This window comes from Pseudomonas sp. NFACC37-1 (assembly GCF_900101575.1).
Lineage (GTDB): Bacteria > Pseudomonadota > Gammaproteobacteria > Pseudomonadales > Pseudomonadaceae > Aquipseudomonas > Aquipseudomonas fluorescens_AA.
Genome location: NZ_FMUZ01000032.1, coordinates 1 through 57,671, shown reverse-complemented (window position 1 = coordinate 57,671; position 57,671 = coordinate 1). Strand labels below are relative to the sequence as shown.

Annotated in this window: 24 protein-coding genes, 2 rRNA genes and 1 pseudogene; 15 read left to right on the top strand and 12 right to left on the bottom strand. The window is 64.3% G+C overall.

Annotation, left to right across the window (positions count from 1 at the left end; translation table 11 throughout):
* Positions 1 to 111 precede the first annotated feature (111 nt).
* From pvdM to BLP82_RS24445, 5 genes are all read left to right on the top strand, one after another.
* Complete coding sequence (pvdM, locus tag BLP82_RS24465) at positions 112 to 1,482, top strand: pyoverdine-tailoring dipeptidase-like protein PvdM (protein ID WP_092174148.1); 1,371 nt, start codon at positions 112 to 114, stop codon at positions 1,480 to 1,482.
* Positions 1,479 to 2,759 (top strand): pyoverdine-tailoring periplasmic protein PvdN, encoded by a 1,281-nt coding sequence (locus tag BLP82_RS24460; protein ID WP_092174145.1) that lies wholly within the window; start codon positions 1,479 to 1,481, stop codon positions 2,757 to 2,759. Before pvdM ends, BLP82_RS24460 begins: the two co-directional genes overlap by 4 nt.
* Before the next feature lie 33 nt (positions 2,760 to 2,792).
* Positions 2,793 to 3,668 carry a dihydropyoverdine dehydrogenase gene (locus tag BLP82_RS24455; protein WP_092174142.1) on the top strand — a complete coding sequence of 292 codons (876 nt, stop codon included), beginning with the start codon at positions 2,793 to 2,795 and terminating at the stop codon, positions 3,666 to 3,668.
* 273 nt (positions 3,669 to 3,941) lie between these two features.
* Positions 3,942 to 5,591: a cyclic peptide export ABC transporter gene (locus BLP82_RS24450; protein WP_092174139.1), complete on the top strand. Its 1,650-nt coding sequence runs from the start codon at positions 3,942 to 3,944 to the stop codon at positions 5,589 to 5,591.
* A 104-nt stretch (positions 5,592 to 5,695) separates the two neighbouring features.
* Positions 5,696 to 8,146 (top strand): TonB-dependent siderophore receptor, encoded by a 2,451-nt coding sequence (locus tag BLP82_RS24445; RefSeq protein WP_092174137.1) that lies wholly within the window; start codon positions 5,696 to 5,698, stop codon positions 8,144 to 8,146.
* A 260-nt stretch (positions 8,147 to 8,406) separates the two neighbouring features.
* Here the strand turns inward: BLP82_RS24445 and BLP82_RS24440 are convergent, their stop codons facing one another.
* The 5 genes from BLP82_RS24440 to BLP82_RS24420 form a co-directional block, all read right to left on the bottom strand.
* Complete coding sequence (locus BLP82_RS24440; RefSeq protein WP_092174135.1) at positions 8,407 to 9,369, bottom strand: alpha/beta hydrolase; 963 nt, start codon at positions 9,367 to 9,369, stop codon at positions 8,407 to 8,409.
* Between the two features lie 213 nt (positions 9,370 to 9,582).
* Positions 9,583 to 22,071: a non-ribosomal peptide synthase/polyketide synthase gene (locus BLP82_RS24435; RefSeq protein WP_092174132.1), complete on the bottom strand. Its 12,489-nt coding sequence runs from the start codon at positions 22,069 to 22,071 to the stop codon at positions 9,583 to 9,585.
* Positions 22,071 to 29,972 (bottom strand): non-ribosomal peptide synthetase, encoded by a 7,902-nt coding sequence (locus BLP82_RS24430; RefSeq protein ID WP_092174129.1) that lies wholly within the window; start codon positions 29,970 to 29,972, stop codon positions 22,071 to 22,073. The genes BLP82_RS24435 and BLP82_RS24430 overlap by 1 nt, the downstream gene beginning before the upstream one ends.
* Positions 29,973 to 42,533, bottom strand: coding sequence for a non-ribosomal peptide synthetase (locus BLP82_RS24425; protein WP_092174126.1), 12,561 nt, complete (start codon positions 42,531 to 42,533; stop codon positions 29,973 to 29,975).
* 291 nt (positions 42,534 to 42,824) lie between these two features.
* On the bottom strand, positions 42,825 to 43,559 hold the full coding sequence (locus tag BLP82_RS24420) for a thioesterase II family protein (RefSeq protein ID WP_060741391.1): 735 nt from the start codon (positions 43,557 to 43,559) through the stop codon (positions 42,825 to 42,827).
* A gap of 143 nt (positions 43,560 to 43,702) precedes the next feature.
* Here BLP82_RS24420 and tam point away from each other — a divergent pair, with 143 nt between their 5' ends.
* From tam to BLP82_RS24400, 4 genes are all read left to right on the top strand, one after another.
* Complete coding sequence (gene tam, locus BLP82_RS24415; protein ID WP_092174123.1) at positions 43,703 to 44,473, top strand: trans-aconitate 2-methyltransferase; 771 nt, start codon at positions 43,703 to 43,705, stop codon at positions 44,471 to 44,473.
* A 92-nt stretch (positions 44,474 to 44,565) separates the two neighbouring features.
* Positions 44,566 to 45,699 (top strand): cupin-like domain-containing protein, encoded by a 1,134-nt coding sequence (locus BLP82_RS24410; RefSeq protein WP_092174120.1) that lies wholly within the window; start codon positions 44,566 to 44,568, stop codon positions 45,697 to 45,699.
* 278 nt (positions 45,700 to 45,977) lie between these two features.
* The gene (locus BLP82_RS24405; RefSeq protein WP_092174117.1) at positions 45,978 to 46,778 is read left to right on the top strand and encodes an SDR family oxidoreductase; all 801 of its coding nucleotides are present in this window, start codon (positions 45,978 to 45,980) and stop codon (positions 46,776 to 46,778) included.
* The gene (locus BLP82_RS24400; protein ID WP_092174114.1) at positions 46,771 to 48,594 is read left to right on the top strand and encodes a glycoside hydrolase family 15 protein; all 1,824 of its coding nucleotides are present in this window, start codon (positions 46,771 to 46,773) and stop codon (positions 48,592 to 48,594) included. Before BLP82_RS24405 ends, BLP82_RS24400 begins: the two co-directional genes overlap by 8 nt.
* 183 nt (positions 48,595 to 48,777) lie before the next feature.
* Here BLP82_RS24400 and BLP82_RS24395 read toward each other — a convergent pair whose 3' ends face one another.
* Entirely contained in the window at positions 48,778 to 49,143 is a 366-nt protein-coding gene (locus BLP82_RS24395; RefSeq protein WP_092174111.1) for a DUF6124 family protein, read from the bottom strand.
* 622 nt (positions 49,144 to 49,765) lie between these two features.
* On the opposite strand from BLP82_RS24395, the gene BLP82_RS24390 reads away from it, so the two are divergent.
* Positions 49,766 to 50,143: a hypothetical protein gene (locus tag BLP82_RS24390; RefSeq protein WP_092174108.1), complete on the top strand. Its 378-nt coding sequence runs from the start codon at positions 49,766 to 49,768 to the stop codon at positions 50,141 to 50,143.
* Between the two features lie 28 nt (positions 50,144 to 50,171).
* The gene (locus BLP82_RS24385) at positions 50,172 to 51,074 is read left to right on the top strand and encodes an alpha/beta fold hydrolase (RefSeq protein WP_092174104.1); all 903 of its coding nucleotides are present in this window, start codon (positions 50,172 to 50,174) and stop codon (positions 51,072 to 51,074) included.
* Here the strand turns inward: BLP82_RS24385 and BLP82_RS24380 are convergent.
* Entirely contained in the window at positions 51,043 to 52,035 is a 993-nt protein-coding gene (locus BLP82_RS24380; RefSeq protein ID WP_092174100.1) for a GlxA family transcriptional regulator, read from the bottom strand. The genes BLP82_RS24385 and BLP82_RS24380 overlap by 32 nt on opposite strands.
* 99 nt (positions 52,036 to 52,134) lie before the next feature.
* On the opposite strand from BLP82_RS24380, the gene inhA reads away from it, so the two are divergent.
* On the top strand, positions 52,135 to 52,821 hold the full coding sequence (inhA, locus tag BLP82_RS24375; protein ID WP_092174097.1) for an isonitrile hydratase: 687 nt from the start codon (positions 52,135 to 52,137) through the stop codon (positions 52,819 to 52,821).
* A gap of 71 nt (positions 52,822 to 52,892) precedes the next feature.
* Here the strand turns inward: inhA and BLP82_RS24370 are convergent, their stop codons facing one another.
* Both BLP82_RS24370 and BLP82_RS24365 read right to left on the bottom strand, forming a co-directional pair.
* Positions 52,893 to 53,150 (bottom strand): Atu4866 domain-containing protein, encoded by a 258-nt coding sequence (locus BLP82_RS24370; RefSeq protein WP_060741379.1) that lies wholly within the window; start codon positions 53,148 to 53,150, stop codon positions 52,893 to 52,895.
* Positions 53,151 to 53,176: 26 nt separating this feature from the next.
* Complete coding sequence (locus tag BLP82_RS24365) at positions 53,177 to 53,914, bottom strand: SDR family oxidoreductase (protein ID WP_060741378.1); 738 nt, start codon at positions 53,912 to 53,914, stop codon at positions 53,177 to 53,179.
* Positions 53,915 to 54,117: 203 nt separating this feature from the next.
* Here BLP82_RS24365 and BLP82_RS24360 point away from each other — a divergent pair, with 203 nt between their 5' ends.
* Entirely contained in the window at positions 54,118 to 55,065 is a 948-nt protein-coding gene (locus tag BLP82_RS24360; protein WP_092174094.1) for an AraC family transcriptional regulator, read from the top strand.
* A 158-nt stretch (positions 55,066 to 55,223) separates the two neighbouring features.
* Positions 55,224 to 55,556: pseudogene (locus tag BLP82_RS24355) on the top strand (hypothetical protein); the annotation flags it as partial.
* A gap of 486 nt (positions 55,557 to 56,042) precedes the next feature.
* On the opposite strand, the gene BLP82_RS24350 reads toward BLP82_RS24355, so the two are convergent.
* Positions 56,043 to 56,501: an SRPBCC family protein gene (locus tag BLP82_RS24350; protein WP_092174088.1), complete on the bottom strand. Its 459-nt coding sequence runs from the start codon at positions 56,499 to 56,501 to the stop codon at positions 56,043 to 56,045.
* Positions 56,502 to 56,654: 153 nt separating this feature from the next.
* Here BLP82_RS24350 and BLP82_RS24345 point away from each other — a divergent pair, with 153 nt between their 5' ends.
* Positions 56,655 to 57,056: a lysozyme inhibitor LprI family protein gene (locus BLP82_RS24345; protein WP_092174085.1), complete on the top strand. Its 402-nt coding sequence runs from the start codon at positions 56,655 to 56,657 to the stop codon at positions 57,054 to 57,056.
* Between the two features lie 117 nt (positions 57,057 to 57,173).
* Here BLP82_RS24345 and rrf read toward each other — a convergent pair.
* Both rrf and BLP82_RS24335 read right to left on the bottom strand, forming a co-directional pair.
* Positions 57,174 to 57,289, bottom strand: a 5S ribosomal RNA gene (gene rrf / locus BLP82_RS24340).
* Between the two features lie 170 nt (positions 57,290 to 57,459).
* Positions 57,460 to 57,671 (bottom strand): 23S ribosomal RNA (locus BLP82_RS24335); the annotation flags it as partial.

Here is a 57,671-nt window from a genome sequence, read left to right as displayed (position 1 = left end):
TCGCGATGGCGGCCCCGAGAGCGCCTAAATTTCCCGTCCGATCACTCGTTCTCCCCAGATAGCAAAGGCCCCGCGCCTGTCCTTCCAAGGCGAACCTGACTGAGATCGGCAATGACAACACCTCGTTCGAAAAAGGCTCTTTTCATCGGCCTGCCCCTGGCCCTGGCGTTGGCCGTCGGGGCGGGCGTCGCGGCTTGGGACCATTGGTGGCGGGACAACCCCGGCTACCCGGTCAAAGTGATGAAAGAGGCCAGGGAACTGCACGAACGCCTGCTGTCCTTCGACAGCCACATCACCGTGCCGCTGGATTTCGGCACCGCCGGCAATGAAGCCGACAAGGACGGCAGCGGCCAGTTCGACCTGGTCAAAGCCAACCGCGGCCATCTGTCCGGCGCGGCCCTGACGGTGTTCGGCTGGCCGGAGTTGTGGAACGGGCCCAACGCGCCCCACAAGCCCACCGCCGGTTTTGTCGAGGAAGCGCGCAACCAGCAGGAAGTGCGCTACAAGATCATCACCGGCCTGGTCCGGGACTTTCCCAACCAGGTTGCCATCGCCTACACCCCGGATGATTTCCGCCGCCTGCACGGCGAAGGCAAATTCGCGATTTTCATCAGCATGCTCAACGCCTACCCCCTGGGCCATGACCTGAGCCTGCTGGACCTGTGGACGGCGCGGGGCATGCGCATGTTCGGCTTCAGCTACATCGGCAACAACGACTGGGCCGACTCCTCCCGCCCGCTGCCGTTCTTCAACGACTCGCCCGATGCCCTGGGCGGTCTGTCGGACATCGGCAAGCAAGCGGTGACGCGCCTGAACGACCTGGGCGTGATCATCGACGTGTCGCAGATGTCGACCCTGGCCCTGGAGCAAGTCGCGCAACTGAGTCGCACGCCGCTGGTGGCCTCTCATTCGGCACCTCGGGCGATGGTGGACATACCGCGCAACCTCAGCGACAAGGAAATGCAACTGATCAAGGCCAGCGGCGGCGTGGTGCAGATCGTCGGTTTCTCCCAGTACCTGCGCCCGCTGACGCAAAAGACCCAGGACAGACTCAACGCCCTGCGCGAACGCTTCGACCTGCCGCCGCTGCCCAACCTGGCGATGGCGCTGATGCCCGGCGACCCGATCATCGCCGCCTGGCCGGAACAGAAGTTCGGCGAATACGCCGGCCAGCTCTACGGCATCCTCGAAGAAGAACCCAAGGCCAGCCTCAAGGACCTGGGGGACGCCATCGACTACACCGTGCGCAAGATCGGCATCGACCACGTCGGCATCAGCTCGGACTTCAACGAAGGCGGCGGCGTGAAAGGCTGGGAGAACGTCGGCGACATCCGCAACGTCACCGCCGAACTGCTGACCCGCGGCTACTCCGAAGCCGACATCGCCAAACTGTGGGGCGGCAATTTCCTGCGGGTCTGGGATCAGGTGCAGAAAGCCGCCCGCCCCGCCATCGCCTCGACCCAGAAGGCGGCCCAACCATGAATGAACGTCGCACCTTCCTGAAGCAGGCCGGGATCCTCGCCGCCGGCCTGCCCCTGGCCGCCAGCCTGCCCGCCACGGCCAGCACCGATCCACTGGCACCGCTGCCCAAGAACAAATGGGCGCAATTGCGCTCGCTGTTCAACCAGGACCCGGACTACCTGCACTTCTCCAACTTCCTGGTCACCACCCACCCGCGCCCGGTGCGCGAAGCCATCGACCGGCATCGCGCCGCCCTGGACAAAAACCCGGGGCTATTGATGGACTGGGACCTGGGCGTCACCGAAGAGCGAGAGGAAAACGTCCGCATCTGGGCCGGCCGCTACCTGCAAGCTTCGCCCAAGCAAATCGCCCTCACCGGCAGCACCACCGAAGGCCTGTCGATCATCTATGGCGGCGTCCACGTGGCGGCCGACCAGGAAATCCTCACCACCGCCCACGAACACTACGCCACCCACACCATTCTCGACCTGCGCACCCAACGCAGCGGCACCCGGGTGCGCAAGATCAAGCTGTTCGAGAACGCCCACGACGCCAGCCATGAACAGATCCTCACGGCCATCGACCGCAACATCCGCCCCGAAACCCGGGTACTGGGTATGACCTGGGTGCATTCGGGCAGTGGCGTGAAGCTGCCGATCGACAAGATCGGCGCCCTGGTGGACAAGCACAACCAAGGCCGCAGCGATGAACAACGGATCATCTATGTGGTGGACGGCGTGCACGGTTTCGGCGTCGAAGACCTCAGCTTCCCCGCCATGAATTGCGACTTTTTCATTGCCGGCACCCACAAGTGGATGTTCGGCCCACGGGGCACCGGTCTGGTGTGCAGCCGCAGCGAAGAACTCAAGTACGTCACACCGATCATTCCGACCTTTTCCGAAGCCACGACGTTTTCCACCGTCATGACCCCGGGGGGCTATCACGCCTTCGAACATCGCTGGGCCGCCGACGAAGCGTTCAAGCTGCACCTGCAACTGGGCAAGGCCGAGGTGCAGGCACGGATCCACGCCCTCAACAGCTACCTGAAAAAACAGCTGGTGGCACAGCCACAGATCGAGCTGATCACCCCCATGAGCCCGGAGCTGTCCGCCGGCTTCACCTTCTTCCGGGTCAAGGGCCACGACAGCGACGAGGTCGCCGCCTACCTGATGAAGAACCGCGTGATCGCCGACGCCGTGCATCGCGATGCGGGACCGGTGGTCCGCACCGCGCCGGGGTTGCTCAACACCGAAGCCGAGATCGATCGCTTCATGGGGTTGCTGGGCAAAACGCTCTGAGCCGAACCTTTTTGACCTTATCGAGAGAGATGGATGAACAGTTTTTCGCTGAAGCTACTCCCGGCACTGACCCTCGCCGCCCTGCTGCCCTCCGGCGCCCAGGCATCACAACCGGGCCAGGTCTTTCGCGACTGCAAGGATTGCCCGGAAATGGTCGTGCTGCCCACCGGCACCTTCCAGATGGGCACCCCGGACGACGAAGTGGGACGCGAGCCCGACGAAGGCCCGCTGCACCCGGTGACGTTTGCCAAGCCCCTGGCGATCAGCCGCTTCCAGGTGCTCAAGGGCGAATGGTTCGCCTACCTGCGCGACACCGGCTACACCATGCCCGACGGCGATGAGCGTCCCGGTCGAGCGTGCAAGGCCGGCATCCCGGACTACCAGGGCAGCGACCCGCGCAAGCAATACACCGACCGGCACCCGGCGGTGTGCATGGACTTCGACGAAGCCAATGCCTACGTGGCGTGGCTGTCGAAAAAAACCGGCAAACAATACCGGCTGGTCAGCGAGTCCCTGCGCGAATACGCGGCACGCGGCGGCAGCACCGGGCCGTTCCCCTTCCCGTTCGATGAAGGCAAGGAGTACAGCATCGCCCAGCACGCCAACACCTACGGCGCGGCCGACGGCTACAACTTCACCGCCCCGGCCGGCAGCTTCGCGCCCAACGCCTTCGGCGTGTACGACATGCACGGCAACATCTACGAATGGACCGCCGATTGCTACAACGAAAACTATGTGGGCGCCCCGAGCGACGGCAGCGCCTGGCTGACCGGCAAGTGCGAATTCAAACGCATCCGCGGCAACGACTGGGGCGAGGCGCCGGTGTTCTCCCGCTCCGGCAACCGCAACGCGTTGGTGCCGGGCAATCGGGGGGACTGGATCGGTTTTCGGGTGGCGCGGGATATGTAATCAACGGACTCGCCCAAATACCTGTTTGGACCGGGGATATGGTTAACCCTGTGGTGAGGGGATTTATCCCCTCGCCACAAGATGTGGTTCGACCCAGCGGGAGCAAGCTCCCTCGCCACAACGGCGCTCCTGAGGCAATCAGGTATTAAATCCCATCCCCCACCAATCGTTCTACAGGTGGCGCGCCCCAACCCGGCGTGCCGCCGTCCTCCAGCCCATGCGGTGAATGCCCCGCGATGGCCTTCGCCCTTTTCATCTAGCAGGGAAACCTCCATGAGCCAACCAAAACGCGGGGTGATCAATGAATTGTTCACCCTGCTCAAACCCTTCCGGCTGATTGTCATCGGCGCCATCCTGCTGGGCATGGTCGGCGGCCTGAGCGTGACCGTGCTGCTGGCGACCATCAACCAGGTGCTGCACGCCGAAGGCGGGCTGAGCCCCACCGTGGTGGGCGTGTTCGCCGGGTTGTGCCTGCTGGCCCTGGTCAGTTCCATCTGTTCCGACATCGGCACCAACTACGTCGGCCAGAAGATCATCGCCAAACTGCGCAAGGAGCTGGGGGAAAAAGTCCTGTCGGCGCCCATCCAGCAGATCGAACGCTACCGCAGCCATCGCCTGATCCCGGTGCTGACCCACGACGTCGACACCATCAGCGATTTCGCCTTCGCCTTCGCCCCCCTGGCCATTTCCCTGACCGTCACCCTCGGCTGCATGGGTTACCTGGCCATGCTGTCGTGGCCGATGTTCCTGATGATGGTCGTGGCGATTGTCATCGGCACCGTGGTCCAGTACATCGCCCGCGGTCGTGGGATCAAGGGCTTCATGGAGGCTCGCGATTCCGAGGACGAACTGCAGAAGCACTACAACGCCATCGCCGAAGGCGCCAAGGAACTGCGCATCCATCGCCCCCGGCGGCAACGCATGTTCGTCTCGGGCATCGAACACACCGCCGACAAGATCTGCGACACGCAGATTCGCTCGGTGAACATTTTCGTGATCGCCAAGACCTTCGGCTCGATGCTGTTCTTCGTGGTGATCGGCCTGGCCCTGGCCCTGCAATCGCTGTGGCCGAGCGCCGACAAGGCGGTGATGAGTGGTTTCGTACTGGTGTTGCTGTATATGAAAGGCCCGCTGGAACACCTGATCGGCACCCTGCCGATCGTCAGCCGCGCGCAGATCGCCTTCCGCCGCATCGCCGAATTGTCGGCGCAGTTTTCATCCCCTGAACCGCACCTGTTGCTCAACGACCAGGGCCAGCCGAAAACCCCGGTGCAGACTCTGGAACTGAGCAATGTGGCCTACAGCTTCCCGGCGGTGGAAGGCGCCACGCCGTTCCGCCTGGGACCGGTGAACCTGAAGATCGACCAGGGCGACATCGTGTTCATCGTGGGTGAAAACGGTTGCGGCAAAACCACGCTGATCAAGCTGCTGTTGGGCCTGTACGCGCCGCAGCAAGGAGAAATCCGCCTCAACGACCACGTCGTGACAGCCGTGACCCGCGACGATTATCGCCAGTTGTTCACGACGATTTTTGCCGATTACTACCTGTTCGACGACATCGTCCAGGGCGACACCCATATCCCGGACGACGCCAATAAATACCTGCAACGCCTGGAGATCGCCCACAAGGTCAGCGTGCGCGACGGCGCCTTCACCACCACCGACCTGTCCACCGGCCAACGCAAGCGCCTGGCACTGGTCAATGCGTGGCTGGAAGAACGCCCGGTGCTGGTGTTCGACGAATGGGCCGCCGACCAGGACCCGACCTTCCGGCGGATTTTCTACACCGAGCTGCTGCCGGACCTCAAGCGCCTGGGCAAGACCATCATCGTGATTTCCCACGACGACCGTTACTTCGACGTGGCCGACCAATTGGTGCGCATGGAAGCCGGCCGGGTGGTCACCGAACTGCAATCGGCGTAAATAATCACGATTCTCATTCTGGTTTTTTCCGGGTCGTGCGTCCTAATTAAGAATTGATGACAACTACACCCCTATTAAAACTAAAACCTGCAAGAGTGAAACACATGCCAGCAACTCCGGGGATTCCACGTTTTACCAAGGCACTGATCATGCGCCGCCTGCTGCAACCAGGCTTCAGCGCCACCGCATTCAGCCTGGCCTTGGCCATGCCGTTCAGCGCACAGGTCCAGGCACAGGAAGTCGATCTCAACATTCCGGCGCAGTCGCTGGCGAGTGCCCTGCAGGCATTGAGCAATCAATCGAACATGCAAGTGCTCTACAGCGCCGATGATGTCCAGGGCCTGCGCAGCCAACCGGTCAGCGGCCGGTTGACACCAGCGCAAGCGTTGTCGCAGATGCTGGTGGGGACCGGCGTCATGTTCACCATCCAGGGCAACACGGTCAGCGTGCGCGCCAGGAAGGCAGGGGATTCGCTGGAACTGGGCGCTACGACCATCACCGGTAAATCCGCGGAAACCGCCTACGGCCCGGTGGACGGCTACGTCGCCACCCGCAGCGCCACCGGCACCAAGACCGACACGCCGATCCTGGAGATCCCGCAGACCATCAACGTGGTCACCGCCGAGCAGGTCGCCACCCAGGGCGCACGCAACCTGACCCAGGCCTTGCGCTACACGCCGGGCCTGAGCACCGGCGGCTTCACCGACCGCAACGCCATCGCCGACGAAATCACCAGCCGGGGTTTCTCGCCCACGCCGCTGTACCTCGACGGTGCCTACCTGCCCTATGCCGGCAGCCTCGGCGGCGCACCGCAAATCGACCCGTACACCCTGGAGCGCATCGAAGTGCTCAAGGGCCCGTCGTCGGTGCTGTACGGGCAGAACCAGCCCGGCGGCCTGATCAACATGGTCTCCAAGCGCCCGACCACGGAACAGCGCAGCCAGATCAAACTGGGCGCGGGCAGCTACAACCGGGTCAACGGCGCGTTCGACACCAGCGGCCCGATCGACGACCAGAAGGAATTCAGCTACCGCGTCATCGGCGTGGCGAAAAAAGGCAACCAACAGGTCGATCACACCCACAGCGAACGCATGCTGCTGGCTCCGAGCCTGACCTGGGCGCCCAACGACGACACCTCGCTGACCGTGCTGGCGCAGATCCAGCGCGACGACGGCCTGGAGGACTATCAGGCGCTGCCGCGGATCGGTTCCCTGGAGCGCGGCCCCAATGGCCAGCGGATCGACCGGGACTTCTTCTCCGGCGACACGCGGTGGAACGACTACAAGCGTGACCAGTTCATCCTGGGCTACGACTTCAGCCACAACATCACCGATGACCTGAAATTCCGCTCCACTGCGCGTTACACCGACGTGCGCGACCAGTACCGGGGCTTCTACCTGCGCAGCTTCGTCACCACCGGTGGCGTCACTGACCAGACCCAGGCCAACCGGGTAAAACTCGACTGGCAACAGCACAACACCGCGTACACCGTCGATAACAACGTGGAATACAAATTCAACACCGGCGCCCTGGAACACACCACCCTGGCGGGCGTGGACTATCGGCATTTCAACCGCAAGTACGATGGTTACAACGCCTACAACGTCGTGCCGATCGACCTGTACGGCAATAACAACAACTACGACACCGGCAGCGTAACCCCAACGCTGGACACCAAGTGGGACAACACCGTTCGCCAGACCGGCGTCTACCTGCAAGACCAGATCAAGCTGGACAAGTGGATCCTGACCGTGGGTGGCCGCCAGGACTGGGCCGAAGTGGACAACAAGGACCTGCTGGCGGGCACCGTTTCCTCACTGCGTGACAACAAGTTCACCGGCCGGATTGGCCTGACCTATGTCACCGATTTCGGCCTGGCGCCGTACATCAGCTACTCGGAATCCTTCCTGCCGACCACGGGCACGGACGCTAGCGGCGAAGCCTTCAAGCCGACAGAAGGCGAGCAATACGAAGTGGGTGTGAAGTACCAGCCGTTCGACAAGACGATGATTACCGCCTCGGTGTTCCAGATCAAACAGAAGAACCTGGTCACCGCCGACCCCGCCGATCCGCAGAACTCGATCCAGTCGGGCCAGGTGCGTTCACGGGGCGTTGAACTGGAAGTCAAATCCACCGTCGACAACATCGACGTCATGGCCGCTGCCACCTACCTCGACTCGTTCTACACCAAGGACAACTACGGCAACGAGGGCAACCGCAGCGAACAACAGGCGCCGTTCTCCGCCACGCTGTGGGTCGACTACCACTTCACCCAGGCCGTCCTCAATGGCCTGACCTTCGGCGCGGGCGCCCGTCACACCGGCCGCAAGCCGGGCGACGCGGCCAACTCGTTCGACGTACCGGCCTTCACCGTGTTCGACACCACCATCAGCTATGACATGGGCAAGGCCACCTCGAGCCTGCGTGGCGTCACCACCAGCCTGAACGTGCAGAACGTCTTCGACCGCGAGTATGTGTCCCACTGCAACTACTCGTTCGGCTGCTACTACGGCCAGGAACGCGTGGCGTCGCTGGACGTGACCTACGACTTCTAAACAACACCCTACAAAAAAACCGGGCCTGGCCCGGTTTTTTGTGCCTGCCAATCCTGAAACCCTGCCACAGAGGATGTGTGGCATGTGCAAATGCTGAGACCACCCCACAAGGGATCGGTGGCATGTGCAAATCCTGAGTCCCCCCTAAAACAACTGTGGGAGCGAGCTTGCTCGCGATGGCGGTGTATCAGTCACTTCACATGCTGGCTGACATACCGCTATCGCGAGCAAGCTCGCTCCCACAAGGGATTTGTGGTGACTCAGGCGGTAAGTGCAGTTCGCAGGGCTTGGCTCAATTGCGCGTACACCTCGTCAATCTCCGGCACCACGCTCTGCAAGCGCAGGTAGTCGTGGATCAGGCCGGTGTATTCGATCAGTTCCACGCTCACCCCCTGCGCCTGCATACGCCTGGCGTAGGCGCGGCCTTCGTCGAGCAGTGGGTCATGGCCGGCCAGGGCGATCAGGGCCGGGGCCAGGCCTGGGCAACCGGGCGCCAGCAATGGCGAGAAACGCCAGTCCAGGCGATCGGTGGGCTCATTGGCGTAGTGCCGGTAGAACCACTCGAGGGTTTCGCTCTCCAGCAGATAGCCTTCGCCGAACAGCTCGGTGGACGGGCTGCTGGTGGACGCATCGGTCACCGGGTAACAGAGCAATTGAAAACACGGTTTGATCGCCAGGGAGGCCGGTTCCAGGGCCGCTTGCAGCGCAAGCACGGTCGCCAGTGTTGCGCCGACGCTGTCCCCGCCGAACGCCACGCGGCTGATGTCCAGGCCTTCGGCGCGGGCCTGTTGCGCAAGCCAGACCAGGGCGTCGGCGCCGTCGTTCAGCGGGGTCGGGAAGGTGTGCTCCGGGGCCAGGCGATAGCCCACCGACAACACCGCGCACGGTGTCCGGGCGCAGAATTCGCGGCAGACACCGTCGTGGGATGCCAGGCTGCCGACCACATAGCCGCCGCCGTGAAAATACACCAGCACCGGCAGCGCCTGGACCGAAGCCGTGGCGGGACGATACAGACGCAGCGCCAGCGTCGCGCCGTCACGGGCGGTGAATGCGTGAGTGGCGCACTGCACATCCGCCGGAGCATCCCAGCGCAATTGCCCGGTGGTGCGCTCGAACGCCTCGCGGGCCTGGGCCGGCGTCGACAGGTGAAACGGCCCGGGGCCGTCGGCCTGGCTTTCTTCGGCCAGGTCGAGGAAGGCGTTGAGTTCCGGATGCAAGGACATCGCAGGGGTTCCTTATGAAAAACCATGGGTAAAAGATGAGCCAGGACTGAAACCTCCCCCTGTGGCGAGGGGATTTATCCCCGCTGGGTCGCGAAGCGGCCCCAATCCTGTCGACTCGGTCAACCTGACATATCGCTTGTCAATTTATTGGGGCTGCTGCGCAGCCCAACGGGGATAAATCCCCTCGCCACAGGGCGATGCCCGGCTTGAGATTCAGGCCGCTTGCGCCACGCAGTGCTCGATCAACGCTTCGAGTTCCTCCTGGTACGCGCGCATCAATCCCTCGACGGTCTCGGCACGGTAGCGGCGGGTGCTGAAGATGCAGCGCAGCGCCAGCCGCCCGTCGTACACCTGCCCCACCACTTCCAGCCAGTTGCCCAGCGCGGCATGGGGGCTGTAGCAGCTGCCGTAGCTTTCCGCCGCCGGCACCAACAACGCCTTGTCGTCGAAACTCTGGTCGAACTGCCCCAGGTAGTTGAACGTCACCCGTGCCTGGGGCGCGCGGCCCAGGGTGGCGGCCATCGGCTCGCCGCTCATGTAGCGCAACACGCCATAGCCCAATCCCTTGTTCGGCACCGCGGCCAACTGCCGTTGCACCGCCCGCACCGAGGTGCCGATGTCGGCTTCATGGCTCGGGGTCAGGCGCACCGGGAACATGCTGGTGAACCAGCCCAGGCTGCGGCTCAGGTCAATGTCCTTGACCAGGTCCTCGCGCCCATGCCCCTCCAGTTGGATCAGCACCGACGGCTGCTGGCTCCAGCGGCACAAGACCCGGCTCAGCGCCGCCAGCAGCACGTCGTTGATCTGCGTCTGGTAGACCGCCGGCACCTGTTTGAGCAACTGCTGGGTGTGCTGCTCCGACAGGCTCAAATGCGCCACCGATTGGTACTGCACCTGGTTCTTGCCCCGCAGGTTGTCACACGGCAACTCACTGCCCGGCTGGTCGATCTGCTCCAGCCACCAGGCTTTTTCCGGCGCCGGATAGTCCCGCGCATAGGCTTGCAGGCCCTCGGCCCAGGCCCGGTAGCTGCTGGTGCGAATCGGCAGGTTCGGCGTCTGGCCGTCGCTGTAGGCCGCATAAGCCGTCTGCAAATCCTGCAGCAGCAAACGCCACGACACCGTGTCGATGACCAGGTGATGAATCACCATCAGCACACGAACTTCACCGCTGCCCAGGGTCACATGCGCCGTGCGCCACACGGGCCCGTTGTGCACATCAAGACTGCGTTGCACCTGTTCGGCGTACAACTCCAGTTCGGCTTCATCGGCCACGCTGTGCTGCCACAGCAAAGGCTCGTTGGCCCACTGGGCCTGCATCTCCTCCAGCGCCTGGTAATGCTGCAGGTGACGCCCGCCGACCTCACTGAAGCGCAGGCGCAAGGCATCGTGCTGCTGCATCATGCACCGCAAGGCCAATTCCAGTGCCGTCAGGTTCAACCCCTGGCGGGCCCGCAGCATCAACGCCTGGTTGTAATGATGGGGCTCGCTCATGCGCTGATCGAACCACCATTGCTGGATCGGAATCAGGTTGAACTGCCCTTCGGCGGCCACCTGGGTCACGTCCTCGACCGTCACGGCATGGGTGTTCGAACGTTGGTCGAAAATCGCCTCGATGGTCTGGCCGCGCATCAGGTCCCGCAGCTTGAGTTCCATCTTCAGCTCCCCATGGTTGCGCACCCGCGAGACCACTTGCAGGCTGAGGATCGAGTCACCGCCCAACTCGAAGAAATTGTCGGTGATGCCCACCCGCTCGACTTGCAACACATCAGCCCAGACCTCGGCCAACAGTTGCTCATCGCGGTTACGCCCCGGCACATACTCGGCCCCCTTGAACTCCGGCTCCGGCAAGGCCTGGCGATCGAGCTTGCCGTTCGGGGTGACCGGCAACGCCTCCAGGCAGATGACCTGGGCCGGCACCATGTAATCCGGCAATTGCGCCCGCAGCTCGGCCTTGAGCCGATCGCCGATGACCACACCATCGGGGGTGACCACGTAGCCGATCAGTTGCTTGCCCGAAGCACTGTCGCGGGCGATGACCACCGCATCGCTGACGTCGTCCAGTTGCCGCAGGCTGGCCTCCACTTCTCCCAGTTCGATGCGGAAACCCCGCACCTTGATCTGGTGGTCGATACGGCCGACGTAATCGAGCACCCCGTCGACGCGCTGGCGTACCAGGTCGCCGCTGCGGTACAGGCGATCGCCCGGCTGGCCGAACGGGTCCGGCACGAAGCGCTCGGCACTCAGGTCCGGGCGGCGGTGATAACCACGGGCGATGCCCGCGCCACCGATGTACAACTCGCCGGCAATGCCCGGCGGCAACGGGTTGAGGTTGTCGTCCAGTACATACAAGGCGCGCTCCCCCACCGCACGCCCGATCGGCGCGTAGGCGGCTTCGCAACGTTCGCTGGCCGGCACCTTCCACAGCATCGGCGTGACCACGGTTTCAGTCGGGCCGTAGCCGTTGGTGAAGAATTGCGGACGCAGCGCCGCCTTCACTTGCTCGAAGGTCTGGTCCGGCACCGCATCGCCGCCGAAGCAGTACACCCGCACCGGCGGCGGTGCCAACTGGCTGTTGGCGGCGTATTCGGCCAGTTGCTTGAGGTAGGCCGGCGGGAAGCAGGCGATGGTAATGCCGTGGCGGTGCAAGGCGTCGAAGGTCTGCTCCGGCGTCCACAGCGCGCCGTCGCGAATCACCAGGGTGCCGCCGCTGAACAGCGTGCTCAGCCAGCGCTCATGGGCGCCGTCGAAGGCGAACGACATGAAATGCAGTTCGCGGGTGTGTTCGTCCATGTCATACAGCCCGGCGATGGCCTGGCAATGCATGCTCATCGGCCCGTGCGCCACGGCGACGCCTTTGGGGCGACCGGTGGAGCCCGAGGTGTAGATCAGGTAGGCCAGGTTGCCGCCGAGCAAACCGCTGTGGGGCGGCAGGTCGCTGTAGCCACGGCTGTCGAAACCATCGATGACCAGGCGCGCCAGACCGTCGAGATCCGGCAGGCGCGCCTGCACCCGGCTGTGGGTCAGCAACAGCGCCATGGCCGAATCTTCGATCATGAACGCCAGGCGCTCGGGTGGATAATCGATGTCCAGCGGCACATACGCCGAACCGCTTTTCATCACCGCCAGCAGCGCCACGACCATGTCCACCGAACGCTCCAGGGCCACGCCGACCACCACTTCCGGGCCGGCGCCGAGCTCGATCAAACGGTGGGCCAGGCGGTTGGCCCGGCGCTCCAGTTCGCCATAGTCCAGCGAGTCGTCGCCACACACCAGCGCCGTGGCCTGCGGACGCGACTGGGCATGCCGGCCAATCAGCTCCGGCAGCAACTGCGCCTGATAGCAACCGTTCGGCGCCGCGCTCCAGTGTGCGAAGGCCTGCCACTGTTCCGGCGACAAGCGCTGCAGGTTGCCCAGGCACACGTGGGGCGCATCGATCATCGCTTCCAGGGTGTCTTCCAGGGTGCGGCGGATTCGCTCCACCGCGTCGACGCTGAAGGCATTGCGCAGGAACAGGTACTCGATGGACAGTGTTTCACCCAGGTTGACCGCCAGGTCCATCGGGAAGTTGGTCACGTCATGATTGCGTGACTCGCCGAAGCTCAGGCCGGTGTCCTGCTGGTCGCCCAGGCGTTCGTCGATGGGGTAGTTCTCGAACACGATGATGCTGTCGAACAAGCCCTGCCCGCCCAGGCCCGACCAGCGCTGGATGTCCGCCAGTGGCGCATGGGAATGCTCACGCAGGTCCAGGTTGTAGGCCTGCAACTGTTGCAGCCATTGATCCAGCGGCTGCTCGGGGTCCAGGGTCTGGATCACCGGCAAGGTGTTGATGAACAGGCCGAGGATGTTGTCAGCGTTGACCAGCCCCGCCGGACGCCCGGCGACGGTGGCGCCGAAGACCACGGTGTTCTGCCCGGTGAAGCGTTGCAGCAACAGCAGCCACGCCCCTTGGATCAAGGTATTGGGTGTGATCTGCAAGGCGCGGCAGGCCTGTTGCAGGCGAGCGGTCTGTGCCACGTCCCAGCGCGAATACAGCGCCTCGTGCCCCGGCAATGCCTCGACATGCCGCGGGAACATCGCCTGGTTAAGGGAAGTCGCCTGCTCCAAGGTGTCGAGGCGGCTGCGCCAGAAACGTTCCAGCGCGCCCTGGTCCTGGCATTGCAGCCATTCGATGAACTCGCGGTAGCGACCATTGCGGCTGGGCACCTGCCCATGGGCGTAGAACTGCAACACCTCACCGAACAACCGCGAACTGCTCCAGCCGTCCATGAGGATGTGATGGCAGGTCCAGATCATCTGGTAGCGATCGTCTTCCAGGCGCAGCAACAACACCCGTTGCAAAGGCGCGCGGCTCAGGTCGAAACCGGCCAGGTAGTCGGCGGTCGCCCGGGCGCTGATCGCCTGCTCGCTGATGTCCTGTCCACGCCAGTCTTCAATCTGCAACGGCAGCTCAACCTGGCGATGGACAATTTGCACTGGCGCGCTCAAGCCATCCTGCCAGTGGAAACTGGTGCGCAGGATGTCTTCGCGCTCGATCACCGACGTCCAGGCCCGGGCGAAACGCTCGGAGTCCAGGCCATGCACCGGCAGGCTGATCTGGTTGATGTACAGGCCGGAGCTGTCGTCGGCCAGGGTGTGGAACAGCATGCCGTCCTGCATCGGCGACAGCGGATAGATGTCCTCCACCTGCGCCACGGGCACCGGCAGGCCATTGAGTTGCGCCTGGCTCAGGCGCGCCAGCGGGAAGTCCGAAGGTGTCAGGCCCAAGTGCCCGTCGGTGCAGCAGTGATCGATCAGCTGTTGCAACGCCACGGCGTAGGCATCGGCCAACGACTGGAGCGTGGCCGCGTCGAAAACATCGCCACTGAAGGTCCAGTCGAGGGACAACTGGCCGTTGAAGATCCGGCCGTCGATGGTCAGCCAGTTGCCCAGGGCCACGTCATCGCCGTGGCCTGCGCCACTGCCCTCCTCGCTCGGCACGAACAGCGCCTGCTCATCGAAGCTCTGGTCAAACTGCCCCAGGTAGTTGAAGGTGATGCGCGCTGGCGGCAGTTTTGCCAGGCGCTGCTGGACCGCTTCGGCCCCCAGGTAACGCAGGACGCCGTAGCCCAGGCCCTTGTTCGGCACCGCCCGCAGTTGTTCCTTGATCCGCTTGATCGACTCGGCGGGGTCGCCGGCCGGCGTCAGCAACACCGGGAACAGGCTGGTGAACCAACCGACGGTGCGGCTCAGGTCGATGCCCTCGAACAGTTCTTCGCGGCCATGGCCTTCGAGCTGCACCAGGCAGGCCGGTTGCCCGGTCCATTGGCAGACCACTTGCGCCAGGGCGCTGAGCAGCAAATCGTTGACCTGGGTGCGATAGGCCGTCGGCGCCTGCTTGAGCAAACGCTGGGTCTGGGTGGCATCCAGGCGTGTGCTCACCGAACGGCCATGGGCCGCGGCCTGGCTGCCCTCGGGACGGGCCCGTGGCAACGGCGGCAGGGGCTGGTCCAGTTGCCCGACCCAGTAATCCAGTTCCTTGTTCAGGGCTTCGCTGTGGGCGTAGTCCTGCAACTGAGCGGCCCAGGCCTTGAACGCCGTGGACTTGCCCGGCAAGGCCGGCGCCTGGTTCGCCCGCAGTTGGCGGTAGACGTTTTGCAGGTCTTCCAGCAGCACCCGCCACGACACGCCGTCCATGACCAGGTGATGAATCGCCAGGTGCAGGCGCGAACTGCCGTCCTGCACCACGATCAGGCTGCAACGCAGCAACGGGCCGTGTTGCAGGTCGAGGCTGCGTTGGGCCTGGTCGGCGATGGCGATGATCTCGGCGGCGTCCTGCGCGGTGCGCTGCCAGATCTCCAGCGGCTGTTTATCCACGGCCTGATGGCTGGCGTGCCAGCGACCATCGTCGGCCTCGGTGAACCGCAGGCGCAAGGCATCGTGATGGGCCACCACGTGCTGGAGGGCCTGTTGCAGGTGGGCAATGTCCAAGGGTTCGCGCGGGGTCAGCAGGACCGATTGGTTCCAGTGGTCGCGGTGCGGGATATCACTGGCGAAGAACCAATGCTGCATCGGCACCAGCAGGCTGTCGCCGGTGACCGGGCCTTGGTCGATCACGCCTTCATCGGTCGCCGTGGCGACCCGCGCCAGGGCCTGGATGTTCTGGTGCAGGAACAGGTCCTTGGGGGTCAGGCCGATGCCTTGGGCACGCGCCCGGCTGACCACCTGGATCGAGTTGATCGAGTCGCCACCCAGGGCGAAGAAGTTGTCGGCGGTGCCCACCCGCTCGACGCCGAGCACCCCTTGCCAGATCTCCACCAGTGCCCGCTCGATGGCGTTGACCGGTGCCGTGAAGGCTTCCTGGCGCTCGGCCAGGTCCGGTGCCGGTAGCGCCTTGCGGTCGAGTTTGCCGTTCGGGCTCAGTGGCATGTGTTCCAGGCGGGTCAGGTGCGTCGGCACCATGTGCTCCGGCAGGTTCAGGCGCAAATGGGCCAGCAGCGTTTCGCGCAACAGCGGCCAGTCGCTGGCCTCACCGGCCTGGGCGACCACGTAGCCGCTCAGCACCTTGCCGCTGCGGCTGTCCTGGGCCACCACCACCGCTTCTCGCACCGCTGCATGTTCAAGCAGGCGCGCTTCGATCTCACCCAATTCGATACGGAACCCGCGGACCTTCACCTGGTGGTCGATCCGACCGACATAGTCGATCACCCCGTCCGGGCGATAGCGCGCCAGGTCACCGGTGCGGTACAGCCGCTCGCCGGCCACGAAAGGGCTGGCGACGAAACGCTCGGCAGTCAGTTCGGGACGGCGGTGATAACCGCGGGCCAGGCCCTGGCCGCTGAGGTACAGCTCGCCGTTGACGCCGCTCGGCACCGGGTTGAGTTCATCGTCGAGGATGTAGGTCATCAGGTTGGCAATCGGCTCGCCAATCGGCACCGCATCGCGCCCTTCGTCGCGGCAGGTCCAATGGGTCACGTCGATGGCCGCTTCGGTCGGACCGTACAGGTTATACAGCCGGGCATTGGGCAACTTGGCGAACACCTGCTGCTGGGCATCCACCGGCAGGGCTTCGCCGCTGCAGACGATGCGGGTCAGACGGGTGCACCGGCTGACGTTGGCATCCAGCACGAACGCCTGCAGCATCGACGGCACGAAATGCAGGGTGGTGATGCTTTCCCGTTCGATCAGGCTGACCAGCTTCTGCGGATCGCGATGATCGCCCGGTGCCGCGACGACCAGGCGCACGCCGGTCATCAACGGCCAGAAGAACTCCCAGACCGACACGTCGAAACTGAACGGCGTCTTCTGCAAGACACTGTCGCCGGCCTCCAGGCCATAGGCCTGTTGCATCCAGCACAAGCGGTTGGTCAGGGCGCCGTGGCTGTTGCCGGCGCCCTTGGGTTTGCCAGTGGAGCCGGAGGTGTAGATCACATAGGCCAGGTTCTGGGCAACGGCCCGGGCAGGCGGATTGTCGGTGGCCTTGTCCCGCAACCAGTCGTCATCCCCATCCAGCAGCAACGTGGTGACACCGTCCCCTCCTGTGGGAGCGAGCTTGCTCGCGATGAGGCCCTCACTTTCAATATCAATATTGACTGAACCAGCGCTATCGCGAGCAAGCTCGCTCCCACAGGTCAGCAGCAGCTCGATGCCGCTGTCCTCGATCATGTAGGCCAGGCGTTCCGGCGGGTATTCCGGGTCCAACGGCACGTAGGCGCCACCGGCCTTGAGGATCGCCAGCAACCCGACCACCATTTCCACGCTGCGCTGCACCGAGATGCCCACCAGCACATCCGGGCCGACACCGCGCTCGATCAAGGCGTGGGCCAACTGGTTGGCGCGGGCGTTGAGTTGGGCATAGCTCAGCGACTGCCCTGCGAACACCAGCGCCTCGGCGTGGGGATCACGCTCGACCTGGGCTTCGATCAAATGATGGACCGGGAGATGGTTCGGGTAGTCGGCGTAGGTGCGGTTCCAGTCCTCGACGATCAGGCGCCGCTGCGTCCTGTCCAGCATCGGCAGCTCGGCGATGCGCTGGGTCGGGTTGGCGACGATGGCGCGCAACAGGTTCAGCCAGTGCTCACCCAGGCGGGCGACGGTGCTCGGCTCGAACAGGTCGCTGGCGTAAGTCAGCGCGGCACTGAGGCCATCGGCGTACTCGAAGGTGTCCAGGGTCAGGTCGAACTGGGCGGTGCCCGAGTCCCAGGTCAGTTGCTCCAGGCTCAGGCCCGGCAACGCCGACAGGTCCCGGCGGGCATCGCTGGCATGGTTGAACATCACCTGGAACAGTGGCGTGTGGCTCAGGTTGCGTGCCGGCTCTAGCCGTTCCACCAGTTGTTCGAACGGCAGGTCCTGATGGGCCTGGGCGCCGAGGGCCCGTTGCTTGACCTGATCGAGCAACTGGTCGAATCGCAGGTTGCCGTCGATGTCGGCCTTGAGCACTTGGGTGTTGACGAAGAAGCCCAGCAGACGCTCGGTTTCCACCCGGTTACGGTTGGCGATCGGCACGCCGACGCGGATGTCGTCCTGGCCGCTGTAGCGGTGCAGCAAGGTCTGGAAGCCGGCGAGCAAGAGCATGAACAGCGTGCTGTTGTGCTGCTGGGCCAGGCCCTTGAGGCCTTCGGCCAGGGCCGGTTCGATGACGATGGGCAGCCGTGCCCCACGATAGCTTTGCTGGGCCGAACGCGGATGGTCGGTCGGCAGTTCGAGAATCGGTTGCTCGCCGTCCAACTGCTCGATCCAGTAGTCGAGTTGACGCTGCTGCTCCCCTGCCGCCAGCCACTGCCGCTGCCAGTGGCCATAGTCGGCGTACTGGATCGGCAGTGGCGCCAGCGTCACCGGCTGGCCCTGGCTGAAACCTGCGTACAACTGCAGCAGGTCGTCGACCATGATCTGCATCGACCAGGCATCGGACACGATGTGGTGCTGGGTCAGGATCAGCACATGGTCCTCAGCACCCAGTTGCAGCCACTTGACCCGCAGCAACGGACCGCGCTGCAAATCGAACGGTTGCCGGGTCTCGGCTTCGATCAAGCCGCGCAAGGCATGTTCATCGACGCCGGCTTCGAGCGATTCCACCGCCAGGGCCAACGGCGCTGGTTCATCGATCACTTGCACGGGACGCTCATGGTCAAGCACGAAGCGGGTACGCAGGCTCTCGTGACGCGCCACCAGTGCATCGAAGCTCTGTTGCAGCGCCGCACGGTCGAGGGCGCCGCGCAAACGCAGGGCCGCCGGAATATGGTAGGCGCTGCTGGTGGGGTCCAGTTGCCAGAGGAACCACTGCCGTTGCTGGGCGAACGAGAGCGCCAGCGGCTGGTCGCGAGGAATGCGTGGAATGCCCGGCTCATCGTGGGCCGATACCGCGCCCATGGCCTCGACAAAAGCCCGCAGGCTGTTATGGGCGAACAACAGGCGCAACGGCACCTGGATATTCAGTTGCTGGCGAATCCGCGACATCACCTGGGTGGCGAGCAAGGAATGGCCGCCCAGTTCGAAGAAACTGTCGTCCAGGCCCACCCGCGGCACCTTGAGGATATCGGCCCAGATCGTCGCCACCGCCTGCTGCACGGCTGTCTGCGGCGCGACATAGGTTTTCTGCCACTGGCTGGCATCGGGCTTGGGCAACTGCTTGCGATCCAGCTTGCCGTTGGGCGTCAGCGGGAAGCGTGGCAACACCACCATGTGCGCCGGCACCATGTAGTCGGGCAGGTTGACCTTGAGCCGGGCCGTGAGGCTGTCGCGCAGGGCGCTCTGGGCGCCGGCGTCCAGGTCATTCAGTTCGGCGGTTGGAACGATGTACGCCACCAACGCCTGGCCGCCCGGTACCTCCTGGGCCAGCACCGCCGCTTCGCGCACGCTGTCCTGTTCCAGCAGGCGCGCTTCGATTTCGCCCAGTTCGATGCGGAACCCGCGAATCTTCACTTGATGGTCGATGCGCCCGAGGTATTCGAGGATGCCGTCGGCCCGTTGGCGCGCCAGGTCACCGGTGCGATACAGGCGCTCGCCGGCGACAAACGGATGGGGCACGAAACGTTCGGCGGTCAGCGCCGGACGCTGGAAATAACCACGGGCCAGACCCTGGCCGCCGATCAGCAATTCACCGGCCACGCCATAGGGCACCGGCATCAGGTCGGCGCCGACGATATACAGCGCCGTGTTGTCGATGGGCCCGCCCAGCCAGGGTTGCGCGGCCTGGCTTTGCAACGGGTGCAAGGCCGACCAGATGGTGGTTTCCGTCGGGCCGTAGAGGTTCCACACTTCACCGCCGAGGGCGAGCATGCGCACGGCCAGTTCCTGGGGCAGCGCCTCGCCACCGCACAGGCACTTGCAGCCGCGCAAACCCTGGGCGTGCTCGTTGTCCAGCAACATGCGCCAGGTCGACGGCGTGGCCTGCACCACGTTGACCTGCTCGGCCGCGATCAGCGCCAACACCGCGTAGGGGTCCTGGGCGACGTGCGGGCCGGTCAGCACGATGCACGCGCCGACCATCAGCGGCACGTAGATTTCCAGGCCGAAAATATCGAACGAGAACGTGGTCAGCGACAACGCCCGGTCCTGGGCCGTCATGCCCGGCGCCTGGGCCATGCTCGCGACGAAGTTGGTCAGCGCGCCGTGGCGCACCATCACACCCTTGGGCTTGCCGGTGGAGCCGGAGGTGTAGATCGCGTAGGCCAGGTGCTCCGCATCCAGGCGCGGCGCCGGCGCGTCGCAGGCATAGCCGTCGAGCCAGTCACCCTCCTGGTCCAACACCAACGTATTCACACCACCACCGCCCCCTGTGGGAACGAGCTTGCTCGCGATGAGGCCCTCACCGCCAACATCAATATTGACTGAACCACCGCTATCGCGAGCAAGCTCGCTCCCACAGGACAGCGGTAGCTGGTCGAGCAGCGAACTTTGGGTCAGCAGCAGCTCGATGCCGCTGTCTTCGATCATGTAGGCCAGGCGGTCCTGGGGGAACGCCGGGTCCAGCGGCAGGTAGGCGCCGCCGGCCTTGAGGATCGCCAGCAGGCCTACCAGCATGTGCGCGCTGCGTTCCACGGCAATGCCGACCAGGACATCCGGGCCCACGCCGAGGCTTTGCAGCTTGCCCGCCAACTGATTGGCCCGGGCATTGAGTTGGCCGTAGCTCCAGCGCTCGCCGTCGATCACCAGCGCCGGGGCGTCCGGGGTGCAGGCCGCTTGTCTTTCGAACAGTTGATGAACAAAACCCGCCTCGGGCGCCGGCGTCGGGCTGCGCTGGCCGTTGTCGAGCTGGGCCTGGCGCTCGGCCGCGTCGAGCAACGGCAATTCACCGATGCGCTGCGCCGGGTCGGCCACGATCGCCCGCAACAGGTTCTGCCAATGCCCGGCCAGGCGCGCAATCGTCTCGGCGCCAAACAGGTCGGTGGCATAGATCAGCCCTGCCGAAAGCCCTTCACTGTGCTCCACGGTTTCCAGGGTCAGGTCGAATTGCGCCGTGTGCGAATCCCAGCGCAGTTCCTCGACTTTCAACGCTCCGACCGGCCCCTCGCCCGCCGGGCCTTGGGTCCGGTGGTTGAACATCACTTGGAACAGCGGGCTGTGGCTCAGGTTGCGCTCAGGCTGCAACGCCTCGACCAGTTGCTCGAACGGCAGCTCCTGGTGAGCCTGGGCGCCCAGGGCTGTCTGCTTCACTTGTTGCAGCAAGGCGCCAAACGAATCCTGGCTCTGGACATCGCTGTCCAGTACCTGGGTGTTGACGAAAAAGCCGATCAGGCGCTCGGTCTCGACCCGGTTGCGGTTGGCCGTCGGCACGCCGACGCGAATATCGTTCTGGCCGCTGTAGCGATGCAGCAGCGCCTGGAACGAGGCCAGCAGGAGCATGAACAGGCTGACGCCTTCGCGCTGGGCCATGTGCTTGAGATCGCCGGCCAGTACCGCGTCGATGGCCAGTTCCAGCCGCGCGCCGCGATAGCTCATCACCGCCGGACGCGGGAAGTCGGTCGGCAGTTCCAGCACCGGTTGCTGGCCGCCCAGGCGTGCGGTCCAGTATTCCAACTGACGCTCGCGCTCGCCCGCTTCCATCCAGTGCCGCTGCCAGATGGCGTAGTCGGTGTACTGGATCGGCAGCGCCGGCAATTGCGGCGCGCGGCCCTGGCTGAAGGCGGCGTAGCCGTTGACCAGTTCCTCGACCATCACCTGCATCGACCAGCCATCGGCCACGATGTGGTGCAAGGTCACGATCAGCACATGATCATCCGCCGCCAACCGCAGCAGGCGCGTGCGCAGCAGCGGCCCCTGTTGCAGGTCGAAGAGCCGGCGGGTTTCCCCTTCGATCAACTGGCGCAGCTGCGTCTCGTCCGGCAACTGTTCCAGGGTGTCTGCCTGCAAACGCACTGGCGCCGCCGCGTGTACCTGCTGCACCACCTGCTCGCCATGGGTCTGGAAGGTGGTGCGCAGGCTCTCGTGCCGGGCCACCAACGCGGTGAAACTCTGCTCCAGCGCAGCGATGTCCAGCGGCCCGCGCAAGCGCAGGGCCGTGGGCATGTGGTAGGCCGCGCTCTCGGGGTCCAACTGCCACAGGAACCATTGGCGCTCCTGGGCAAACGACAACGACAGTGTGTCGAACTCGGCACTGACAGGCGGGATCGGCAGGTTCGCCGGGGAAACGTTCTCTTCGAGCATCTTCTGCAAGTACAAGCGACGTTTTTCCAGCGGCAGCGTTATGAAGCGCCTGGCAATACGTTGTGCGACAGCGGTGTCCATCAAACCTCCTCAAATTCATCGAGCAGCGCTTCGAGCTTGCTCAATTTCGACGTACTCATGGGTTCGCCGGCAGGCTCGAGTTGCGCCACGAACGCGCCGAGTACCGGGAATTGGAAAATCAGTTGCGGGGTCAAGGTCAGGCCCAGCTCCAGTTGCAGGCGCGAGACCACGCTCACCACCAGCAGCGAATGCCCGCCCAGCTCGAAGAAGTCGTCGCCAAGCCCGACCTGCTCGACCTTGAGCACGTCTTGCCAGATGGCCGCGACCCGGCATTCGAGGTCGCTCTGCGGGGCCAGGTATACCGGCTGCAGAGCACGGGTGTCCGGTGCCGGCAAGGCCTTGCGATCGAGCTTGCCGTTGGGGGTCAGCGGCAAGCGCTCGAGGAACACCCAATGGGTCGGCACCATGAAGTCCGGCACCTGGGCCGCCAGTCGCGCCTTGAGCCGTTCGCCCAGGCTGCCCTGGTCGAGAGGACTGTCCTGGCCGACCAGATAGGCCACCAGGTTCGGCCCGCTCACGTCGTCCCGCGCCAGCACCACCGCATCGCGCACATCGGCATCGGCCTGCAGGCGCGCTTCGATTTCCCCCAACTCGATGCGCAGGCCACGGATCTTCACTTGATGGTCGATCCGGCCGAGGTACTCGATCACCCCGTCGGCGCCATAACGGGCCAGGTCACCGGTGCGATACAGGCGGCCGCCCGGGGCTGGCGCGAACGGATCGGGAATGAAGCGCTCGGCGCTCAGTGCCGGTCGTTGGTGGTAACCACGGGCCAGGGAATCACCGGCGATGTGCAACTCGCCGACGGCGCCCACGGCGCAAGGCTGTAGCGCCGCGTCCAGCACGTAGGTGCGCACGTTATCGATGGGACGGCCAATGGCGATGATCCGCTCGGCGTCGTCTTCGCTGCCGCGCACCACCGCATGGCTGCTGGTGTCGATGGTCGCTTCGGTCGGGCCATACAGGTTGCGCAGTTCGCCATCGAACAGCGCCATGACCTGGCGCGACAGGTGCACGCTGAGGGCTTCGCCACCGCACAGCAGCAGGCGCAAGGAGGCCAGTTGCGCGCGGGTCGCCAGTGGCAGCAAGGCCTGCAACAGCGAGGGCGCCATTTGCAGCACGCTGATGCGCCACCGCGCCACGTCGGCCCAGAGGGTGGTCAGGTCGAGGTTCAGGTGCGGGCTGGCGAGCACCAGTTGCGCGCCACTCATCAACGGCAGCCAGAACTCCCAGACCGAGGCATCGAAACTGATCGCGGTTTTTTGCAGGACGCGGTCGGCGGCCGTCAGTTTCAGGCAACCCTGCATCCACGCCATGTGGTTGCTCAGGGCGGCATGGCGAAGGGTCACGCCCTTGGGCTTGCCAGTGGAGCCGGAGGTGTAGATCACATAAGCGAGGTGATCGCCGTCGATGGCCACGCCAGGGTCGCGCTCGCTGTAGCCGGCCAGCCATTGCCCGGGCTGATCCAACAGCAGCGCGTTCACGGCAGCGTCGCCGAACAGCGGCAGCACATCGGTCTCGGTGAGCAGCAAGGCGATGCCGCTGTCCTCGACCATGTACGCCAGGCGATCCCGGGGATAGGCCGGGTCCAGTGGCACGTAGGCGCCGCCGGCCTTGAGCACCGCCAGCAAGCCGACCACCATCTGCACGCTGCGCGACAGCGCCAGGCCCACCAGCACGTCGGGGCCGATGCCGCGCTCGATCAAGCCATGGGCCAGGCGATTGGCCCGGGCATTGAGCTGGGCGTAGGTGAGCGTCTCCTGCTCGCTGACCAGGGCGACCGCGTCGGGGGTGCTTCGGGCCTGGGCCTCGATCCATTGATGGATCGGGCGCCGAGGCGGCTCCACCACCGAGGTGGCGTTCCAGTCGTGCTGCAGCCTGGCGCGGGCCACCGTATCCAGCAATTGGATGTCGCCCACGCAACCGCCGGCCGGCAGGCTCACCATCTGCGCGAGCACGTGTGCCACCTGCTCAGCCAGGCGCTCGACGGTGTATGTAGGGAAAGCAGCATGGGCATAGGTGAAGTGCAGGCTCAGGATGTCAGTTAGATTGACGGCCAGGGTCAACGGGAAATTAGTCTGTTCCTGGCTGGCCACGCTGCCGAAGCTCAAGCCCGAGGGCGCCTGCTCTTGCAGGGCTTGGGACACGGGGTAGTTTTCGAACACCAGCAAGGTGTCGAACAGACCGTCACCGCCCTGCCCGGCCCAGCGCTGGATCTCGAACAGCGGCGTGTGCTCGTGCTCGCGCAAGGCCACGTTCTGGCCCTGGAGCTGTTGCAGCAGTGCGCTCACCGCCTGCTCCGGGCGCGGGCTGGCGATCACCGGCAAGGTGTTGATGAACAGGCCGATCTGCTGCTCAACCCCCTTGAGCTCGCTCGGACGTCCCGACACGGTGGCGCCGAAGGCCACGGTGGCGTGCCCGGTGTAGTGCTGCAGCAGCAACAGCCAGGTCGCCTGGACGACGGTGTTGAGGGTGACTTTCTGCTGGCGGGCGAACTCGCTCAGGCGTTGGGTCTGCTGGGGCGTCAGGTCGTGATAGTGGCTGGCGTGGCTGCTTTCCGACGCCGACTGCAACGGTGCGACACGGGGCTCGGCCAGACGGGTCGGCGCCTCCAGGCTGTGCAATTGCCCCAGCCAGAAGGTTTCGCTGGCCTGGGCGTCGCGGCCTTGCAGCCAGGCGATGTAGTCCCGATACCGCCCGGCCGGGCGTGGCAAGGCCTGGCCGTCGTAGCGTTGCAGCACCTCGCCGAGCAACTGGGAGTTGCTCCAGCCGTCCATCAAGATGTGGTGATGGGTGTAGATCAGGTGATATCGCTGCTCAGCGGTACGCACCAGCACCAGGCGCAGCAACGGTGCGCAGGCCAGATCGAAACCCTGCTCGCGTTCGGCGTCCGCCAGTTCGGCCAGGGCCTGGCCGACATCGGTGCGGGCGCTCCAGTCCAGCGAGGTGAACGGCACGCGCACCTGCTTGTGCACCACTTGCACCGGGCGCTCGCTGCCCTGCCAGATAAAACTGCTGCGCAGGCTGTCATGGGCATCGACCGCCGCTTGCCAGGCCGCCTCGAAACGCCGTGGGTCGAGGCCTTCGATGTCCAGGCACATCTGGTTGATGTACTGGCCGCTGCCCGCTTCGTACAGGCTGTGGAACAACATGCCCTGCTGCATCGGCGCCAGCGGGTAAAGATCTTCCACCCCGCGTGCCGACAACGCCAGGCCATCGAGTTGTGCCTGGGTCAGGCCGGCCAGGGGGAAATCCGCCGGCGTCATGCCCTGGCTCGTCGGGTCGCAGCAATGGGCGATCAACAGCGCCAGCTCACGGGCGTAGTCATCGGCCAAGCCCTGGATGGTCGCCGGCTCGAACTGTTGCGCACTGAACGTCCAGCCCAACCGCAGTGCGCCATCGAACACCTGGCCGTTGAGCGTCAGCCAATTGCCCAGGGCGGTCAGGGGGCTCTGCTCGTCGCCGGCGCTTTCGCTGGCCGGGCTGAACAAGGCGCCTTGGGCCTGATCGAAACTGCCGTCGAACTGGCCGAGGTAATTGAAGGTGATGCGCGGCACCGGCAACGCCTCCAGGGCCGCCCGACTGGCGTCGTCGCCCAGGTAACGCAGGGCACCGAAGCCCACGCCTTTGTCGGGAATCGTCCGCAGCCCTTGCTTGATCGACTTGATCGAATCCGCCAGTTCCACCGCCGGCGACAACCGGACCGGGAACAGGCTGGTGAACCACCCCACCGTGCGGGTCAGGTCGACATTGGCGAATAGCTCTTCGCGACCATGGCCTTCGAGCTGGAGCAACAGGCTGTCGTGGCCGGTCCAGCGGCAGATCACCCGGGCCAGGGCCGTGAGCAACAGGTCGTTGACCTGGGTGCGATAGGCCGCTGGCGCCTCTTGCAGCAACTGCCGGGTCAAGTGCGCATCCAGCCGCGTGTGAACGGTGACGGCCTCGCGATTTTGCCCGATCGCCTCAGGGTCGAGGCACGGCAGGTCGGTCGGTGCGTCGTGCAGTTGCCCTTGCCAGTAGGCCAATTGCCGCTGCAGTTGCGCGCTGCGCGCATGGGCCTGCAACTGCTCGGCAAACACCTTGACCGAACTGGTCTTGGCCGGCAGTCGCAGCGCTTGGCCGGCGAGCAGTTGCTGGTAGGCAGTTTGCAGGTCGTCGAACAGAATCCGCCACGACACGCCGTCCACCGCCAGGTGATGAACCACCAGCAACAGGCGCTGGCTGCCATCGGCCAAGGTCGCCAGGACGCCGCGCAACAGCGGCCCGGCGTGCAGGTCGAGACTGCGCTGGGCCTGATTGGCGAGGGTTTCCAGTGCGCTGGCATCGACCACCTCAGGCTGCCACAGCAAACCCTTGCCCGCCCAAGCCTGTTGTTGCGCCGCCACCTCACGGTGCTCGGCGCGCCAACCTTCGGCGGTTTCATTGAAGGACAAACGCAAGGCGTCGTGGTGCAGCACCAACGCCTGCAAGGCCTGCTCCACCACGGACGCTTGCAACGGGCTGGCCGGTTTCAGCAGCACCGACTGGTTGTAGTGGTGACGCTCGGCAATCGCCTCGGCGAAAAACGCCTGCTGGATCGGCAACAGTGGCGTCGCCCCTTGGCTCGGCGCCTGATCGATAGCCTGCTCCTGCCCACCGGTCTGGGCGACGCTCGCCAGCGCCTGCACGGTCTGGTGCTGGAACAAGTCCTTGGGGGTAAAGCGGATGCCCGCCTGACGGGCGCGGCTGACCACCTGGATGGAGACAATCGAGTCGCCGCCCAGCTCGAAGAAGTTATCGCTCAAGCCGACCCGCTCCACCTTGAGCACGTCCTGCCAGATCGCCGCGATCTGTTGTTCCAGTTCACTTTGCGGTGCCACGTAGTCCTGCTGGACCTGGCTGGCGTCGGTGGTCGGCAAGGCCTTGCGGTCGAGCTTGCCGTTGGCGGTCAGTGGCCATTGTTCGAGGAACAGCAGGTGCGTCGGCACCATGTAGTCCGGCAGCTCGGCCTTGAGCTGGGCCTTGATCTGCTCGCGCAGGCCGGCGGTGTCCTCGGTAGCGTGTGTCGGAATCACGTAACCCACCAGTTGCTGGCCGCTCGGCCCTTCCTGGGCCAATACCAGCGCTTCGCGCACCGACGCCAGGGCGTTCAGGCGCGCTTCGATTTCGCCCAACTCAATGCGGAACCCGCGGATCTTCACTTGATGGTCGATGCGACCGACGTACTCGATCACGCCATCGCTGCGGTACTGCGCCAGGTCGCCGGTGCGGTACAAGCGTGCGCCGCTGTCGCCGAACGGATCGGGGATGAACCGCAACGCAGTAAGGTCGCCACGCTTCAGGTAACCCCGGGCCAGGCCGGCACGACCGACGTACAGCTCACCGATGCAGCCTTTCGGCACCGGATTCAAATCACCGTCCAGCAGGTACCACGACAGGTCGGCAATCGGCTCGCCGATGGGGCTGCTGGCGTCCTGTTCCAGGTCCGCCAGCGACAGCGGACGGTAGGTCACGTGCACGGTGGTTTCGGTGATGCCGTACATGTTGATCAGTTGCGGAGCCGCGTCGCCGTACTTGTCGAACCACGGGCGCAGGACCTTGACATCCAGGGCCTCGCCGCCGAACACCACGTAGCGCAGGGCGTTGGCTCGGTCATCAGCGCAAGCCTCGTGCATCAATTGCTTGAATGCCGACGGCGTCTGGTTGAGCACGGTCACCCCGGCCTCACAGAGCAGTTCGTGGAACTGCTGCGGCGAACGGCTGATGTCGTAGGGCACGATCAACAGTTCGCCGCCGTGGAGCAGCGCACCAAAAATCTCCCACACCGAGAAGTCGAACGCGTAGGAATGGAACAGGCTCCAGACATCTTCCGCGCCAAAGTTGAACCACGGCTCGGTGGCCTCGAACAGGCGCAGCACGTTGTGGTGCGGCAGCAAGGTGCCCTTGGGGTTGCCGGTGGAACCGGAGGTGTAGATCACGTAGGCGAGGTTCGCCGCGTCCATCACTACGTGCGGATCACTGTCGGCGAAGGCGCTGACGTCGGCGTCCAGCAGCAGCGTCTGCACGCCATCCGGCACCGGCAATTGATGGACCAGGGCCGCTTGGGTCAGCAGCAGTTGGATGCCGCTGTCCTGCATCATGTAGGCCAGACGATCCTGGGGATAAGTCGGGTCCAGTGGCACATAGGCACCGCCGGCCTTGAGGATCGCCAGCAGGCCCACCAGCATGTCGAAACCGCGCTCGGCGGCCAGTCCCACCAGCACATCCGGGCCAACACCGTGGGCGATCAACTGATGGGCGCGGCGGTTGGCCTGGGTGTTGAGCTCGCCGTAGGTCAGGGTTTGGGCGTTGCAACGCAGAGCAACGGCATCAGGACGCAAGCGCGCCTGTTCGGCAATGCGCTGATGCAGGCAGGCCTCGCCCGGGAAGCTGCGCGGCGCCGGGTTCCATTGGGCGATGTGTTGCTGTTGCTCGGCGGCCGTCAGCAGCGGCAGTTCACCGATGCGCTGGCGCGGATCGGCGACGATGCCGTGCAGCAGGTTCAGCCAGTGTTCGGCCATGTGTTGCACGGTGCTGGCGTCGAACAGGTCGGTGGCGTAGCTCAGGGACGCGGCCAGCTCACCGTCGGTCTCGTGGGTGTCGAGGGTCAAGTCGAACTGGGCGGTGTGGGAACGCCAATCCAGGCTGTCGACCTGCAACCCCGGCAGTTGCAGGGCTTGAGCCGCGCCGCTGCTCTGGTGGTTGAACATCACCTGGAACAGCGGGCTGTGGCTCGCCTGTCGCTGCGGCGCCAGTGCCTGCACCAACTGCTCGAACGGCAGGTCTTGATGGGCTTGCGCCCCCAGCGAAGCCTGCTTGACCTGGGCCAGCAATTGCTCGAAAGGCAGGTCGCCCCGCACCTGGGCATTGAGTACCTGGGTGTTGACGAAAAAGCCGATCAGGCCCTCGGTTTCCGGGCGGTTGCGGTTGGCGACCGGCACGCCGACGCGGATGTCCGACTGGCCGCTGTAGCGGTGCAACAAGGCCTGGAACGACGCCAGCAAGACCATGAACAGCGTCGAGGCTTCGCGCTGGGCCAGGTGTTTCAGGCCCTGGGTCAGCCCGGCGTCGAAGCGCAGGTCCAGGCGTGCGCCGCGATGGCTCTGCACCGCCGGACGCGGGCGGTCCGTCGGCAACGGCAGGACTTCGCCGCCATCGCCCAGCCGTTCGGTCCAGTAGGCCAGTTGCCGCTCCAGCTCGCCGGCCTCCATCCATTTGCGCTGCCAGATTGCATAGTCGGCGTATTGGATCGGCAAGGCTGCCAGGGTCGGCGCCTGACCGCTGCGGTGGGCGGCGTAGAGCTGGACCAGGTCGTTGACCATGATCCGAGCGGACGCGCCATCGCAAATGATGTGGTGCTGGGTCAGCACCAGCACATGGTCGTCCGCTGCCAGTTGCAGCAGCTTGACCCGCAGCAGTGGCCCTTGCTGCAGGTCGAAAAGCCCGGCGATTTCGTCATCGATCAGGGCTGTGAGCGCGGACTCGTCCAACACCACCACCGGCTCGATCGCCAGGCTCAAATGCCCCTGCACCACTTGTCGGGGCCCTTGTGCGCTGTCGACGAACACCGTGCGCAGCACGTCGTGACGGGCCAGCAAGGCGTCGAAGCTGCGTTGCAGCGCGGGCAGATCGAGGGCGCCGCGCAGGCGCAGCGCCGTGGGCACATGGTAGGCCGCGCTGTGGCGGTCCAGTTGCCAGAGGAACCACTGGCGTTCCTGGGCGTAGGACAGGTCGAGGGTCTCGAACTCGTCGCGCATCGCCGGGATCGGCAACGTCGCCAGGCTCATGTTTTTGCTGTGCAGCTTGTGCAGGAACGCTTGCCGTTGGGCGAGCGGTAAACGGATGAATCGCTGAACCAGAGACAGGTTATCGAGCTGAGTCATTCAAAGGGTCTCCAGGTCTGCCAGGAAGTCATGCATCTCACTCAGGTCTGCACTGGAGTGAGGCGTCAGGTGGGCCGCCAGTTGTGCGGCGTAGTCGGCCAGGGACGTGGTGCTGAACAGCAAGTCCAGGGGCACCGCGGCGCCCTGTTCCATTTGCAGGCGCGCCGTCGCTTGCGTCGCCAGCAGGGAATGCCCACCCAGTTCAAAGAAGTTGTCGTCGCGCCCTACCCGTTCGAGCTTGAGCACGTCTTGCCAGATGTCGGCGATGCCCTGTTCGAGCGTGCCCTGTGGCGCCACGTAGGCACGCAGCAGTTTCTGGGCGTCCGGCAGCGGCAGGGCCTTGCGGTCGAGCTTGCCGTTGGGGGTCAACGGGAAACGTTCGAGCAGCAGCCAGTGCGCCGGCATCATGTAGTCGGGCAGCAAGGGCGCGAGCTGCGCCTTGAGGGCTTCGCGCAGGGCCGTGGGTTCGGCAGTCTCTGGATCGGTGGCCACCAGGTACGCCACCAACTGCAGGCCGCCCGGCCCGGGTTGTGGCACCACCACGGCTTCGCGGATCGCTTCCTGGGCCAGCAGGCAGGCTTCGATTTCCCCCAATTCGATGCGGAAGCCGCGGATCTTCACCTGATGGTCGACCCGACCGATGTACTCGATCACGCCGTCGCCACGCTGGCGCGCCAGGTCGCCGGTGCGGTACACCCGCGCGCCATTGCCGAACGGGTCCGGCAGGAATCGCTCGGCGGTCAGCGCCGCCCGGTGGTGGTAACCCCGGGCCAGGCCGTCGCCGCCAATCAACAGTTCGCCGATCAGCCCGACCGGGTTCGGCGCGAAGTGATCGCCGACGATGTACAGCGACGTGTTGGCGATCGGTCGGCCGAGGTACGGCACGCGTTGCTCTTGAGTCAAGCGGTAGGCCGCCGACCAGATGGTGGTTTCGGTCGGGCCATACAGGTTCCAGACCTCGCCGGCGACGTCGAGCAACCGCTCGGCCAGGTCCTCGGCCAACGCCTCGCCACCGCACAGGCATTTGCGCCCGGCCAACAAACCGGACGCCGGGTGGTCGAGCAACATGCGCCAGGTCGAGGGCGTGGCCTGGACCACACTGACCTGTTGCCGGTCGATGGTCTTGAGCAGCGCTTCGGGGTCGTGGGCACTCTGCTTGTCCACCAGCACCACGCAGGCACCGCTCAACAGCGCGCCGTAGAGTTCCAGGCCGAAGATGTCGAACGAGAACGTGGTCAGCGACAGCACCCGGTCACGGGCGGCGATGCCCGGTTCACGGGCCATGCTGGCGACAAAGTTCACCAGCGCTTCATGACGCACCATCACGCCCTTGGGCTTGCCGGTGGAACCCGAGGTGTAGATGGCGTAGGCCAGGTGCTCCGCATCCAAGCGCGTCGCCGGCGCCTCGCCGGCATAACCGTCGAGCCAGCCCCTCTCCTGATCCAACACCAATGTATTAACGCCAACCCCACCCCCTGTGGGAGCGAGCTTGCTCGCGATAGCGTCGGCACACTCGACATCATCATCGACTGAACCACCGCCATCGCGAGCAAGCTCGCTCCCACAGGACAGTGGTAGCTGGTTGAGCAGCGAACTTTGGGTCAGCAGCAGCTCGATGCCGCTGTCTTCGATCATGTAGGCCAAGCGATCCTGGGGGAACGCCGGGTCCAGCGGCAGGTAGGCGCCACCGGCCTTGAGGATCGCCAGCAAGGCGACAATCATGTCCACCCCACGCTCCAGCGCCACACCGACCAACCGATCGGGCCCCACGCCCTGTTCGATCAAGCGATGGGCCAGGCGGTTGGCCCGGACATCGAGTTCGGCATAGCTCAGCACCTGATCGGCGAACACCAGCGCCGTGGCATCCGGCGTCTGCCGGGCCTGGGCCTCGAACAGCCGATGGACGCAACGCGCCTGGGGATATCCGGCCGTGGTGGCGTTCCAGCCTTGCACGTGCTGGCGGGTTTCGCCCTCGTCGAGCACGCTCAGTTCGCCCAGGGGCCGTTGCCCGGCGTCGATCATTTGCAGCAGCAAGCGTTGCAGGTGCACGCCGATCTGCTCGACCGAGGCCTCGGTGAAACGCGCGCACTGGTAGCTGAACTGCACTGCCAGCTCGGCACCGAGGCTGACCAGCAGGGTCAGCGGGTAGTTGGTCTGTTCCAGGTTGTCCACTGCACCGAAACGCAAGCCTTCAGGCGCACCGTGTGCCAAGGCTTCGGAAATCGGGTAGTTCTCGAATACCAGGATGTTGTCGAACAAGGCTTCGCCGCCCAGTCCGGCCCAGCGCTGGATGTCGAACAGCGCCGTGTGCTCGAACTCGCGCAAGGCCAGGTTCTGCGCCTGGACGCTGTGCAGCCAGTCGCCCAGGTCCTGTTCCGGACGCGGGCTGGCAATGACCGGCAAGGTGTTGATGAACAGGCCGATCTGGCCCTCGACGCCCACCAGGTCCGCCGGCCGCCCCGCTACCGTCGCGCCGAACGCCACACTGGCCTTGCCGGTGTAGCGTTGCAACAGCAACAGCCAGGCCGCTTGCACCAGGGTGTTGACGGTGACTTTAGCCTGGCGGGCGAACTCGGCCAGGCGTTGGGTCTGCATCCCATCCAACTGCATGCGGTGATGGCCGTACAGCTTCGCCGAGACGTCCTGTGCCGGGCGCGCAAAAACCTGGGCCAGGCGCACCGGCTCATCCAGCGTGCGCAACTGTTGCGTCCAGAATCCTTCGCCGAGGCTCGCGTCCTGGCGTTGCAGCCAGGCGATGTAATCGCGATAACGGCCAGTCGGGCGGGCCACGCTGTCGCCGCGGTAATGCTGCAACACTTCGCCGAGCAACTGCGCGCTGCTCCAGCCATCCATCAGGATGTGATGGTTGGTGTAGATCAGGTGATGCCGATCCGTGCCGGTGCGCACCAGCACCAGGCGCATCAACGGCGCCTGGGTCAGGTCCACACCTTGGGCCCGTTCTTCATCGGCGAGGGTTTGCAAGGCGTCGTCGATATCCGTCCGCCCGCTCCAGTCGAGCACACGGAACGGCACCTCGACCTGACGCTGGACGATTTGCACCGGCTGCTCCAGGTCGCCCTGCCAGAAAAACCCGGTACGCAGAATGTCGTGGACATCGACCACCGCCTGCCAGGCGGCGCGGAAACGCTGGGGATCGACGCCCTCGATGTCAAGGCGCATCTGGTTGATGTAATCGCCACTGCCGTGTCCGAGCAAGGAATGAAACAGCATGCCCTGTTGCATCGGCGACAGCGGGTAGATGTCGTCGACAGCCTGAGGGTCTCGGACCAATGTGTCCAATTGCGCCTGGGACAGCCGCGCCAGCGGGAAGTCCGACGGCGTCACGCCACGGTGCTGGCTGTCGCAGCAATGGTGGATGAGCGCGGTGAGTTCTTGCAGGTAGTCATCGGCCAGGCGCTGGATGGTCGCGACGTTGAACAGGTCGCCGCTGAAGGTCCAGCTCAAGTCCAGCTCGCCGCCGAAGACTTTGCCGTCCAGCGCCAGTGGACTGCCCAGCGGGCCCTGCATGTTCAGCTCTTCACCGCCATGCTCGGCGGTGGGCACGAACAGGGCATCGTCAGCCGCCGCGAAACTGCCGTCGAACTGGCCGAGGTAGTTGAAGGTCAGTTGCGGCGTCGGCAAGGCCTGCAACGCTTGCCGCGCCGGCGCATCGCCCAGGTGCGCCAGGGCGCCGAAACCGATGCCCTTGTGGGGGATGGCGCGCAGCTGTTCCTTGATCTGCTTCAGCGAAGCACCGAGCTCGGCAGCGGGTGTCAAACGGGCCGGGAACAGGCTGGTGAACCAGCCGACCGTGCGGGTCAGGTCGATGTGTTCGAACAGTTCTTCACGGCCGTGGCCTTCGAGTTGCACCACCACGCTGTCAGCGCCAGTCCAGCGCACCATCACCCGCGCCAGGGCGGTGAGCAACAGGTCATTGACCTGGGTGCGATAGGCCGCCGGGGCTTGCTGCAACAGTTGCCGGGTGAGGGACTTGTCCAGTGACGTGCGGACAGTCATGGCCTGGGCCTGTTGCTGACCGCCCTGGGGGTTATCCCATGGCAACGCCGTGGAGGCGCCTTGCAACTGCTGCTGCCAGAAACCCAGTTCGGCCTGCAGGGATGCGCTGTGGGCATAGCCCTGCAACGCTTCGGTCCAGGCCTGGATCGCGCTGGTCTTGGCCGGCAACTGCACGGTGGCGCCGGTCAGTGCCTGCCGATAGGCCGTCTGCAAGTCTTCGACGAGGATCCGCCAGGACACCCCGTCGACCACCAGGTGATGCACGATCAGCAGCAAACGCTGGGTGCCATCGGCGAGGTTCGCCAGCACCGCGCGGATCAGCGAGCCGCCGTCCAGTTGCAGGCTGCGCTGGGCCTGATCGCCCAGGACTTGCAGCGCGGCGAGATCGGCGACGTCGGCTTGCCAGACAATCCCGTCGGCCACCCCGTCACGGTAGCGCGCCGTCCAGCCTGCGGCCTGCTCGATGAAGGCCAGGCGCAGGCTGTCGTGGTGCGCGACCAGGGCATCCAAGGCCTGCTCCAGCGCCGGGGCATCCAACGCTTGGGTCGGCTTGAGCATCACCGACTGGTTCCAGTGATGACGGTCAGGAATCGCCTGGGCGAAGAACCACTGGTGAATCGGCAGCAGCGCCGTTTCGCCGGTGACCGGTCGTTGGTCGATCGCTTGCAGCGCTGCGCCCGTCTGGGCCACCGCCGCCAGCGCCTCGATGGTCTGGTGCTGGAACAAATCCTTGGGAGTGAAGTGGATACCGGCCTGGCGAGCACGGCTGACCACCTGGATCGAGACGATGGAATCGCCGCCCAGTTCGAAGAAGTTATCCCGCAGGCCCACTTGCGCGAGCTTGAGCACGTCCTGCCAGATCGACACCAGTTGCTGTTCCAACGGGCTGCGCGGTGCCACGTAGGTTCGCTGCAATTGGCTGACGTCGGGCTTGGGCAGGTTCTTGCGGTCGAGCTTGCCGTTGGGGGTCAGCGGCAGGCGTTCGAGCAGCAGCAGATAGGCCGGGACCATGTGCGCCGGCAAAGTCGCCTTGAGCTGGTCACGCAAGTGCTCGGCGAAAGCCTCACCCACGGACTCATCGGCCACCACATAGGCAACCAGACGCTTGCCGCTGCCAGCAGCCCCTTCCTGGGCCACCACCACCGCTTCGCGAACGCCGTCGAGGGCTTGCAGGCTGGCTTCGACTTCACCCAGTTCGATGCGGAAGCCGCGGATCTTCACCTGGTTGTCGATGCGGTCCAGGTAATCGAAGGTGCCATCGACGCGTTGGCGCACCAGGTCGCCGGTGCGGTAGAGCAAGCCGCCGCTGCGGCTGAAGGGGTCGGCGACAAACCGCTCGGCCGTCAGGCCCGGACGGTTCAGGTAGCCCCGCGCCAGCCCGGTGCCGCCCAGGTACAGTTCTCCGGCCATGCCCTGGGGCAACAGGTTCAAGTCAGCGTCGAGCACATAGGCGCTGCGGTCGCCGATGCGGCTGCCGATGGGTGCATAGGCGGCGCCACATGCCACGTCGCGGCCGGCCTTCCAGATCAACGGGGTGACCACGGTTTCGGTCGGGCCGTAACCGTTGATGATGAAGTCCGGATCGAGGGCGCGCTTGACCCGTTCGAAACTGGCGTTGGGCACCGCATCGCCGCCGAAGCAGTAGATGCGCACTTTCGGCGGGTGGCCCTCGCGCTCGGCGTGCTCGGCCAGTTGTTGCAGGTACACCGGCGGGAACGCCACCACGGTCACGCCGTGCTCGCGCATCGCGTTGTAGGTCTGCTCCGGCGTCCACAGGCTGTCGTCGCGAATCAGCAGTGAAGCACCATGGGTCAGGCTGGTGAGCCAGCGCTCATGGGCACCGTCGAAGGCGAAGGACATGAAGTGGAACTCGCAATCGCTGCCCTGCATTTCATAGCGCTCACCGATGGCCTGGCAGTGCATCGCCAGCGGACCGTGGGCCACGCTCACGCCTTTGGGGTTGCCGGTGGAACCGGAGGTGTAGATCACGTAGGCCAGGTTCTGCGGATCGACCTGAACGGACGGCGCCTCCAGAGGTTGCCGGCTCAAGTCCAGACGATCGAGTTCCAGCACCTGGGCGGCGCCGTCCAGGGGCAACTGCGCCGACACCCGGGAGTCGGTGAGCAACAACGCCAGCCCCGAATCCTCGATCAGGTACGCCAGGCGTTCCCGTGGGTAACTGGTGTCCAGCGGCACATAGGCCGCGCCGGCCTTGAGCACCGCCAGCAGCGCGACGATCACCCCTTCGCTGCGCGGCAGGGCCACGCCAACCCGGGTTTCCGGGGCCACGCCACGGGCAATCAAGGCGTGGGCCAACTGGTTGGCGCGTCGGTCGAGGTCGCCATAGCTGAAACGCTGGCCGTCGAAGATCACCGCCGTGGCGTGGGGCTTGAGCGCCGCCAGATCGGCGATGCGCTGATGCACGGCGATGTCGGTCGGGTACGGCTGCGGATGGTTGGCGGCTTGTTGCCGGGCCTGTTCCTCGACGCTGACCAGGGCAATCTGCCCGAGGTTGCGCGCCGCCGACTCGGCGAAGCGTTCCAACAACTGCAACAGCTGCGTGCTGATGCCGTCGATGGCCGCCGGGCTGAAATGCGCCCGGTCGAAACTGTAGTGCAGCGCCAGCGTCTCGCCGAGGGTCACCGCCACGCTCAACGGGTAATGGGTTTGCTCCAGGTGGCTGACTTCACCAAACACCGCGCCCTGATCGGCGCCTTCTGCCAGGGCCTGGGCAATCGGGTAGTTCTCGAACACCAGGATGTTGTCGAACAGCGCCTCGCCGCCCTGGCCGGCCCAGCGCTGGATGTCCGCCAACGGCGTGTGCTCGAACTCCCGCAGGCTCAGGTTCTGTGCCTGCACGGCTTGCAGCCAGGCACCGACCGACTGGTCCGGACGTGGCGCGGCGATCACCGGCAAGGTGTTGATGAACAGGCCAACCTGTTGCTCGATGCCCGGCAGATCCGCCGGACGCCCGGCCACGGTGGCACCGAAGGCGACGCTGTCATGGCCGGTGTAGCGTTGCAGCAGCAACAGCCACGCCGCTTGCACCAGGGTGTTGAGGGTGACTTTCTGTTGGCGGGCGAACTGCTCCAGGGCCTGGGTGCGGGTCGCGTCCAGGGTCTGGAAGTGATCGCCATGGCCGCTGTGGATTTCGCTGGCGGACATGACGCGCGCCAACCGCGTCGGCTCTTGCAGGGTGGCCAACTGACCGGTCCAGAACGTCTCGCTCAGTTGAGCGTCCTGGCGTTGCAGCCAGGCGATATAGTCGCGGTAACGTCCGATATTGGCCTTGGGCAAGCGACCGCTGTAGCGCTGCAAGACTTCACCCAGTAATTGGGCATTGCTCCAGCCGTCCATCAGGATGTGGTGATGGGTGTAGATCAAGTGCCAGCGCTCGGCCTCGGTCTGCACCAGCACCAGGCGCAGCAACGGTGCCCGGGCCAGGTCGAAGCCCTGCCGGCGCTCGGCGTCGGCACATTCATTCAGGGCCTCGGCGAGGTGATCGTGCCCGCGCCAATCGAGGACCGTGAAGGGCAATTCGACCTGGCGATGGACGATCTGCAACGGTTGCTCGAGATCGCCCTGCCAGACAAAACCGCTGCGCAGGATGTCCTGAGCGTCGAGGGTGGCCTGCCAGGCGTCGGCGAAGCGCTGTGGATCAAGGCCCTGCACGTCCACGCGCAACTGGTTGATGTATTCCCCTGCCGCCTGCTCGTACAAGGTGTGGAACAGCAAGCCCTGCTGCATGGGTGACAGCGGATAGAGGTCGTCCAACTGCCCGGCGGCCACCGGCAGGCTGTCGAGTTGCGCCTGGCTGATGCGGGCCAGGGGGAAATCCGATGGCGTGGCCTGTGGCGCTTCCTGCGCGCAGCAGTGTTCGATCAACGCCCTCAGTTCAGCGAGGTAGTCAGCGGCCAATGTCTCGATGGTCTGCTGTTTGAACATCCGCTCGCTGAATCCCCAGTTCAGGGACAGCTCGCCGCCATAGACCTGGCCTTCCACCGTCAACCAATTCGCCAGCGGTGCCCGGGCATGTTGCGCCGCGCCACTGCCTTCGCCAGAGGGAACAAACAGCGCGCCGTCGTCGAACTGCCGATCGAACTGGCCCAGGTAGTTGAAGGTGATGCGCGGCGCCGGCAAGGCCGCCAGTTCGGCACGCACCGCCGGTTCGCCGAGGTAGCGCAGCACGCCATAACCCAGGCCCTTGTCCGGCACGGCGCGCAGTTGTTCCTTGATGGCCTTGACCGATGCACTCAATGCCGGCGCCGGGCTGAGGCTGACCGGGAACAGGCTGGTGAACCAGCCGACGGTGCGGGTCAGATCAACGCCATCGAACAGCGCTTCACGGCCATGGCCTTCGAGCTGGATCAGCGTGCTGTCCTGGCCGGTCCAGCGGCACACCGAACGGGCCAGGGCCGTCAGCAGCAGGTCATTGACCTGGGTGCGGTAGGCCTTGGGCGCCTGTTGCAGCAGTTGGCGGGTCCGTTCGGCGTCCAGCCGCACTTGCACCTTGCGCTCGTCACACGCCAGCAGCAGGCGCTCGGGGTAATCGCACGGCAAGCCGTTGCCGGCCGGCGCATGACCCTGGGCACGCCAGTAATCGAGGCTGGCCATGAAGCCATCGAGATGCCCGTGCAGGTGCGCGGCCCATTGTCCATAAGCGCTGGTCTTGGCCGGCACCTGGATCGCCTGGCCAGCCTGCAGTTGGCGGTAGAACTGCTGCAGATCGTCCAGCAGCACGCGCCAGGAAACACCGTCCACCACCAGGTGATGGATCGCCAGCAACAAGCGCTGGCTGCCGTCGACCATGTCCACCAGCAACGCCCGCAACAGTGGCCCGTCTTCCAGGTCGAGGCTGCGCTGGGCGTCGTCGCACAGGGCGTTGAGTTGTTCGAGCGACGTCGCCTGGCGCTGCCACAACACACTGGCCGCCGACGGCTCGGCATAGGCTTGCTGCCATTGGCCGTTCACCTGGGTAAAGCGCAGGCGCAGGCTGTCATGGTGCTCGGCCAAACGGGCCAGGGCCGCCGCCAATGCCACGGTATCGAGGTGTTCGCCCGGCACCAGCAGCAGTGACTGGTTCCAGTGTTGCCGCTCGGGAATGTCGCGCTCGAAGAACCACTGCTGCACCGGCGTCAACGGCACCGCGCCGCGTGCCAGGCCCTGATCGATCGCCTGGCTGTCGCCGTGGCGCGCTACGAGCGCCAGGCTGCGCAGGGTCTGGTGCTGGAACAGGGCCTTGGGATTGAGCACGATCCCGGCTTGCCGCGCACGGCTGACAACTTGCATGGCGACGATGGAATCACCGCCCAGCTCGAAGAAGTTGTCTTCCAGGCCGATGCTGTCGAGGTTCAGCACGTCCTGCCAGATCGCCGCCAGGGCTTTTTCCATGGGGCTGTGGGGCGCAACGAATTCACGCTGCTGCTCGCTGCCGTCAATGGCCGGCAACGCCTTGCGGTCGAGCTTGCCGTTGGGGGTCAGCGGCAGTTGCGGGAGGAACACCAGATAGGCCGGCACCATGTAGTCCGGCAGGTGTTCGCGCAGGGCAGCCTTGAGGGTTTCGCGCAACTGCACCTGGGCGTCGGCCTCGGTCAGCACCGCGGCCTCGCGCGGGACGATGAAAGCCACCAGTTGCTGGCCGTGCTCGCCATCCTGGGCCAGCACCGCCAATTCGCGCACCTGGGGTTGTTGCAGCAGGCGCGCTTCGATTTCCCCCAGTTCGATACGGAAGCCGCGGACCTTGACCTGATGGTCGATGCGACCGACGTATTGCAAGGCTCCGTCGGCCTGGTAGCGGGTCAGGTCGCCGGTGCGGTACAGGCGTTCGCCGGTTGTGGAAAACGGGTTGGGCACGTATTTCTCGGCGGTCATCGCGGCACGGCCGAGGTAACCACGGGTGATGCCCGCGCCACTCAGGTACAGCTCCGCCGAGACGCCTTGGGGCACCGGTTGCAGGTCGGCGTCCAGCAGATAGCTGGCGGTGTGCTTGAGGGGCCGGCCGATGTTCGCCGTGCCGCCGGCGGTGCGCCGGGTCCAGGTGGAATAGGTGGTGTCTTCCGAGGGGCCGTAGAGGTCGTAGACATGCTCTATCCCTTGTGGGAGCGAGCTTGCTCGCGATGGCGCCCCGTCAGTTGGTCCATGGGGGGCTGACCCGCCGCTATCGCGAGCAAGCTCGCTCCCACAGGAAGGGTGTTGTGGGTAAAGCGCATCCACCAGGCTTTGCTTCAGTGGCTCACCAGCGAGGTTGATGATGCGCACGCTGGCCGGGATCTCGCCGCTGCGCTGCAACGCGGCAATCGCCGAGGGCACCGTGTTGATCAGTCGCACCTGATCCCGGGCCGGCAATTGCGGCAACTCCAGGGCATTGCGGGCGATGATCAGCGAGCCGCCGTTGGCCAGGGTCACGAACAGTTCCCACACCGACAAATCGAAGCACACCGACGTGGAGGCGAGTACGCCCTGGATGTCGTCGCGGCTGTAGACCGATCGGGACCAATCGATCAGCGCCAGCACGTTGCGATGGGCAATCGCCACGCCCTTGGGTTGACCGGTAGAGCCGGAGGTGTAGATCACGTAGGCGAGGTTGTCTGGCGTGACGTGGGTGCTCGGTGCATCGAGTGGGTACTGCCCCAGCTCGATCCGATCCAGCATCAGCACGGCGGTTTCGGCCGGCACGTCCAGCGTCGCCGCCACTGCCTGTTCGGTCAGCAAGACCCGGGCGCGGCTGTCGTCGAGCATGTAGGCCACGCGCTCGGCCGGGTAGTCCGGGTCCAGCGGCACGTAGGCGCCGCCGGCCTTGAGCACCGCCAGCAAGGCGATCAGCAGGTGCTCGGAGCGCGGCATCGCCACGCCCACGCGCACTTCCGGGCCCACGCCCAATTCGATGAGTTTATGGGCCAGGCGATTGGCGCGGCCGTCGAGTTCGCTGTAGCTCAGTCGGATGTTGGCGAAGGTCACCGCCAGTGCATTCGGCGCAGCCTGGGCCTGGCGGGCGATCATCTGGTGGATGCACAGCGCCTGGTCGAACGGCGCATCCACCGGGTTCCAGTCATGGATCAGGCGCTGGTACTCATCGGCTTCCAGCAGTGGCAACTCACCGACGAGCGCGTGGCTGTCGGCGACCATGCCGTGCAGCAGCCGTGTCCAGTGCCGGGCCATGCGCTCGACCGTGGCGGCATCAAACAGATCGTTGGCGTAGGTCAGCGCCGCATGCAGTTTGCCGGCCTTTTCCCAGGTGTCGAGAGTCAGGTCGAACTGCGTGGTGCGGCTCTGCCATTCCAGCATCGACAACTCCAGCCCCGACGCCGTGCGGAGGCTGGCGATGTCAGCCACTTGTGGCTGGTGGTTGTACATCACCTGGAACAGCGGTGTATGGCTGAGGCTGCGCTCCAGTTTCAGGGCTTCCACCAACCGTTCGAACGGCAGGTCCTGATGGGCCTGGGCGCCGAGGGCGGCTTCCTTGACCGTGCGTAGCAACTCATCGACACGGGTCTGGCCGCCGAGCTCGGTGCGCAATACCTGGGTGTTGACGAAGAAGCCGATCAGCCCTTCGGTTTCGGCGCGGTTGCGGTTGGCGATAGGCACGCCGACGCGGATATCGGTGTGGCCGGTGTAGCGATGCAGCAGCACGTTGAAGGCGCCAAGCAGGAGCATGAACAGGGTGATGTTGTGCTGCTGGGCGGTGGCGCGCAGTTGCTCGGCCAATGCCGGCTCCACCGCGAACTCAAAGCGCGTGCCGCGATAGCTGGGCATCGCCGGGCGTGGGTGATCGATGGGCAGTTCCAGCACGGGATGCTCATCGCCCAATTGCGCCTGCCAGTATTCGAGTTGACGCGCCTGCTCGCCAGCTTCCAGCCAGCGGCGTTGCCACAGGGCGTAGTCGCTGTACTGGATCGGCAAATCGGCCAGTTGCGGCGCCACGCCTGCTTCATGGGCGTCGTAGCAGCGGATGAACTCGTCGATCAGTACGTTCATCGACCAGCCGTCGGAGACGATGTGGTGCAAGGTCAGCAGCAGCACATGTTCCTGCTCATCGAGGGTGAGCAATTCGACCCTCAGCAACGGACCGCTGGACAGGTCGAAAGGCTGCATCGATTGCGCTTCGGCAGCCTGGCGCACCGCCTGCTCGCGCTCGGCCGCCGGCAAGGCGCTGAAGTCCTGGCGCTTGATCGCCAGCGCTGCGTTGGACGGGACTTGCAGCAGGCTGTCATCGGCCTGGCGCTGAAACACTGTGCGCAGGGTTTCATGACGGGCCACCAGGCTGGCGAAGGCTTGCTCCAGGGCCGGCAGGCTCAACGCACCCTTGAGCCGCACCGCGCCCGGCAGGTTGTAGGCGCCGCTGCCCGGCTCCAGTTGCCAGAGAAACCACATGCGCTGCTGGGCATAGGACAACGCCTGGCGATCCTCGGCCTCGACACCCCGGGGAATGGGAAAACCGCTGAACTCCACGCCCTCCTTGTCCAACGCGGCCAGGAACATCCGGCGCTTTTCCAGGGGCAACCCGATAAACCGGCGAGCAAGTTTCAAGGCGTCTTCAGCATTCATTTCTGGGGTATCCGGAATCAGTGGGCACAAGGCACAAAGGCAAGTCGTCCCTATGAAACGAATGCAAACCGGAAAAATTAGCGTTTGGGAATTTGTGTCAGGAAGAGCATCCCGACATGCAATAGACCGCCCACAGTGTGGCGAGGGGATTTATCCCCGCTGGGCTGCGCAGCAGCCCTAAAGGCTGCCAACTCGCTGTGCCAGGTTAATTGAGTTGTCTTCTTGGGCGGGGGCTGCTGCGCAGCTCAGCGGGGATAAATCCCCTCGCCACAACAGCAGGTTATTTGTGCCTCAGGCGCTGATGGCCAACCCATGCCGCCGATGATGCACGCTCAACTGATCCTTGATCAGCCGCAGCACCTTGGCCTCGTGCTCATGAATGAAGAAGTGCCCGCCCGCCAGCATGTCCACCGAGAAGCTGCCCGTGGTTTCCTGGCGCCAGCCCATCAGTTGCTCCGTGGTGGCCTTGTCGGTCGTGCCGCCGAACACGTGCACCGGGCAGTCGAGCAGTGGCCGTTGCCGCGGCTGGAAACGTCCGCACAGCAAAAAGTCGGCCCGCAGGATCGGCAGGGTCAGGGCCATCAGCTCTTCATTGGCCAGGATCTCCTCGCTCGTGCCGTTGAGGGTGCGCAACTGCTCGATCAACTCAGCGTCGGTTTTCGCCTTGGCGAAACCGCGGTCGTAGTCGGCCCGCATCGTCGGCGCCGCAGTGCCGGAAGCAAACAGCGCCACCGGTTCCGGACTGCCGAGTTCACGCAGGGCATGGGCGATTTCGCAGGCCAGCAGCGCGCCCAGGCTGTGGCCGAACAAGGCGTACGGGGCCTGGAGCGTCGGGTACAGCTCCCGCGCCAATTGCATCGCCAACGGGCCCATGTCGGTGTGCAGCGGCTCGTCGAAGCGCGCCCCGCGTCCCGGCAACTCCACCGGTTGCACATGCAGCCATTGCGGCAACTTGCGCCGCCAGCGGCTGTACACCATCGCGCTGGCGCCGGAATAAGGCAGGCACAGCAGGGTCAGTTGGGTCACTGCGGTTTTCTCCGATCGGTCGTGTAGGAAAGATAACGAGATCGTAACCCACAAAATTAGTCAAAACCGTTACGTTCGCTCCATCTTCCCCGTCCGACCTTATACTGGCGACCTCGACTCACTCCACCGCACAGGAGAACGCCATGGGCTGGTCCGCCAAGCAATACGTCACCTTCGAACAGGAACGCACCCGTCCGTCCCGGGACCTGCTCGCCGCCATTCCCCCCACACAGGCCCGTTCGGTGATCGACCTGGGGTGTGGCCCGGGCAATTCCACCGAACTGTTGGTGGAACATTTCAGCGGCGCCACGGTGCGCGGCCTGGACAGTTCCAGCGACATGGTCGACGCCGCCCGCAAACGCTTGCCCGCCGTGGCGTTCGACACTGCGGACATCGGCCAATGGGATGAACCCGGGCCGTTCGACGTGATCTTCGCCAACGCCGTGCTGCAATGGCTGCCCGACCACGCCACCCTGCTGCCCTCGCTGATCGGCAAGCTCGCCCCCGGTGGCAGCCTGGCGATCCAGATGCCCGACACCCTGCACCAACCCTCCCACCGCTTGATGCGGGAAATCGCCGCCAACGGTCCCTGGGCCAGCCAACTGGCCGGGGCGGCGGACTCGCGTACCGAGGTGGAGGATCCCAGAACCTATTACTCGATCCTCAAGCCCCATTGCAGCCGCGTCGACGTGTGGCGCACCACCTACCATCACCCCTTGGCCGGCGGCGCCGCAGGCGTGGTGGAATGGTTCAAGGGCAGCGGCTTGCGGCCGTTTCTCGAGCCGCTGGACCAGGCGCAACGCGAGCAGTACCTGGCGCACTATCTCAAGGCGATCGAGCAGGCTTATCCAGCCCTGGACGATGGGACCGTGCTGCTGCCGTTTCCCCGGGTGTTCATGGTCGCGACGCGCTAGGGCGGGGGTCGATGACGCAGCGACGAGGGCCTAAATTTCAGCTCCGGGCCCTCGTTACCTGCTAAGACCAAAAACCCGCAAGAGTGACCGCCGTGGACCTGCAAACCATCCTGGGCAAGCTGTTCGCCAATGCCGGCGCCGTTGGTATCGAAGGCGTCTTCCAATTCGTGTTCGGCCCGCACCAGGCGTACTGGTCCGAGGTCAAGGCCAGCAGCCGCACCGAGGCTGGCCGCCACACCAGCCCCGACGTCACCATCGAGGTGGCGGAGAAGGACTTCCTCGGGATCATGGCCGGCATGGCCAATGTGGAAGAACTGTTCGCCAGCGGTCGCCTGAAGATCGGCGGCAACATGGGCCTGGCGACGTTACTGCCGCAGATCATCGACCATGCCCGGCATGGCGGTGGCGTGGTGGAAAAGGTCGACATGAACAAACGCTACCCCACCCCGCCGCGCTTCAGCGAAAAGCTCACCGCCAGCCTGCCGACCCAACGCAGCGTGCAACGGCGGCCTCGCAGCGGGCTGTCAGTGCAGGAATTTCGTGCCCAGTACCTGCCCCACGGCATTCCGCTGGTCATCAGCGATGCCTTGCAGGACTGGCCGTTGTTCAAGCTCAGCCGCGAAGAATCCCTGGTGCATTTTGCCGAACTGCAAGGCATCACCCGCCACGGCGACTACGTGAAAAAGACCTTCTCCACCGAGCGGGACTTTCGCTCCACGTCCATGGCCGACTTCATCGCCTCCCTCGACAGCCCGGCGGCCAAAGGCGCCGACGGCGAACCACCGGCCTACATGGGCAACAACATCCTGCCGGCGCGGCTGATGGAGCAGATCAAGCTTCCGCCCTACTTCGACCCGTCGCTGTTCATCCCTCCGCGCATCTGGATCGGCCCCAAGGGCACCTTGACGCCGCTGCACCGCGACGACACCGACAACCTGTTCGCCCAGGTCTGGGGCCAGAAAATCTTCACCCTCGCCGCGCCTCACCACCGCGAAGCCCTGGGCACCTGGTCCACGGCCCCCCAAGGCGGGCTGGACGGCTGCGATTTCAACCCGGACGCGCCGGACTACCAACGCTTCCCCCACGCCCGGGACGTGACCTTCATGCGCGTGACATTGGAGGCTGGGGATTTGCTGTTTTTGCCGGAAGGCTGGTTCCATCAGGTGGAGTCGGTGTCGACGTCGTTGTCGGTGAATTTCTGGGTGAATTCAGGGCGCGGGTGGTAAGAGCCGAACATCGCGCTCGCGGCGAGGGATTTATCTGTGGCGAGGGGATTTATCCCCGCTGGGCTGCGCAGCAGCCCCAAAACCTGGCAACGGTGGTGTGTCAGGCGGTTTGAATGGGGGCCGCTTCGCGCCCCAGCGGGGATAAATCCCCTCGCCACAGATTTTGTGTTCGGCATGGGTGGCGTGTTCAGTGGATTGTGAAGATCGCTTCACCCAAATGAACTCTGCGCACCTCACGCCAGTCAGCAGGTAAGGCCCTCCATTCAAGGTGCTAGACCATGCAGATATCCCTCGCCCGACAGGTTGCCCTGGTCACCGGCGCCAGCTCCGGCATTGGCGCAGGCTCGGCCAGGGCGTTGGCCGACGCGGGTGCCGCAGTGGTGCTCAACTACCACTCCAGCGCCGGCCCGGCGCAAGACCTGGCCCGTGAAATCAACGCCAACGGCGGCCGCGCCATTGCCGTCGGTGCCGATGTGTCGAAGGAACACGAGGTCGAGCAGTTGTTCGCCCAAACCCTCGAAGCCTTTGGCACGCTGGACATCCTGGTGGCCAATTCCGGCCTGCAAAAAGACGCCGCCGCCGTCGACATGAGCCTGGAAGACTGGAACACCGTGATCGGCACCAACCTCACCGGCCAGTTCCTCTGCGCCCGCGCCGCCCTGCGGATCTTCAATCGCCAGGGCATTCGCCAGGGCGTGTCCCGGGCCGCGGGCAAGATCATCCACATGAGTTCGGTGCACCAGCGCATTCCCTGGGCCGGCCACGTCAATTACGCCGCGTCCAAGGGCGGTGTCGATCTGCTGATGCAGAGCCTGGCCCAGGAAACCAGCCACCAGCGCATCCGCATCAACAGCATCGCCCCCGGTGCCATCCGCACGGCGATCAATCGCGAAGCCACCGAGGGCGAGCAGGAGCAAAAGCTGCTGGAGCTGATTCCCTACGGTCGCGTCGGCGATGTGGAGGACGTCGCCAACGCGGTGGTCTGGCTGGCCTCGGACTTGTCCGATTATGTGGTGGGCACCACGCTGTTCATCGATGGCGGGATGAGCCTTTATCCGGGGTTTCGTGGCAATGGCTGATCATGACGAACCGCAAAGCCCCATCGAGAACCACGGCATCATTGGCGACATGCGCACCGCCGCGCTGGTCAATGATCGCGGCAGTGTCGATTTTTTCTGCTGGCCGGAATTCGACAGCCCGTCGATCTTCTGCTCGCTGCTGGACACTGCGCAAGCAGGCATCTTCCAGCTCGCGCCAGACCTGCCGGATGCCCGTCGCCAACAAATCTACCTGCCCGACACCAACGTCCTGCAAACCCGCTGGCTGAGCGACGGCGCCGTGGTGGAAATCACCGACCTGCTGCCCATCGGCGACAGCGAGGATGATCTGCCGGTGTTGATCCGCCGTGTGGGCATGACCATCGGCAGCGCGACGTTTCGCCTGCGCTGTGCGGTACGCCACGACTATGCCCGGGCCGCCACCACGGCGCGCCAGGACGGTGCCCACATCTGTTTCGAGGCGCCGGGACAACCGAGCCTGCGCTTGTGCGCCGACCAACCCATGACGCTGGACGGGAACGCAGCGGTGGCCGAGTTCACCCTTACGCAAGGCCAGAGCGCCGAGTTCCTGCTGGGTGGCATCGACGACCCACGCCTTCAGGACGACGTCAGCACGATCTGCCTGGAGCGGACCCTGGCGTTCTGGCGCGGCTGGATCGGCCAATCCAACTATCGCGGACGCTGGCGGGAAATGGTCAATCGCTCGGCCCTGGCGCTGAAACTGCTGACCTCACGCAAGCACGGCGCCATCCTGGCCGCCGCCACCTTCGGCCTGCCGGAAACCCGCGGCGGCGAGCGCAACTGGGATTATCGCTACACCTGGATCCGCGACGCTTCGTTCACGGTCTACGCGTTCATGCGCCTGGGCTTCGTCGAAGAAGCCAACGCCTATATGCGCTGGTTGCGCGGGCGGGTCAGCGACTGCTGTGACCAGTCGACCAAGCTCAACATCCTCTACGGCCTGGACGGCAGGCTGGAGCTGCCGGAAACCGAGCTGCCGCACCTGAGCGGTTTCGGTGGTGCGCAGCCAGTGCGTATCGGCAACCTGGCCTACCAGCAGGTGCAATTGGATATTTTCGGCGAACTGATGGATGCGGTGTACCTGGTCAACAAATACGGCGAAGCCATCTCCCATCAAGGCTGGAAACACACCGTCGACGTGGTCGACCAGGTGTGCGAGGTCTGGCAGGACAAAGACGTGGGCATCTGGGAAATGCGCGGCGACACGCAGCACTTCCTGCATTCGCGACTGATGTGCTGGGTCGCCGTGGACCGCGCCATCCGCCTGGCCGAAAAGCGCTCCCTGCCCGCCCCGTTCGCCCGCTGGGACGAGACTCGCCAGGCCATCTACCAAGACATCTGGACGAATTTCTGGAACGAGGAGCACCAGCATTTCGTCCAGCGCCTGGGCAGCACCGCCCTCGACGGCTCGATGCTGTTGATGCCCCTGGTGCGTTTCGTCAGCGCCCGCGACCCGCGCTGGCTCTCGACGCTCGATGCCATCGAAAAACACCTGGTGCGCGACGGCATGGTCTATCGCTACCGCAACGACGACAGCCCCGTCGACGGCCTCAGCGGCATCGAAGGCTCATTCGCGGCCTGCTCGTTCTGGTACGTCGAATGCCTGGCCCGCGCCGGCCGCGTGGAAAAAGCCCAGCTGGAATTCGAACAACTGCTGCGTTACGCCAACCCGCTGGGGCTGTACGCCGAAGAATTCGACAGCCACGGCTACCACCTGGGCAACACGCCCCAGGCCTTGACCCATCTGGCGTTGATCAGCGCGGCGAGTTTTCTGGACCGCAAGTTGAGCGGGGAGAAGAATCATTGGCAGCCGTGAGTCGGGCTGCCCTGGTTTTAGAGAGAACAGATCCTTGTGGCGAGGGGATTTATCCCCGCTGGGCTGCGCAGCAGGCCCAAAAACCAACACCCAGTGTGTCAGGTTATTGGGTTGTCTGTTTGGGGGCCGCTTCGCAGCCGAGCGGGGATAAATCCCCTCGCCACAGGGAAAGCGGTGTGCTGGCTACCGCGCTGAGTCGGCCAATTCGATGTCATCCAACGCACGGTTTGCCAGCAACCTGGCCAGCTCGATCAACTGCTGAATCCCCAGTGCCACATGCCGCCGGGAACCCTCCAGCTCGAATCCCAGGTCACTGACCAGCGCATCGGCCGAGGCCAGGGTTTCGCTGAGGCTGGTCAGCACCGACTCGGTGTTTAGCCCGGGGACCACGGTGAACACCTGGCCGTCCTGGGTATCGGGTTTGGCTGGGGTGGGAGACAAGTGAATGTTCAACGCCCGGTCGGCGGCTTCGCGGAGTTTTTTTGTGTCGAGGGTGGTGTAGGCAGAAAGGTCTTCGGCGCGTGGGGGGTTGGGGGTGATCTTGACCATTGTGAAACTCCTGACTTGAAGTTGAGCTCACTCACCTCGTGACCAAACGAGGGTGGTGGGCGGTACGCAGGTTGGTCAACCGGGAAGTCAGGCACCCGGCGCACTCGAAAGTGCCCCGCGCACAGCCCACCGCAAAGCATACCGACAAGCACACAAAAAAGCGCCGACATGCTGAGGTTGGCGCGTGTGCGCCTGACATTGGACGGGTGACCAAACCCGGTCGCTGATTTTGCAGCGACGAGCAAAGCCTATCCCCACCCCTTCCGAACCGACAACCGACGCGACTCGTCGGAAAATTCCGGTTCACTTATTTTTTTGTAGGAACATCGCACCACTGTGTTGGGGGATTTATCCGTGGCGAGGGGATTTATCCCCGCTGGGCTGCGCAGCAGCCCCTCAAAAGAACAACCTCAATTAACCTGACAGACCGAGTTGCCAGATTTTGGGGCTGCTTCGCAGCCCAGCGGGGATAAATCCCCTCGCCACAGAAGCAATCGCCACAATTCGCCCATTTATCGTTACGCCCCCTTTCGAGTTGCCAGCCCCGCCAACCCCTCCTAAGATCGATGCTCTCACGGGTGCAGCGGAGCTGCCCGATAAAAACCCGACTCAAGGACCTGACATGACCCATATCAAACGCCCCATCACCACCCCACCCCGAACAGGCCTGACCCGCGAGGACCTCTGGGAAGGCCAGGACCGGGGCCTGATCAAGTGCTGGGAGATCGGCCGCGACCGGGCGATGAAGTTTCCCGAACTGGCGCAACGTTGCCTGGCCGGTGAATTGCCGGTGCTGGGTTGGAAAGGTGGCGTCAGCCGCAGCCTGAAGAAAAACGAAAAATTCGGTTGCCTCAAGTACCTCGCCCAATGGCAGGGTCTGCGCGGTGAGGACCTGGACATCGACATGACCCAGGAGCGCACCTTGACCTGTTCCAACACGAACATGATCGTGACGTTTACCCCGGATCGGGCCAAATACGTCAACCAGGAACCTGCCTGAACGCAACCGCACACTGCCGGAGGCCGACATGAACCTTGAGCCCAGGATCGACTTCGCCGTCACGCCGTTGCTGCGCATCGCCTACGAAGAACACGGCCCCGCCGGCGGCGCCCCCATCATCCTGCTGCACGGTTTTCCTTACGACCCCAGGGCGTTCGATGAAGTCGCGCCGGCCCTGGCCCAGCGTGGCTACCGGGTCATCGTGCCCTACCTGCGCGGCTACGGCCCGACCCACTTCAACAACCCGGCCATCATGCGTTCCGGCCAGCAAGCGGCGTTGGCCCAGGACCTGCTGGACCTGATGCACGTACTCTCCATCCCCCAAGCGGCGCTGTGCGGCTACGACTGGGGCGGTCGGGCGGCGTGTATCGTCGCGGCCCTGTGGCCCGAGCGCGTGCGCTGCCTGGTGACCGGCGATGGCTACAACTTGCAGGACATTCCGCGCTCCACACAACCGCTGGACCCGGAAACCGAACATCGCCTGTGGTACCAGTATTACTTCCACACGGCCCGGGGCGTCGAGGGCCTGACCCGGAACCGGCGCGAACTGTGTGGCTTGCTCTGGCGCCTGTGGTCACCGACCTGGACACGGGGCGCCGAACTGTACCCCCTCAGCGCCGCGTCGTTCGATAACCCGGACTTCGTCGACGTGGTGATCCACTCCTACCGTCATCGCTTCATGTACGCGCCGGGCGACCCGACGCTGGAGTGGATGGAGGAACGGCTGGCGGCACAACCGGCCATCAGCGTGCCGAGCATTTCCCTGTGCGGCGCCGATGACGGCGTGGGGCCCGCGTCGGAACACGATGAAGACGTCGAGCATTTCACGGGGTTCTATGAGCGCCGAGTGCTGCCCGGTGTTGGCCACAACATTCCCCAGGAAGCCCCCGCGGCCACGCTCAAGGCATTGCTGGATCTGCTTGAGGGCTGACGGCGAATCGCTCGCGATAGGCCTGGGGCGTCACGCCCATGGCCCGCAGGAAACTGCGGCGCAGGGTTTCTTCGCTGCCGAAGCCACATTGCACCGCCACCCGCTTGATCGACACCGCCGTGTCGGCCAGCAGGCGGCGAGCGGTTTCCACGCGAATCAACTCCACGGCCCGCGCCGGGGTCTGACCGGTCTCGGCGCGGTAGTGCCGTACAAAGCTGCGTTCGCTCATACCCACCTCGGCGGCCAGGCTCGACAGCGCCAGGTCACGGGTGAGGTTTTCGGCGATCCAGGCATGCAGGTCATCAAAGCGACTGCCTTGCTTTTGTAGCGACAAGGTCACACTGAACTGCGATTGGCCGCCAGGGCGCTTGAGGAACACCACCAGGTGCCGGGCGACCTCCAGCGCCACCGCACGGCCCAGGTCCTCCTCGACCAGCGCCAGGGCCAGGTCGATGCCGGCCGTGACCCCGGCCGAGGTCCAGACCGGACCGTCGTTGATGAAAATCGGGTTGGGTTCGACCCGCAATTGCGGATGTTGCTCGGCCAGTTGTTCGCAGCGGGTCCAGTGCGTCACCACGCGCCGTCCATCCAGCCAACCGCTGGCGGCCAGCAGGAACGCCCCGGTGCACACCGACGCCACCCGGCGCGAACGCAGGCCATGATCCTTGACCCAGGCCACCAGCGCCGGGTCCTTCGCCGCTTCGTACACGCCCCAGCCTCCGGCGATCAACAGCGTGTCGCTGCCTTCGCTCGGCAGCGGCTCGGCCATCAGCGCCAAGCCTGCCGAGGACATCACCGCCCCACCGCCCACGGCGATGACCGTCGGCGTGTACGGCAGCGGCAGGCCTTGCTGGCGGGCCAGGTCGTTGGCCGATGCGAAGACCTGCAAGGGCCCGGTGACATCGAGCACTTGCACGTTGGCGAAGGCCAGGACATGAACGGTTTTCGGTGGCTTGGGCATATTGGCGTGATTCGTGGGCTTATTGGCGTATACGCCAGAGCCTACGGATCTAAAGTAAAACCGTCCACCCCTCGGGCATCATCCAAAGGAGAACACGACATGACGTTGCAGATCGGTTTGCTGTTATTTCCCCAAGTCCAGCAGTTGGACCTGACCGGCCCTTATGACGTGCTGGCCTCGTTGCCGGACGTGAAGGTCCATCTGGTCTGGAAGGACCTGGCGCCGGTCACCGCCAGCACCGGGCTGGTGTTGTTGCCCACCACCACGTTCGAGGACTGCCCGAAGCTCGACGTGATCTGCGTCCCCGGCGGGACCGGCGTCGGCCCCCTGATGGAAGACGAACAGACACTGGCTTTCATCAAGCGGCAAGCCGCCGACGCGAAATACATCACCTCGGTGTGTACCGGTGCGCTGGTGCTCGGTGCCGCGGGCCTGTTGCAAGGCAAGCGCGCCACCACCCACTGGGCCTATCACAACCTGCTGCAAACCCTGGGCGCGACGCCGATCAAGGAGCGCGTGGTCCGCGACGGCAACCTGCTCACCGGTGGCGGCATCACGGCCGGGATCGACTTCGCCTTGACCCTGGCGGCCGAACTGTTCGACCAGGACACCGCAGAGCTGGTTCAGCTGCAGCTCGAATACGCCCCTGCCCCTCCGTTCAACGCCGGCCGCCCGGAAACCGCACCGACGCGCGTGCTGGAAGAGGCGAACCGGCGTGCGGCCGAGTCGTTCCGGGTGCGCTCGCAAATCACCCAGCGTGCTGCGGCGCGGTTGGAAAAGGCGTAACGATCAGTCCCGATGGAAATGAAATCCGTGGTGAGGGGAGTTGTCCCCTCACCACAAAGGTCATCGGTTCATCATCCCTCCTGGCGATACAACACCATCCCCGCGTGGTAGAGCACGCCTTCGCGAAAATCCCCATCGGCGGTGAAACCGGTGTCGTCGTGGTATTCGATATGGTCATCCTGCAGCCAGTAGTCGCCCTGATATGCGCTCTCACGTACACCTCGTGCTTCGTCATAGCGTCCGCCCGGCAGCAGCCGATGGCGAATCACGCCATCAGCCGTTACCCATAGGCCGACGAATTTATCCTGGTCTCCAAATGCCTTTCTCATGGGACATCTCCTGTCGGTCAAGTCGGTCAGAATGGACTGGCGGTTGGCCGCACAATCAGTTCGCTGACGTCTACGTCTGCCGGTTGTTCGATGGCGTAGGCGATCGCCCGGGCGATGGCTTCGGCCGGAATGGCGATCCTGCGGAACTCACGCATTTCGGCACGTCCACCTTCATCGGAAATGCTATCGGCCAGTTCCGATTCGGTCACACCGGGGGAAATCACCGTCACCCGCACATCACCCCCGACTTCCTGGCGCAAGCCCTCGGAAATCGCGCGCACGGCGTACTTGGTGGCGCAGTACACGGCGGCCGTCGGGCTGACCGCGTAGGCACCGATGGAGGCGATGTTGATGAACTGGCCGCTGCGCTGGCGCTGCATCAATGGCAGGCCGGCGGCGATGCCGTGGAGCACGCCACGAATGTTGACGTCGATCATGCGATCCCATTCCTCGACTTTCAGCGCCTCGAGCTTGGAGAGCGGCATGACCCCGGCATTGTTGATGATCACGTCGACCCGGCCGAACCGCTCGACAGCGAAATCGACGAAGTCCTGGACATCCTCACGACGGGTCACGTCCACGGCCTTGCAGACCGCCTGCTGACCGGCGGTTTCGAGTTCCTGCACCAGTGTTTGCAAACGATCGATGCGCCGCGCGCCAAGTACGACACGAGCACCGCGAGCCGCAAGCAACCGCGCCGCGGCTTCACCAATCCCGCTGCTGGCGCCGGTGATGACCACAACTTTGTTTTGAATATCGGACATGATGGTTTCCTCGTCTGGCTGTATTGGCCCCCGGTGGGAGCGTTTTGACAGGTCCAGATTAGGGAACCGACCGAGGCCAGGGTTAGCTGGATCCTCCTGCGCACTTGCACAATCCTGTAGCGATAGATCCGACTCTGGCCGACAGCCGCGCAATCGGTTTTACTAGCGCGGTCTATTCATTTTGGCCAGGGAGGTTGCTTGGTATGTCGGTATCCACGTCCATCCACATTGCGCCAGACGACGGCGTCAATCAGCGTCGCGCCGAAATAGCGAGCCTGATGATGCGCTTCGCCCCGGAATTCGGCGTCCACGCCACGGCCATCGAAGCGTTGCACCTGATCCGCAGCGACCAGCCGACCGAAGCCCTGCACGTCGTGCATAAGCCCGGCCTGTGCGTGATCATCGAGGGGCGCAAGGAAGTGCACCTGGCGGACGAACGCTACGTGTATGACCCGCTCAATTACCTTGTCGTCTCGGTGACCCTGCCGTTGGCCGGGCAGGTGATCGAAGCCAGTCCCGAGCGCCCCTATTTATGTATTCGCCTGGACATCGATCCGGCACAGATCTGCCGCCTGATCGCCGACGCCAGTCCCATCGGCGTGCCGACCGAAAGAACCGATCGTGGATTGTTCCTGGATCGCATCGATGCGCCATTACTCGACGCGATGTTGCGCTTGCTGCGGCTGCTGGACAGCCCGGATGATATCGCCACCCTCGCGCCGCTGGCCCAGCAGGAGATTTTCTACCGGCTGCTGCGTGGCGCCCAAGGCCAGCGCTTGCACGAAATCGCCATTCCCGACACCCAGACCCATCGCATCAGCCGCGCCATCGAGTGGCTCAATACTCATTACGCCAAGCCACTGAGCATCGACAGCCTGGCACAAATGATCAATCTCAGCCCTTCGGCCCTGCATCACCGCTTCAAAGCCGTGACCGCCATGAGCCCGCTGCAATACCAGAAGCAGTTGCGCCTGCAAGAAGCCCGACGGTTATTGTTGGCGGAGAACAGCGACGTTTCGTCAATTGGCTACAAGGTGGGATATGAAAGCCCGTCGCAGTTCAGCCGTGAATACAGCCGTCTATTTGGCGCCTCCCCGAGCAAGGACATCGCGCGTTTGCGTGCCCAGGCGCTGCAAGCCAGTAGCGCCTGATCCCGCACACAGACAGGATCAGGCAAAACCAGGGCAGTATCCGTCTAACGCCCGCCCCCGCCTCGCCCCTAATCTGAACCCATGCAGCAAGACAACCGTCCCGACTGCAACGGGTTCAGCAGATCACGACATCTGAACGACCCGGCACTCAACCTGATATGACCGGAGTCTTTACCATGAAAACGTTCAACACCTTGATCGCCGTTACCACCTTCGCCCTGAGCGCCAGTGCGTTTGCCCTGCCGAGCCAGCAGCAAGACCGTTTCTTTACCTGGGCGGGCGATTATCAGCAGCCGGTGGCCGCTGATGGCGCGGATCGGACGCCTGGAGGGCAGACAGTCGCTGCCGATGGTGCCGAGCGGACGCCAGGGGGTCAGACCTTGGCCGCTGATGGGGCCGAGCGTACCCCCGGAGGGCAGACGCTCGCAGCCGATGGTGGTGACCGCACCCCTGGGGGCCAGGCCTTGGCTGCTGATGGGGCTGACCGTACCATGACCCAACGCCTGGGATGATCAGGCCACTTTTCCACAGACGAAAAAAAACCCGCCTAGGCGGGTTTTTTGAGGACCAATTTGACTCCCTGTCCGGCATTCCATGCCTGGTCCAATCATCCATGACCCCAAGCACTCCCTGTACTCAGTGGATGAACATAGATTAGGCCCACCGGTGACTTGGAGAAAGACGAGAAAGCAGCAACGGCGTGTAAGCGTTTCGCTATAGGACTCTTTCCTGGCTTTTCAGCGGGCGAAAAAAAACCCGCCGAAGCGGGTTTTTCCAAGACCATTACGACTCCCTGTCGATAGCTAATCCTTGCATGGTCGATCGTCCCTGATCCTGAGCACTTCCTGTGCTTCAGTGGATGAGTCCAGATTACGCCTCGGATCCAAAATGAAATAGACGACATAGCTACCATCTCGTGTAAGACATTCGCTATACCTGCCCCCTCCGAAAACCCTTAGCTCTGCCAGCCGGCCAACTCAAGGCTTGTGCAGGAACGCTTCAATATTGGCCATCTGTTCGTCCCAGCCACGGCTGTCCATGCGAAAAGCTTTGAGTCGGCGTGCCTCGGGAATGTTGTTGAAACCTGACTCCACGACTTTGAGCAAGGTACCGCCATCCATGTCTTCGAGTTCGAATTGCACTCGGGTCTCGGACTCTTGGGAATAATCTACCTGCGGCTCGACAGCGTAAGGATGCCAGCGAAACGAGAAGACCCGCTCGGGTTCCACCCGCTCCACCGCTACGTCCCAGATAAGGTGTTCGTAACCTGGATAAGTAATTTGCCCTTGGGTACGCTCGCCTGCCACAAACCGTTTCCCCTCAAGGGCGACACCGAACCATTGGCCAAAGGCTTCGGCATTGGCCAGTGCGCGCCAGACTTGGGAGCGCGGGGCCTTGAGCAGGATCTTTCTTTCAATGCGGTCGGATGAATGCATGAGTCACCTCCTGTGTTTCAACAGTAGGCTTGTAAGACCGCAAGGCCAACCGGAAAGTTGTATCGGACCGTCGTTTAGCGCCCGCCAACTTTAAAACAGCACGGCGCGATGTAAACTCCCTCGGCGCTTTCACCCCCTCAAGGAGAGACCCACATGTCCCTACGCTTGCTTCTGGCCCTGACGCCACTGTTTTTTGTCGCCGTTGCCCAGGCCGACGACTGCGCCGACGCCACGACTCAAGGCGAAATGAACCAATGCGCAGCCAAAGAAAACAAGGCCGCCGACAATGAGCTGAACAGTTTGTACAAGCAAATCACCGCACGCCTGAAGGACAATCCCGAGGCCAAGAAAATGCTGGTCAAGGCGCAGCGTGCCTGGATAGGCTTCCGTGATGCCGAATGCGAATTCTCCGCCTCTGGGGTTGAGGGCGGCAGTGTCTATCCACTGATCTATGACAATTGCATCACCGCCCAGACCAAAGCCCGGGTCGAGGCGTTCAAGACCTATCTCAAGTGCGAGGAAGGGGATTTGAGCTGCCCCGTACCCGAGGCTTAGCAGCCAGGATGAAAAAAGGATGACCTCTGCAGGTCATCCTTTTTTTGGCCCAACGCTTTTATAGCGGGAAAAACAAAACCCCTACCTGCATCAGCAGATAGGGGTTTCGGAATTTAATCTTGACGATGACCTACTCTCACATGGGGAAACCCCACACTACCATCGGCGATGCATCGTTTCACTTCTGAGTTCGGGATGGGATCAGGTGGTTCCAATGCTCTATGGTCGTCAAGAAATTCGGTAGCCAGCGCGTGCCTTGCGGTCACGTTCCAGCGAATGGGTATGTGATAGTTTGTGTGTTGCGGTTGAGCGTCGCGAACTTTCGGTTCGTTTCGTCTTCACACACCGCAATCTGGTCTCTTTCGCCCTAGGGCCTGGAGCATTCAAATTGCTTGGGTGTTATATGGTCAAGCCTCACGGGCAATTAGTACAGGTTAGCTCAACGCCTCACAGCGCTTACACACCCTGCCTATCAACGTCGTAGTCTTCGACGGCCCTTCAGGGGACTCAAGGTCCCAGTGAGATCTCATCTTGAGGCAAGTTTCCCGCTTAGATGCTTTCAGCGGTTATCTTTTCCGAACATAGCTACCCGGCAATGCCACTGGCGTGACAACC

What these genes read in the sequence shown, in the direction of transcription:
- pvdM (WP_092174148.1), top strand. Translation starts at nt 112, where the DNA reads ATGACAACACCTCGTTCGAAAAAGGCTCTTTTCATCGGCCTGCCCCTG.
- BLP82_RS24460 (WP_092174145.1), top strand. Translation starts at nt 1,479, where the DNA reads ATGAATGAACGTCGCACCTTCCTGAAGCAGGCCGGGATCCTCGCCGCC.
- BLP82_RS24455 (WP_092174142.1), top strand. Translation starts at nt 2,793, where the DNA reads ATGAACAGTTTTTCGCTGAAGCTACTCCCGGCACTGACCCTCGCCGCC.
- BLP82_RS24450 (WP_092174139.1), top strand. Translation starts at nt 3,942, where the DNA reads ATGAGCCAACCAAAACGCGGGGTGATCAATGAATTGTTCACCCTGCTC.
- BLP82_RS24445 (WP_092174137.1), top strand. Translation starts at nt 5,696, where the DNA reads ATGCCAGCAACTCCGGGGATTCCACGTTTTACCAAGGCACTGATCATG.
- BLP82_RS24440 (WP_092174135.1), bottom strand. Translation starts at nt 9,369, where the DNA reads ATGTCCTTGCATCCGGAACTCAACGCCTTCCTCGACCTGGCCGAAGAA.
- BLP82_RS24435 (WP_092174132.1), bottom strand. Translation starts at nt 22,071, where the DNA reads ATGGACACCGCTGTCGCACAACGTATTGCCAGGCGCTTCATAACGCTG.
- BLP82_RS24430 (WP_092174129.1), bottom strand. Translation starts at nt 29,972, where the DNA reads ATGACTCAGCTCGATAACCTGTCTCTGGTTCAGCGATTCATCCGTTTA.
- BLP82_RS24425 (WP_092174126.1), bottom strand. Translation starts at nt 42,533, where the DNA reads ATGAATGCTGAAGACGCCTTGAAACTTGCTCGCCGGTTTATCGGGTTG.
- tam (WP_092174123.1), top strand. Translation starts at nt 43,703, where the DNA reads ATGGGCTGGTCCGCCAAGCAATACGTCACCTTCGAACAGGAACGCACC.
- BLP82_RS24405 (WP_092174117.1), top strand. Translation starts at nt 45,978, where the DNA reads ATGCAGATATCCCTCGCCCGACAGGTTGCCCTGGTCACCGGCGCCAGC.
- BLP82_RS24400 (WP_092174114.1), top strand. Translation starts at nt 46,771, where the DNA reads ATGGCTGATCATGACGAACCGCAAAGCCCCATCGAGAACCACGGCATC.
- BLP82_RS24395 (WP_092174111.1), bottom strand. Translation starts at nt 49,143, where the DNA reads ATGGTCAAGATCACCCCCAACCCCCCACGCGCCGAAGACCTTTCTGCC.
- BLP82_RS24390 (WP_092174108.1), top strand. Translation starts at nt 49,766, where the DNA reads ATGACCCATATCAAACGCCCCATCACCACCCCACCCCGAACAGGCCTG.
- BLP82_RS24385 (WP_092174104.1), top strand. Translation starts at nt 50,172, where the DNA reads ATGAACCTTGAGCCCAGGATCGACTTCGCCGTCACGCCGTTGCTGCGC.
- BLP82_RS24380 (WP_092174100.1), bottom strand. Translation starts at nt 52,035, where the DNA reads ATGCCCAAGCCACCGAAAACCGTTCATGTCCTGGCCTTCGCCAACGTG.
- inhA (WP_092174097.1), top strand. Translation starts at nt 52,135, where the DNA reads ATGACGTTGCAGATCGGTTTGCTGTTATTTCCCCAAGTCCAGCAGTTG.
- BLP82_RS24370 (WP_060741379.1), bottom strand. Translation starts at nt 53,150, where the DNA reads ATGAGAAAGGCATTTGGAGACCAGGATAAATTCGTCGGCCTATGGGTA.
- BLP82_RS24365 (WP_060741378.1), bottom strand. Translation starts at nt 53,914, where the DNA reads ATGTCCGATATTCAAAACAAAGTTGTGGTCATCACCGGCGCCAGCAGC.
- BLP82_RS24360 (WP_092174094.1), top strand. Translation starts at nt 54,118, where the DNA reads ATGTCGGTATCCACGTCCATCCACATTGCGCCAGACGACGGCGTCAAT.
- BLP82_RS24350 (WP_092174088.1), bottom strand. Translation starts at nt 56,501, where the DNA reads ATGCATTCATCCGACCGCATTGAAAGAAAGATCCTGCTCAAGGCCCCG.
- BLP82_RS24345 (WP_092174085.1), top strand. Translation starts at nt 56,655, where the DNA reads ATGTCCCTACGCTTGCTTCTGGCCCTGACGCCACTGTTTTTTGTCGCC.